This is a genomic window from Flavobacterium sp. LC2016-23 (assembly GCF_009674775.1).
GTDB lineage: Bacteria > Bacteroidota > Bacteroidia > Flavobacteriales > Flavobacteriaceae > Flavobacterium.
The window spans coordinates 1-57,671 of sequence record NZ_WKKE01000014.1 but is presented as its reverse complement, the minus strand read 5'-3'; the positions used below and the strand labels follow the sequence as shown (position 1 = coordinate 57,671).

General features: G+C 36.5%; 40 protein-coding genes. 26 read left to right on the top strand and 14 right to left on the bottom strand.

What is annotated here, in order from left to right:
* Positions 1-42: 42 nt before the first annotated feature.
* Positions 43-339 carry a hypothetical protein gene (locus tag GJU43_RS13215; RefSeq protein WP_154341225.1) on the bottom strand — a complete coding sequence of 99 codons (297 nt, stop codon included), beginning with the start codon at positions 337-339 and terminating at the stop codon, positions 43-45.
* A gap of 678 nt (positions 340-1,017) precedes the next feature.
* On the opposite strand from GJU43_RS13215, the gene GJU43_RS13210 reads away from it, so the two are divergent.
* From GJU43_RS13210 to GJU43_RS13165, 10 genes are all read left to right on the top strand, one after another.
* Positions 1,018-2,628, top strand: a complete 1,611-nt coding sequence (locus GJU43_RS13210) for a sensor histidine kinase (RefSeq protein ID WP_154341224.1) — start codon at positions 1,018-1,020, stop codon at positions 2,626-2,628.
* A 14-nt stretch (positions 2,629-2,642) separates the two neighbouring features.
* Entirely contained in the window at positions 2,643-4,592 is a 1,950-nt protein-coding gene (locus GJU43_RS13205; protein ID WP_154341223.1) for a sigma 54-interacting response regulator, read from the top strand.
* A gap of 236 nt (positions 4,593-4,828) precedes the next feature.
* The gene (locus GJU43_RS13200; protein WP_154341222.1) at positions 4,829-5,617 is read left to right on the top strand and encodes an alpha/beta hydrolase; all 789 of its coding nucleotides are present in this window, start codon (positions 4,829-4,831) and stop codon (positions 5,615-5,617) included.
* Positions 5,618-5,662: 45 nt separating this feature from the next.
* Complete coding sequence (locus tag GJU43_RS13195) at positions 5,663-6,682, top strand: alpha/beta fold hydrolase (protein ID WP_154341221.1); 1,020 nt, start codon at positions 5,663-5,665, stop codon at positions 6,680-6,682.
* An 8-nt stretch (positions 6,683-6,690) separates the two neighbouring features.
* Positions 6,691-8,454 (top strand): amidohydrolase, encoded by a 1,764-nt coding sequence (locus tag GJU43_RS13190; RefSeq protein WP_154341220.1) that lies wholly within the window; start codon positions 6,691-6,693, stop codon positions 8,452-8,454.
* A 41-nt stretch (positions 8,455-8,495) separates the two neighbouring features.
* The gene (locus GJU43_RS13185) at positions 8,496-9,515 is read left to right on the top strand and encodes an MBL fold metallo-hydrolase (protein WP_154341219.1); all 1,020 of its coding nucleotides are present in this window, start codon (positions 8,496-8,498) and stop codon (positions 9,513-9,515) included.
* Between the two features lie 35 nt (positions 9,516-9,550).
* The gene (locus GJU43_RS13180; protein ID WP_154341218.1) at positions 9,551-10,924 is read left to right on the top strand and encodes an alginate export family protein; all 1,374 of its coding nucleotides are present in this window, start codon (positions 9,551-9,553) and stop codon (positions 10,922-10,924) included.
* Between the two features lie 34 nt (positions 10,925-10,958).
* A complete protein-coding gene (locus GJU43_RS13175) occupies positions 10,959-11,450 on the top strand; it encodes a nuclear transport factor 2 family protein (protein WP_154341217.1) in 492 nt (163 codons plus the stop codon).
* A gap of 12 nt (positions 11,451-11,462) precedes the next feature.
* Positions 11,463-12,419, top strand: a complete 957-nt coding sequence (locus tag GJU43_RS13170; RefSeq protein ID WP_154341216.1) for a polysaccharide deacetylase family protein — start codon at positions 11,463-11,465, stop codon at positions 12,417-12,419.
* 74 nt (positions 12,420-12,493) lie between these two features.
* Positions 12,494-13,597: an alkene reductase gene (locus GJU43_RS13165; protein WP_154341215.1), complete on the top strand. Its 1,104-nt coding sequence runs from the start codon at positions 12,494-12,496 to the stop codon at positions 13,595-13,597.
* Positions 13,598-13,846: 249 nt separating this feature from the next.
* Here the strand turns inward: GJU43_RS13165 and GJU43_RS13160 are convergent, their stop codons facing one another.
* The 13 genes from GJU43_RS13160 to GJU43_RS13100 all read right to left on the bottom strand — a co-directional run bounded on the left by GJU43_RS13160 (position 13,847) and on the right by GJU43_RS13100 (position 27,124).
* On the bottom strand, positions 13,847-14,224 hold the full coding sequence (locus GJU43_RS13160; RefSeq protein WP_154341214.1) for a hypothetical protein: 378 nt from the start codon (positions 14,222-14,224) through the stop codon (positions 13,847-13,849).
* Positions 14,225-14,404: 180 nt separating this feature from the next.
* Positions 14,405-16,771 carry an FdhF/YdeP family oxidoreductase gene (locus tag GJU43_RS13155; RefSeq protein ID WP_154341213.1) on the bottom strand — a complete coding sequence of 789 codons (2,367 nt, stop codon included), beginning with the start codon at positions 16,769-16,771 and terminating at the stop codon, positions 14,405-14,407.
* Positions 16,772-16,820: 49 nt separating this feature from the next.
* Complete coding sequence (gene fdhD / locus GJU43_RS13150; protein ID WP_154341212.1) at positions 16,821-17,693, bottom strand: formate dehydrogenase accessory sulfurtransferase FdhD; 873 nt, start codon at positions 17,691-17,693, stop codon at positions 16,821-16,823.
* Between the two features lie 115 nt (positions 17,694-17,808).
* The gene (locus tag GJU43_RS13145; RefSeq protein WP_154341211.1) at positions 17,809-18,324 is read right to left on the bottom strand and encodes a thioredoxin domain-containing protein; all 516 of its coding nucleotides are present in this window, start codon (positions 18,322-18,324) and stop codon (positions 17,809-17,811) included.
* Positions 18,325-18,326: 2 nt separating this feature from the next.
* Positions 18,327-18,698 carry a redoxin domain-containing protein gene (locus tag GJU43_RS13140; protein WP_370455619.1) on the bottom strand — a complete coding sequence of 124 codons (372 nt, stop codon included), beginning with the start codon at positions 18,696-18,698 and terminating at the stop codon, positions 18,327-18,329.
* Between the two features lie 94 nt (positions 18,699-18,792).
* Entirely contained in the window at positions 18,793-19,491 is a 699-nt protein-coding gene (locus tag GJU43_RS13135) for a YoaK family protein (RefSeq protein WP_154341210.1), read from the bottom strand.
* A 5-nt stretch (positions 19,492-19,496) separates the two neighbouring features.
* A complete protein-coding gene (locus tag GJU43_RS13130; protein ID WP_154341209.1) occupies positions 19,497-20,543 on the bottom strand; it encodes a cupin domain-containing protein in 1,047 nt (348 codons plus the stop codon).
* A gap of 255 nt (positions 20,544-20,798) precedes the next feature.
* Complete coding sequence (locus GJU43_RS13125) at positions 20,799-21,350, bottom strand: antibiotic biosynthesis monooxygenase (RefSeq protein WP_154341208.1); 552 nt, start codon at positions 21,348-21,350, stop codon at positions 20,799-20,801.
* A gap of 21 nt (positions 21,351-21,371) precedes the next feature.
* Complete coding sequence (locus GJU43_RS13120; RefSeq protein ID WP_154341207.1) at positions 21,372-22,430, bottom strand: NADH:flavin oxidoreductase/NADH oxidase; 1,059 nt, start codon at positions 22,428-22,430, stop codon at positions 21,372-21,374.
* Positions 22,431-22,434: 4 nt separating this feature from the next.
* On the bottom strand, positions 22,435-24,648 hold the full coding sequence (locus GJU43_RS13115) for a hybrid sensor histidine kinase/response regulator (RefSeq protein WP_154341206.1): 2,214 nt from the start codon (positions 24,646-24,648) through the stop codon (positions 22,435-22,437).
* A gap of 82 nt (positions 24,649-24,730) precedes the next feature.
* The gene (locus GJU43_RS13110; RefSeq protein WP_154341205.1) at positions 24,731-25,426 is read right to left on the bottom strand and encodes a LytTR family DNA-binding domain-containing protein; all 696 of its coding nucleotides are present in this window, start codon (positions 25,424-25,426) and stop codon (positions 24,731-24,733) included.
* A gap of 46 nt (positions 25,427-25,472) precedes the next feature.
* Entirely contained in the window at positions 25,473-25,946 is a 474-nt protein-coding gene (locus tag GJU43_RS13105) for a Dps family protein (RefSeq protein WP_154341204.1), read from the bottom strand.
* A 296-nt stretch (positions 25,947-26,242) separates the two neighbouring features.
* Positions 26,243-27,124 carry an AraC family transcriptional regulator gene (locus GJU43_RS13100; RefSeq protein ID WP_154341203.1) on the bottom strand — a complete coding sequence of 294 codons (882 nt, stop codon included), beginning with the start codon at positions 27,122-27,124 and terminating at the stop codon, positions 26,243-26,245.
* Positions 27,125-27,364: 240 nt separating this feature from the next.
* On the opposite strand from GJU43_RS13100, the gene GJU43_RS13095 reads away from it, so the two are divergent.
* From GJU43_RS13095 to GJU43_RS13020, 16 genes are all read left to right on the top strand, one after another.
* Positions 27,365-29,011, top strand: a complete 1,647-nt coding sequence (locus GJU43_RS13095) for an alpha-L-fucosidase (RefSeq protein ID WP_154341202.1) — start codon at positions 27,365-27,367, stop codon at positions 29,009-29,011.
* A gap of 53 nt (positions 29,012-29,064) precedes the next feature.
* On the top strand, positions 29,065-30,993 hold the full coding sequence (locus GJU43_RS13090; protein ID WP_154341201.1) for a glycoside hydrolase family 97 protein: 1,929 nt from the start codon (positions 29,065-29,067) through the stop codon (positions 30,991-30,993).
* A 461-nt stretch (positions 30,994-31,454) separates the two neighbouring features.
* Positions 31,455-34,193, top strand: coding sequence for a substrate-binding domain-containing protein (locus GJU43_RS13085; protein WP_154341200.1), 2,739 nt, complete (start codon positions 31,455-31,457; stop codon positions 34,191-34,193).
* Between the two features lie 230 nt (positions 34,194-34,423).
* The gene (locus GJU43_RS13080) at positions 34,424-35,782 is read left to right on the top strand and encodes a sugar porter family MFS transporter (protein WP_154341199.1); all 1,359 of its coding nucleotides are present in this window, start codon (positions 34,424-34,426) and stop codon (positions 35,780-35,782) included.
* Positions 35,745-37,352, top strand: a complete 1,608-nt coding sequence (locus GJU43_RS13075; protein WP_154341198.1) for a glycoside hydrolase family 32 protein — start codon at positions 35,745-35,747, stop codon at positions 37,350-37,352. The genes GJU43_RS13080 and GJU43_RS13075 overlap by 38 nt, the downstream gene beginning before the upstream one ends.
* Positions 37,353-37,370: 18 nt before the next feature.
* Positions 37,371-40,475, top strand: a complete 3,105-nt coding sequence (locus tag GJU43_RS13070; protein ID WP_154341197.1) for a TonB-dependent receptor — start codon at positions 37,371-37,373, stop codon at positions 40,473-40,475.
* Positions 40,476-40,496: 21 nt separating this feature from the next.
* Positions 40,497-42,188, top strand: a complete 1,692-nt coding sequence (locus GJU43_RS13065) for a RagB/SusD family nutrient uptake outer membrane protein (protein ID WP_154341196.1) — start codon at positions 40,497-40,499, stop codon at positions 42,186-42,188.
* 20 nt (positions 42,189-42,208) lie between these two features.
* Positions 42,209-43,606 (top strand): DUF4960 domain-containing protein, encoded by a 1,398-nt coding sequence (locus GJU43_RS13060; protein WP_154341195.1) that lies wholly within the window; start codon positions 42,209-42,211, stop codon positions 43,604-43,606.
* 21 nt (positions 43,607-43,627) lie between these two features.
* Positions 43,628-45,187 (top strand): glycoside hydrolase family 32 protein, encoded by a 1,560-nt coding sequence (locus GJU43_RS13055; protein WP_154341194.1) that lies wholly within the window; start codon positions 43,628-43,630, stop codon positions 45,185-45,187.
* Positions 45,188-45,210: 23 nt separating this feature from the next.
* Positions 45,211-46,116 (top strand): carbohydrate kinase family protein, encoded by a 906-nt coding sequence (locus tag GJU43_RS13050; RefSeq protein WP_154341193.1) that lies wholly within the window; start codon positions 45,211-45,213, stop codon positions 46,114-46,116.
* A gap of 294 nt (positions 46,117-46,410) precedes the next feature.
* A complete protein-coding gene (locus GJU43_RS13045) occupies positions 46,411-47,082 on the top strand; it encodes a TetR/AcrR family transcriptional regulator (RefSeq protein WP_154341192.1) in 672 nt (223 codons plus the stop codon).
* Positions 47,083-47,098: 16 nt separating this feature from the next.
* Positions 47,099-48,757, top strand: a complete 1,659-nt coding sequence (locus GJU43_RS13040; RefSeq protein ID WP_154341191.1) for a peptidase domain-containing ABC transporter — start codon at positions 47,099-47,101, stop codon at positions 48,755-48,757.
* 6 nt (positions 48,758-48,763) lie between these two features.
* The gene (locus tag GJU43_RS13035; protein WP_154341190.1) at positions 48,764-50,110 is read left to right on the top strand and encodes an HlyD family secretion protein; all 1,347 of its coding nucleotides are present in this window, start codon (positions 48,764-48,766) and stop codon (positions 50,108-50,110) included.
* A complete protein-coding gene (locus tag GJU43_RS13030) occupies positions 50,110-51,513 on the top strand; it encodes a TolC family protein (protein ID WP_154341189.1) in 1,404 nt (467 codons plus the stop codon). The genes GJU43_RS13035 and GJU43_RS13030 overlap by 1 nt, the downstream gene beginning before the upstream one ends.
* 254 nt (positions 51,514-51,767) lie before the next feature.
* The gene (locus GJU43_RS13025) at positions 51,768-52,823 is read left to right on the top strand and encodes a helix-turn-helix domain-containing protein (RefSeq protein ID WP_154341188.1); all 1,056 of its coding nucleotides are present in this window, start codon (positions 51,768-51,770) and stop codon (positions 52,821-52,823) included.
* Between the two features lie 460 nt (positions 52,824-53,283).
* A partial coding sequence (locus tag GJU43_RS13020; RefSeq protein ID WP_195760042.1) for an Ig-like domain-containing protein occupies positions 53,284-57,671 on the top strand: 4,388 nt, incomplete at its 3' end.

Here is a 57,671-nt window from a genome sequence, read left to right as displayed (position 1 = left end):
GCCATTAGTTAGACGTGAAAGTTTTAAGCCAATAAAAAACGATTAACAGTTTCTGGGCGGCTGCCAGATAGAGGAAAGAGAAATGGAAGAATAGGAAAAAGAATAAGTATATAAATTTTGCTTTTTATACTTATAATTAACTTTTTGGATTGTTTTATATTCTTGTGTTAACGGATAAAATACAACAGAACTGATGTTTGTGTATGATTTAAAAGGTAATTTCATATCCTTATCATAATCGGCATCGTATACATCCGGTCCCTGATAATGAATGCATAAAAACTCAAGAATTGTTAAGCCAGGGTTTTGTTGCTTATGTTCCACATAATGTTCTACCATAACAGGCAGTTTTATGAGTTCAGTCAACTGCGTTACAGACAGTAGATAAACAGATAAAAATAATATGGACAAATACTTTTTCACAATTCAAATTTAGCTAAAAATCGTATAAGAATTTGTTAAAGAGGTTGTTTAGAAATATTGTAAATAATTTTAATTTGCGAAATGGTATTACCTAAAAACTCTTTTTGTGTTTAAGAGCACTGCGGGCGAACATTGAATAAATGTTCGACTTGCTTCAGTAGAATGCAATCTAAATTTTAATTCAATTATTTTGTAATTTGATTTGTGCTAATTTAACTACTGTGTAATTTCTAAAATAAAAAATTATTTTGCTTGATTTGTCAGATTGTAGTAAGATTATATACCAAGCTTTAGAGGATTATGATACATTAAAATAATTACCCATACGGGAAAAGAAGAATCGTTTTTGTATGATGCGTTCCGTATTCTCTAGAGCTGTTTTTTTAAGGTCAGTGGTGACAGATGTTCACAAATAAGCTAGCAGATCCAATAGTAATTGTTTTAAAATAAGTATGTTAAGTATAATTATAAAAAGCACATCATATTCGAAAATTGACTGCCAACGAAATATCGTCGGCAGTCAATTTTCGAATATTTTAAATTTAAATACATAATTATCAATACCTTCGTAGATCCAGTTTAATCCCTAAGAAAATGCGCTCTAATCAATACAGAATAGTTCTGTTTCTCCTTGTATGGTCTACATTTGGAGAAGCAAACGCATTGACTTTTTTTAAAAACACCAACCAAGTTGTAACAGCAGATAAAAGTCTGTTAGATTTGGAAAAGGATTTTAATAAGGAACCTCCTTATACTGAACAACAGGTTAGAAAAGCGGAGAGATTGTTAAGCGGATTAAAAGCAGATATCGATAAAATAAAAATTCTACTGAAAGTCAGTGACTGGTATGAAGCTTCTTATAATAATCCTAAAACATTGGAAAAGGCATTTCAGTATGCAGACGAAGCCCTTCAGATAAGCCAGACTATTCATTCTAATATTTATGCTGGTAAATGTTATCTGCAGCTTTCTATGGTGCAAGAGTTGAGAAATAACAATCCCATGATAGAAGTCAACGCCAGAAAAGCAATAGACGCGTTAACTAAAACAAATCAAACAGATGATTTGGGAGAAGCATGGGTAATGGTCTGGTCTGCTAAAATGCGCACCAATGCACCAATAGAAGAGAGGTTAGTTCCAATTTTTAAAGCCGCATCTCTATTTGAAAAGTCCGGAAACAAAAAAAGAAGTGGTGACTGCTACAGAGAAATAAGCGAATTGTATTTTTCGATCTCAGATTTTCACAACTCTCTAAATTCGCTAAAAAAAGCTATATTTTTCTATAAAGCAGCCAATCTTAAAGAAAATGATATTTATCCTATTTCCTCCAGACTAAATATTATCTATGAAACAGAAAAGAAAAGCATGGATATTATAAAACTTAAAAATCAGACCTTGTTGCAGCAAAGCAAACTTAAAAACGAGGTATTTTTACGTAATTCCATGATCACTTTTGTTTTCCTTTTACTTATAATTCTGGGATTACTTTATAAAAGTTTTATGTTTAAAAAGAAAACAAACAAGGTACTCGAAACGCAACAGAATGAAATCAATAAAAAAAATAATGCACTGCAAAAGATGGTCGTTGAAAAAGAATGGCTGCTAAGAGAAATTCATCATAGAATAAAAAATAACCTTCATATGGTTGTTGGGCTTTTGGCAAGTCAAACAGAATTTTTAAAAAATGAAGAAGCACTTCAGGCCATTAATAACAGTCAGAACAGGATTCAGGCTATGTCTTTAATTCATCAAAAATTGTATCAGTCAGAGAGTTTATCTATAATTGATATGCCATCTTACATCTTCGAATTAACTGAATATTTAAAAGATTCATTTGAAATCAGAAATACAATCCGGATTATTTTGCAAATTGACAGTTTTAATCTGCCTTTATCGCATTCAATTCCAATTGGGCTGATTCTTAACGAAGCAGTAACAAATGCTATCAAGTATGCTTTCCCGGATTATAAAAACGGAGTCATTAGTATTTCACTAAAAGCCTTAGAAAATAACAAGTATGTATTAATAATTCGCGATAATGGTATTGGACTTCCACCTGATTTTGACCCTTATAACAATCCTTCATTAGGAATAAAGTTAATGCATGGACTTTCTGCCGACATCGATGGAAAGTTCCTGATAACCAATTCAAATGGAACCAAAATAATTTTGGAATTTACTTTCAGTGAAAATAACCCTCATTAATTTAATTCTGTAAAATGGCAAAACCACTAAAAATTCTCATTGTTGAAGATCAGTTCGTTGAGGCGAATCATTTGCGATTAATGCTGAAAAAAGCGGGACATACTATTATTGGAATGGCACGCTCTGTAACAGATGCCCGATATTATATTGCTCAGGAAAAACCAGAATTGGTTCTTTTGGATGTTTTTCTTTCAGGAAAAGAAACCGGTATTGATCTTGCCGAAATACTAAAAGAAGATAATATTCCTTTTATTTATCTTTCTGCTAATTCTAATCAGGAAGTTTTAAGCAAAGCTAAATTGACACATCCTTATGGATTTCTGGTAAAACCATTTAGAGAAAAAGATTTATTAATAACAATTGAAATTGCAGAATACCATCAGGAACACGGAATTGAATCTTCTCTTCGAAAAGAACTTTTGTTTCAAAAACAATTAAAAACAATAGTAGCCAAAAGCGGTACCTGGGATGATAGGGTGCTTAATATTATCACTGCTTTACAGTCCCTTATTTCTTTTGATCTTGTGATGGCCGTTTTTTATATAAACAATAAATTATCCAACAAAGTATTAGGGTATGCCAGAACCGGTTTACACGAGTATCAAAGAATAGGAATTGAAGAATTACAGAACATTACTGCCCTAAAAGAATCTGAAATAAATGAATTAAGAAGTAAAAGTAAAGTTGAGACAGAATCGATTTTCTATAATGATCAGGATTTTATAAAAATTTGCGATAAAATACCAATTAAAAAGATGTTTGCAAATTCAATGAATATGAAATCTAATCTCATGCTGCCCGTACCTTTATCTCTTACCGAAAGTGGCGGACTCTATTTGTCTTTTTTCAGCAGACAGTCTAATAATTACAATAAAAATCATTTAACATTATGCGAAAGGCTTCAGGAACCTTTAATTTATGCCATTGAAAATTTGATTCTTCATGATAAAAAAGCAGACCAAAAAGATTCTTCTCCTGTAAATAACAGTACAGGGAAAAATATAAAAATTGCAGGTTTTGAATCCATCGTGGGAAAAAGCCCGGTTCTGCTAAAAATATTTGATCATATTTTGCAAGTTGCTCCTGCAGATACAACCGTTTTAATTACCGGAGAAAGCGGCACCGGAAAAGAAAGTATCGCGCACAGTATCCGGCAACTTTCAAATAGAAAAAATCAGCCGTTTGTAAAAATTAACTGTTCTGCGCTGCCTCCAAGCCTTATAGAATCTGAATTGTTCGGACATGAAAAAGGATCTTTTACAGGTGCAGCAGAGAGACGAATAGGCAAGTTTGAACAAGCAGACAATGGAACATTATTCCTGGACGAAATTGGCGATATGCCGTTGGAAATGCAGGCCAAACTATTGCGTGCCATTCAGGAAAAAGAAATTGAACGTGTTGGAGGAAATGTTTCTATAAAAATAAATGTGCGGATTATTGCAGCTACAAACTGTAATCTTGAAAAAGAAGTTGCCGAAGGCCGTTTCAGACTAGATTTGTATTACAGGTTAAATGTATTTCCTATTCAGCTGCCGCCATTGCGTGAACGCAAAGAAGATATAGGTTTACTTGCCCGTCATTTTATTGCTGTCTATAGTTCTAAAACAGGAAAAAATGTAGCAGAAATATCAGAAAATGCGTTAAAAGGCCTTTTAGCATACCAATGGCCTGGGAATATTCGTGAACTTGAAAATCTTATTGAAAGAAGTATTCTTTTAGCAAAAACAGACACTATAGAGCACATTCCGCTTCCGGCTTTTGATGAAACTAAAATAAATAACAAGTCAAATGAATGGTACTTTAAGACGATTCAGGAAAATGAAAGAGAACATATTATAAATGTTCTCGAAAAATGTAACGGAAGAATTAGGGGAACTGGCGGAGCATCAGAAATATTGGGACTTCCCCCAACGACATTAGCGTCAAGAATGCAGAAATTAGGGATAAAGAGAAGTCATTTTTAATTATGAATTATCATTTCTTGTTATTAAAATTGATTTAAGACAGCTGTATTATTTACCATTCACCATTAATGATTCACGATTAAACAAACGATATTAAGTTGCTATATTTTCGTTTTACGACGAGATATAGTCGTTCTGAATTTTATTTAATTTATTTAAGTATTTGAAAATTAATTAGTTACTAAAAAGGTTCGGTTTTTAGTTTAAACTCTGGCATAAACATTAAAACATGTATTATGCAGACTGGAAATCCTACTACAATACTTTTTATTACCGGTGCATTTGTAAGCCATAGATGCTGGGATGAATGGAAAGTCTTTTTTGAAAGCAAAGGCTTTAGAACTCTCGCTCCGGCGTGGCCGTATAAAGATGCTCCCGCGACTGTTTTACGCGATCGTCATCCAGACCCTCAGATTGCGAGTCTGCGTTTAACGCAATTAATTGAATATTTTGAGGATGTTGCTAAAAACCTTCCTCAAAAACCTATTATTATTGGTCACTCTATCGGAGGACTTACCGCACAGATACTCCTTCAGCGTAATTTAGCGTCGGCTGCAATTGCCATTCATTCCGTTCCTCCTCAAGGTATCATGACTTTTAAATTTTCATTTTTAAAAGCAGGCTGGGGGCCGCTTGGCTTTTTTACCTCTGCAAAAAAAACTTTCTTAATGAGTTTTAGTCAGTGGCAGTATGCGTTTACAAACGGAATGCCTGAAGAGTGGCAGGAAAAAGCTTATTGTGATTCTGTTATTCCCGAATCTAAATTAATCGTTCGCGATACCGTAACATCTTCCGCAAAGTTAGATTTTCACGCCCCGCACGAACCATTACTTCTTATTGCCGGCTCAACAGATCACACTATTCCGGAATCGCTCAATTATTCCAACTACAAAAAATATACTCATAAAAATTCGATTACGGATTTTAAGGTTTTCCCCGAAAGAAATCATTTTGTTTTAAATCAGCCCGGCTGGCAGGAAATTGCTGTCTATATACAAGAATGGATTGCAAAACTGCCCGAATAATATTTATAATGACCAATTATTTATTAACCAATTAAATTAAAAATTATGAAAAAGAATGTATTAAAAACCGCCTTTTTAAACTTTAAAATTAGTGCAGCCCATTTATTGACCTTTGTACTTCTGTCGTTAACTCTAATTTCCTGTACTAAAAAAACAGAAGAAACTTCCGTAACAGAATCAAAACCTGCAGCATTAACTGAAACGGCTCAGGCCACACCAGCAAATCCTCCTGCGAATTTTAAACATGCTACTGCTGAGGTAAACGGAATCAAAATGCATTACGTTATCGGCGGTAAAGGAGATCCGCTGGTCTTAGTACACGGATTTGGCCAGAACTGGTACATGTGGAATCGTTTATTACCAGAATTATCAAAACATTTTACTGTAATTGCTCCGGATTTAAGAGGTGTTGGCGAATCTGATAAGCCGGAAAGCGGATACGACAAAAAAACTATGGCATCAGATATTCACGAACTGGTAAATCAGCTTGGATACAAAAATATCAATCTGGCAGGTCACGATATCGGGCTTATGGTTGCTTATGCTTATGCCGCACAATACGGAGACGGTGTAAAAAAAATAGCTTTAATGGATGCGCTTTTGCCTGGAGTCGAGCCAGTTTGGTCTAATGTGAAGGCATCGGCATGGTGGTTTGGATTTTTTGGATGGCCTGCTTCCGGAGATATCGTAAAAGGAAAAGAAAAAGAATTCTTAACTAATTTCTGGCCGGTAGTAGGACACGTAAAAGATCCTTTTACTGCGGAAGAAACTACAGAATTTATTAGAGCTTATGCTGTTGAAGGCGGAACAACCGCTGCATTTAAATGGTTTGGAGCATTTGATCAGGATGGTAAAGACAATGTTATTTTCATGAAGAAAAAACTAAAAATGCCATTATTAGCAATGGGGGGAGAATACTTTGCAGCAGCTTTCCTTAAAGACCACTCTAAATTAGTTGCTGAAAATGTTTCTGAATCTAAAATTGCTGGTTCTGGCCACTGGCTTGTTCAGGAAAATACAGCACAGGTGCAAAAAGATTTACTAGCCTTTTTCCTGGCTAAATAACTAAGATCATGAAAAAACTATTGTTATCATCGCTCCTTTTTGCCGGATTTATTTCTCTGGCACAACAAAAAGCAGATTTGATTATCTATAATGGAAAAATTGCAACTATGCAGAAACAAGGGGAGTTTGTTCAGGCAATTGCAATGAAAGACGGAATTATTCTGGACACCGGAACAGAGGAAACAATATTCTCATCGTATAAATCGGGAGAGACAAAATTAATCGATGCCAAAGGGAAAACAGTAATTCCGGGACTTAATGACAGTCATATGCACGTTATTCGTGAAGGATTAAACTATAATTCTGAGCTGCGATGGGACGGTGTAAAAACCCTAAAACGTGCTATGGAAATGCTGAAAGAACAAGCAGCAAGAACTCCGGATGGTGTTTGGATCAAAGTAATTGGTGGCTGGAACGAATTTCAGTTTGAAGAAAAAAGACAGCCAACAATTGATGAAATAAATGCTGCCGTACCTGATAAACCTGTATTTATTACCTATTTGTACGGAAAAGCTTTCCTGAATAAAAAAGGGATCGAAGTTTTGGGCTATACAAAAGATACTAAATACGAAGGAAGTATTCTGGAACAGGATAATAAAGGAAATTTAACCGGTTTAATGTATGCTAAAGAAACGCCAAAAGCGATTTACATGACTTTGGCACTTACAACAAAACTAACTCCCGAAGAACGTTTGAACAGTTCGATACAGTATAATCATGAACTCAACCGCTTTGGACTTACAAGTATCATTGATGCTGCCGGCGGAAGTCAAAACTTTCCTGCAGACTACGTTACTTCTCTTGAACTGGCAAAACAAAATAAACTGAGTCTTAGAATTTCCTATTACTTATTTGCACAGCAAAAAGGCAGAGAATTACAGGATTATGAGAAATGGGTTGCAGAAACTCAAATCAATAAAAATGATAACCTGATTGTGGCAAATGGTTATGTTGAAGAAGGAGCCGGAGAAAATATCGTGGCTTCGGCCGCTGATTTCGAAAACTTCCTGGAACCCAGAATCGTATTATCTGATGAAATGGAAAAAGATCTCGAACCGATTATTCGATTATTAGCTAAAAACAAATGGCCTTTCAGACTTCATGCAACTTACGGCGAATCTATCGACAGAATGCTGAATGTTTTTGAAAAAGTAAACAAGGAAATTCCGTTTAACGGATTACGCTGGTTTTTTGATCATGCAGAAACCATTACACCACCAGAATTAGAACGTGTCAAAAAATTAGGAGGCGGTATTGCAGTACAGTTTAGAATGTATTACCAGGGTGAATTATATAATAAATTGTACGGAGCTCCAAAAAAGCAGCTTCCTCCAATAAAAAAAATGCTCGAAATGGGTATTCCGGTTGGAGCAGGAACAGATGCTACCCGAATTTCAACATTCAATCCGTGGATGTCATTGCACTGGCTGCTGACAGGAAAAACAATTGGCGGTATGCAGTTCTGGCCTAAAGACCAGACTTTAGACAAATTCACCGCTTTACAATTATATACTTCTGGAAGCGCCTGGTTCTCCGGCGAAGAAAAAGACAAAGGAAAATTAATAAAAGGAATGTACGCCGATATGGCGATTTTATCAGACGATTATTTTTCAGTTAAACCGGATGATGTTCGTAAAATCGAATCGGTACTGACAGTTGTTAATGGTAAAATTGTTTTCGCTTCCGCAGAATATAAAGAACTAAATCCGCAGATTCCTGCGGTAATCCCGGATTGGTCTCCTGTAAAATATTTTGGAGGGTATCAAAAATAGAAATCAAATACCATCATCAGATTGATGTAAAAATATAAACCATGAAAAATATAAACCATCTTTTAGTACAGTTGTTTTGTGTATTTGCATTTTTCGCAGTACAAAGCACGTCCGCACAAATGCCTATGCCGCCCGAAGTTCCAATTTGGGATGCCAATAAAGTAACCTTACAGTTGCATAAAATAGCTGAAAATGTTTATGCCGTATCGCCATCAACAACCGAAACCGAAACTACAAAAGGAATTCCGCAGGCTACTTCTGCGGGGTTTATTGTAGGAGATAAAGGAGTTTTGTTGATCGAAACCATGTTAAGCAAAAGGTTGTACGACCAATTGTATAAATTAATTCGTTCTGTTACCCCAAAACCTATTGTTTATGCTGTAAATACAAGTGATCACGGAGATCATTGTTTTGGAAATTATCTGCTTCCAAAAGAAACCATTTTAATACAAAACGAATTCTGCAAAGAAAACCTTGCAAAGAATTATGAAGGAATTAAACAATTTATGATCATGCTTTTTGGAAAAGACCGCGGGATAGAGCAAAGTGTATATCGTCCCGCTGATCTTACTATTTCGGTAAATCAAAGCCTAAAACTTGATTTGGGCGGCGGCAAAATTGTAGAAATCATCAATGTAGGAACGGCACAGTCTCCGGCAGATCTTTTTGTATATCTGAAATCGGCTTCCGGAAATGTATTGTGGGCAGGAAATCCTTTTATTGCCGAAAGCCCGGCTATTCCGTGGCTGTTTGACGGTTATTTTTTAGAACCGGTTCAAAACCTGAACAAAATTTACAATATGATTTCGGATAAAGATATTGTAGTGCCCGGACACGGACGCATTACCAATAAAGCCGGAATTAAATACACGATCGATTATGTAACCGTTTTGCAGGCCAATGTTGAAAATGCTGTGAAAAAAGGACTCACTTTAGACGAAACCAAAGCTGCTGTAACCATGAAGGAATTCGACAAAGGCTATGAACTTTTTAACTGGCTGCATTTTAATTTCAATATTCCCAATGCATACAAGGATATCAAACAAAACGAAACTAAATAAACAGTAAATCAGATAGTAATCTTAAAATTTGATTGATGAGAAACAAGATATTATTACTGGTTTTGTTGATTTCAATATCAGGATCTGCACAACGTTATCCTGATTTTAAATCACTCCGGTTTGATGAAAATTATAGTTTTCTGGAGAATGATACCGTAAGCAATGATTGGTATAAAACAATGAAATTCCTGCCTGTTTCTTCTTCTAAAAAAGTCTATATCAGTTTTGGGGGCGATATACGGTTTCAGTATTTCTATGCTAAAAATGAAAATTGGGGAGACGGACCGCAGGATAACGATGGTTATGTTTTAGGCAGATATTTGTTTCACGCCGATTTTCATGCGGGAAAGTACTTCAGGACTTTTGTTCAGGTCCAGAGCAGTGCGGCAGACGGACGAATTGATCCGAATCCTGTGGAACAAAATCCGCTTGAAATACATCAGGCATTTGCTGATTTCAAGATGATAGACGAAGACAGTAAAAGACTTATTTTAAGAGTAGGAAGGCAGGAACTCTCTTACGGATCACAACGTTTGGTAGCCGTCAGGGAAGGGCCTAATAACAGACAGTCTTTTGATGGAGTTAAAGCAATTGTAAGCAGGGAAAATTTTACAACTGATTTGTTTTATACCCATTACGTAGTGGCACATGATGGTATTTTTGACGATCAATCGAATAAAGACAGACAGCTGTGGGGAAGTTATTTTGTCTTTACTAAAATACCAATTGTCAAAAATATCGATGTGTATTATTTGGGTTATCAGAGAGCGAATGCAGCTTTTAATGATGCGGGAGGAAAAGAAAAACGACATTCATTAGGAACCCGTATTTGGGGAAAGACAAAAAATTGGCGTTATGATGGTGAAGCCATTTTCCAGTTTGGAGATGTAGCAGAAAAAAGTATTAATGCCTGGACAGCTTCCATTAATGGGGGATACCGCTTTAATGAGGTAAAGTTTCGTCCGGAAATAGGCTTTAAAACCGAAGTAATAAGTGGAGACAAAAAGGAAGGCGATTCAAGTCTGCAGACTTTTAATCCGCTTTTTCCAAGAGGCGCTTATTTTGGACTGGCATCGGTAATCGGACCTTCCAATTTGATTGATTTTCATCCTTCTTTGAGTTTTGAAATTGCCAAAAATGTAGATTGGATTATTGATTATGATATGTTTTGGAGGTATAGCGGCTACGACGGGATTTATGCTCCCAATACATCATTAATTTATCCGGGAGATACGACAAGAGAAAAGAAAATAGGAAATCAGCTGGAAAGCGAAATTGTATGGGAACCCAATCAATATCTTTATTTCAGACTCGAAGCAACCTGGTTTAAAGCAGAAGATTATATCAAAGCATCCGGAACTGGTAAAAATATATTCTTTACCGGAGTTACCATGCAGCTTCATTTTTAGGATCTAAAGCAAATTACAATTAAAATGGATTATTATGAAAGGACTTATAATGGTATCAAAAGTAAAATTAATAACAGTAATGCTGTTGCTTAATTTTCCAGTACACGCACAAGAATATTCTGAACAAGAACTTCAGACAAAACAAACGGCAGATAAATTTTTTGAATATGTTGGCGCCAAAAATCCGGACAAGATAGCCTCAATGGTCTCAGAAAATGTAGACTGGTACATTTTTGAATCTAAATACATGCCATGGACAGGACATCGTTCTAAACGTGCAGAGATTGCAGCGTTATTCAAAACGCTGTTCAGTTATTTTGTTGATGGAAGTGAAAAACTAGAAGTCCAGTCCTTTTTACTGCAAGGAAATGAAGTAGCCGTATTTGGAACTATCCAGAGAACGGTTAAAAAAACAGGTAAACATTTCAAGATGCCGCTGGCAATTCATATTACAGTAGAAAACAATCTGGTTTCCAAATTTTCATTGTACGAAGAAACATTAATTATTGAAAAAGCGCTGAAATAAAATAAAAGTAAGATGAAGGACAGAAGAACATTTATTAAGCACGCAGGTCTGGCAGGTCTGGCAGGCTTGCTGCCTGTAAACATATTGCCAGCAAGCGATCTCAAAATAGAGAAACCAGTAACAGATACAGGTCTGGATGGAAAGTGGGCTGACGGATCACGTTTGTTGGTGTCAGTTTCGATGCAGTTTGAAGCAGGTGGACAGCCTGTAAATGCCGAGAGTCCGTTTCCGCAAAATATGCAGAAAGGCTTTATTGATCTTCCCGGTGAATCTTGGTACCAGTACGGATATAAGGAAGGAATTCCCAGAATGCTGGACAACTGGGATAAATTTGGAATCAAAGTTACCTCGCATATGGTGGGATCAGCAGTATTAAAAAATCCCGAACTTGCCAAAGAGATTGTAGCGAGAGGACACGAAGCAGCCGCTCACGGAATGGACTGGGCAACACAATATTCTATGCCATACGAAACCGAAAAAAAGTTTATAAAGGATGGTGCAGACGCAATTAAAAAAATAACCGGTTTTGAACCTGTGGGTTATAATGCCAATTGGCTCAGACGTGGTACCAATACATTGGAAATTTTGCAGGAATTGGGTTTTAAATATCATATTGATGATTTAAGCCGCGATGAACCGTTTTTAATAAAAGTAAAAGGAAATGATTTTGCTGTGGTTCCTTACACCATTCGCTGTAACGATATTGTATTAATTGAGGGAAAGAATTTTAGTGCAGACCAGTTTGCCCGTCAGGTTATAATGGAATTTGACCAGCTCTACAAAGAGTCTGAAAAAAAGCGCAGACAGCTGTCCATCAGTTTTCACGATCGTATTGGGGGAACTCCGCAAATGGTGGCAGCAACGACAGAAATTATCACTTATATACAACGCCATAAAGGCGTTAGTTTTAGGCGAAAAGATGAAATTGCCCAAATAGCTTACGAGGATAAAAGCATCATCCGTGAATGATTCTGCTAAAGGCGGTTATTAGTTGGTTCCAAAAGCAAAATTAAAAGTATTCCCTATTAAAAATAATAATTAAGATGAAGTATCAGAAATTATTTCAACAGTACGATTTAAACGGAATTCAACTAGAAAACCGTTTTTTAATGGCTCCAATGACGCGTTCAAGAGCTTCGCAGCCCGGAGATATCCCCAATGCTTTAATGGCCGAATATTATGCACAAAGAAGTTCGGCTGGCATTATAATTACAGAAGCTGCCCAGATTTCTTTGCAGGGAAAAGGCTATGCCGGAACACCTGGAATTTATAGTGCAGAACAAATTGAAGGCTGGAAATTAATCACAGATGCAGTTCATAAAAAAGGAAGCAGAATATTTCTTCAATTATGGCATGTTGGGAGAGTCAGCAGTTCAAAAGTTAACGGTTTGAAGCCTTTGGCTCCTTCGGCATTAACAGCTCAAAATACAAGCGTTTATATTTTTGACGGCGCTCCAAATGGAGATGCGACTTTTATTCCCGCAGAAGCCCCCAGAGAAATGACCAAAACCGATATAGATACCGTAATTAAACAATTTGTAAGAGGTGCAGAAAATGCCCTTGAAGCGGGTTTTGACGGTGTTGAAATTCATGGTGCAAACGGTTACTTAATTGATCAGTTTTTAAGAAGCAACAGCAATAAAAGAACAGATGAGTACGGAGGCACAATGGAAAACAGAATTCGCCTGCTGATTGAAATCTCAGCTGCAGTTGCAAATACAATAGGAAAAGAAAAAACAGGAATAAGAATTTCACCCTTTATAAGTTTTAAGGACATGAATGATCCCGAAATTTTGGAAACCATAATGCTTGCTGCTGCCGAATTAAACAAGCTTGATGTAGCCTATATCCATCTTTGTGAGGCTGATTGGGATGATGCGCCTCAAATTCCAATTGATTTTAGAGTTAAACTTAGGAATCTGTTTAAAAATACCATCATTGCAACAGGTAACAAAACTCCCGGCGAAGGTGAAAATTTACTTGAAGATAATTTAGTTGATTTAATTGGCTTTGGACGAAATTTTTTAGCCAATCCTGATTATCCTCTTAGAGTAAAACAGAATTTAGGCTTAAACAAGATTTCAGATAATCATACTTTATTTGGAGGAGGCGAAGCGCGAGGTTATACTGATTATCCCTTTTTTTGAATTTAATAAGACCAAAATCGAAAAGATGCAACAGCTAATCTAACGAGTACAGTCACAAATAGGTGCGTTCAGGATTTGGTAATGTAAAGTTAAGTTTTAAATAAGAATGTTCTTCAAAGTTATGCTTAGATCAGGGTAAATATGAAAATTATTATCTACTAGTATTTGCTCTCGATTATTTATGGCACAAAAAATAAAGCCTTCGGTCATTATACCAAAGGCTTTATCTTTTAATTTAGAGGAAAAGATCTAGTTAAAATATTCTGTAATGTATGCAGTCAGATTTTCATCACTCATTTTGTTAGAGGTGCTTTCGCTGGATACTGCATTTTTATACTGTGGGGATTCAGCCAAAAATTTAATAAATTGTTCTTGACTTTGTCCCGTTCCTGTAATGTGAATTTGATCAATGTTAGGCATCTTGCCCGCAATTTCCTTGAAAAATTTTTGCGTTAAGCTGATTTCCTGATTATTTGAATTTTTTTCATTTGAATTATTATCTGGTCCTGCATTTTTTACATGTCCCAGTACAATAAACTCTCCATTATCAACATTTTCTTTACCTACGACTATTGCGTTGTGTGAATCCATCCAAACTCCAAACGACTTTTTGTTTTTATCTGACATAATTTTATATTTTACTAAAGATAACCTTCTGAAAGTCATTACTATGAAAATTGGGTAAAGATTATGATTTTAAAGGCTTTTAATTTTAAAATTAGCTCTTGATCTATAATTTTTCATATTGATTCCTTGAGAGCCCCGACGAAACGTTCCTGTGCAACAACTTGTCTGAATTGAAAGGAGTTATATTCTGTTTGTCTTTTCATAAACTGAAGGATCATGCTTTTTTACTTTTATTTTCACATATTTTGATGCCGGCATATTACTTTCCCTGACCACGTTATTTACAGAAACTAAAACATTTGTTTCGGGAAAATAGGTAACGGTATTTCGTTCCGGTATTTGATAAGAAACGATAACAAATAAAGGTGCAATTCTTTCAATACCATCATCATAGTTAAATAAATCTACTTTTTCACCAGCTTTTAATCCTGCTTTATCGATATCTTTTTGATTCATAAAAATAACTCTCCGTTCATTTTTGATGCCTCGATATCGATCGTCCATGCCATAAATCGTGGTGTTGAACTGGTCGTGCGTGCGCGTTGTAGCCATCATGTATTCATCTGGTCCAAGTTCATTCTTCGGAATTTCAGTTATCGTAAACGAGGCTCTGTCAGCTGATTCTTTAGCTTTAAATTCCCCGTGACGAGGCGCATTTGGAAGATAAAACCCACCTTTTTCCCTGACCCTTCTATTGTAATTTTCAAAACCTGGAATACAATTTTCTATGGCTTCTCTCACGTCATCATAGCTGTCATGATATCGCTTCCAGTCAATCACTGACTTTTCTCCCAGCGTAGCCATAGCCATACGGCAGACAATTTGCATTTCGTTTATAAATTGATCTGATATAGGTGTAAGAACCCCTTTTGAAGACTGTACCACACCCATAGAATTTTCGGTACTGATAATCTGTACTTCATTATTTATAACATCCATATCACTTCGAGAAAGAGTAGGAAGTATAAGAGATTCTTTTCCATGTATCAGATGTCCTCTGTTGAGTTTTGTTGATACGCATACCAGCAGTTTTAATTTTCTGAATGCTTCCGCGGTGTAAGTGGTATCTGGTGCTGCAGACAGAAAATTTCCTCCCATGCAAAAAAGAAATTTCACCTTCTCCTCGTGTATTGCTTTTATAGTTTCCACAACATCATAGCCGTGAGTTCTGGGTGGATTAAAACCGAAATAAGCCTGCAGTCGGTCTAATTGTTCATTGGTAGGCTTTTCATCAATAAGCATCGTTCTGTTGCCCTGAACGTTACTGTGCCCGCGTACAGGACATACACCAGCACCCGGTTTTCCAATACTTCCTTTAATCAGTAAAATATTAACGATCTCTCTGATCATGTCTACACCATTGGGCTGCTGCGTAAGGCCCATTCCCCAACAGACAATAATTCTCTTTTTAAAAGCTATAATTTCTGCAGCTTCAATAATTAAATTTTTAGGAACACCGGAAAGAAATGCGAGCTGATCTAAATCTAAATTTTCAAATTGTTTCTCAAAACTTTCAAAACCGGTTGTCTTGTTTTTGATGAATTCCTGATCAAAAACTTCACCCGGGTTTTTCTTTTCCAATTCAATTAATAATAGTTCAATGGCTTTTAGTAATGCCATATCGCCGTTTATTTTTATCGGAAGGAAAAGATCAGCAAGTTTTCCGCCTGAACCTAGAATTCCTTTTATCGCCTGCGGATTATGAAATCCCATTAAACCAGCTTCAGGCAGCGGATTGACAGCAATGATTTTTGCTCCGTTTTTTTTGCCTTTTTCTAAAGCGCTCAGCATTCGGGGGGCATTAGTTCCGGGATTTTGTCCGATTATGACAATGACATCCGTATCATAAAAATCTTCTAAAGTCACCGTTCCTTTCCCGATGCCGATTGTGGTTTTCAAAGCAGTTCCGGAGGTTTCATGACACATATTAGAACAATCCGGCATGTTGTTAGTTCCGAATTCTTTTGCAAAAAGCTGATAAAGAAAAGAAGCCTCATTACTGGTTCTTCCCGAAGTATAAAAAGCGGCTTCATCAGGAGATTCCAGTGCATTTAAGTGAGAAGCAATTTTTGCAAAAGCATCATCCCAGCTGATAGGCTGATAATGTGTTCCTCCAACTGGTAAATACATCGGCTCCGTGAGCCTTCCCATTTTTCCAATTTGGTAATCGTCTAATTTTGAAAGACTGTAAACAGCGTTTGCTTTAAAGAAATCAGCAGTAACTTTTTTAGTTGTAGCTTCTTCAGCTAAAGCTTTGGCCCCGTTTTCACAATATTCGCCCAAAGGAGATCGATCATCATCAGGATCTGGCCACGCACAGCTAGAGCAGTCAAAACCACCTTTTTGATTCATCTTAAACAAAGCTTTGCCGCCTCTGAGAACTGCTTTGTCTTCAATAAGATCACTTACTGCGGCCATGACAGCGGGAACGCCGGCAGCCCATTTTTCTACTTTTGTTAATTTAAGTTTTGAAAGCTGGTATGGATTTTCCGCGTCAGGTAATTTACTGGCCAAATTATCTGTGTTTCGTTCTTGATCTTCCTTCATTGCATTTTTTATTTAATTGGTAGTGCATGATGCTATATCATAAAATTATTTAACCGGTAGTAATTACAGTTTGATCTGATGTACTGTATACGTTTAATCTGTTTTCTTTCAGAAATCCCAAAAGCGTAATATTAAATTCTTTTGCAAGTTCTACCGCAAGACTAGACGGAGCACCAATGGAAGCAATAACAGAAATTCCTGCCATTGCAGCTTTTTGAATTAATTCAAAACTTGCTCTTCCGCTCAGAAGTAAAATATGCTCCTTTAAGGGCAGCGATTTGTTCATCAGCGATTGCCCTATTAATTTGTCTAAGGCATTGTGCCTTCCTACATCTTCAGTTAAAAGAATCAAATTGCCCTGAATATCAAAAAGCCCTGATGCATGAATACCCCCGGTTGAAGCAAAGTCACTTTGAGCTGTTCTTAATTTTTGAGGAAGCGTGTAAAATACAGTGACATCAATTGTACGTGCTGGTTTTACTAAATTCCCAAACGGACTCACTGTTTTTATAGATTGAATCGAACTTTTACCGCAGACACCACAGCTGGAGGTAGTGTAGAAATTCCGATCAGTCTGCATTAAATTGGGACTGAAATTTTCAGTAAGGTCCACCTGAACAATGTTTTGTTTCTTTGACATACAATTCATTTCTACCGGATAGGCCCGTTCTACATCTTCAAAAGAACCAATAATTCCTTCTGTAAATAAAAAACCAACTGCCAGTTCTCTATCATTGCCCGGAGTTCGCATGGTTACTGAAATATTCTTTTGAATTCTCTCTGTTCGGGAACCATAAGATATTCTGATCTCAAGAGGTTCTTCGATTGAAAGGGTATCTGAAAAAGAAGAGATTTCAGTACCATTTATCCTTTGGATGTTTACGTTTTTAATGGAAACTAATTCCGAATAATTTATTTCCATGAGGATGTAATTGAGATTGCTACGTAAATTTAATTAAAAATATAATCATAAAATATACCTTTACACATTATTAACGGACTGATATTAGATTTTTATTCTGCTTGCCGGCATAATGTTATTTTACAATTTCGCTCATCAGCTGCAGTAAATCTTCCGGACCACCGTTAAATTTTCTGCCATTAACAAATAGGGAAGGAGTACCGTTTACACCGCTCATTATTCCGCTTTCAAAATCGGAATCTATTTTAGCCGCAACTTCTGGTTTTTTGATATCGGTATTAAATTGCTGACTGTCAATTTCTAGTTTTTCTGCTAATTCCAATAAAAAAGGTTCGCTTAAATATTGCTGATTTTCATAAATAGCATCGTGCATTTCCCAAAATTTTCCCTGAAGTGCAGCCGCTTCTGCAACTATTGCTGCCGGACGCGCGTACTGATGCATTTCTGATAATGGAAAGTTTCTAAAAACAAATTGTATCTGTTTTCCGTATTTGTTCATGATTTCTTTAAGAACCGGATAAGCCGCACCGCAATACGGACATTGATAATCTCCATATTCAACAATTACGATATCTGCATCTTTTTTTCCTTGTGTATGGTCAGTTGTACTAACCGCTGGTTTTAGTGACATAATTAGTTCGTTTTAAGTGTTTCTAAAGCTTCTAATATTCCATCTGCTCCCGGATTTACTGCTGTCGGAGAGAGGTAATTCCATTGTATGATTCCGTTTTTATCAATTACAAAAAGCGCACGGCTGCATTGGCCTTCACTTTCATTGTAAACTCCGTATTTTTTGGAGATTTCTCCTTTAGGTTCGAAATCAGCCAATAAAGGAAAATGCAGATTTCTGGATTGAGAAAAAGCAGTGTGGCACCATTTACTGTCTACGGAAATACCGAATATTTCAGCATCGTATTTTTTAAAATATTTCATTGTCTCATTATAAAGTGCCATTTGGTCGCTGCAGACCGGACTCCAGTCTGCAGGATAAAAAGCTAAAATCACATTTTACCTTTAAATTCTGATAAAGTGATTTTTTGATCGGGTGTTGCAAATAATGTAAAATCTGGCGCAACTTCATTTTTTTTCAGCATAAGATTTATTTTTTAAGGTTAAAGTTTTTGATTGGTAACAGCAAGGAACAGATTACTAATGCTATTGCAGGCAGGCTCAGGGTCCAGTTTCCTAATCGAGGAAGTACAAAAGGAGAAGTAAAAGCTCCGGATATAAAACCTATCCACAAGAGGGATAAACGCATAGCATTTATTTTATACTGTTTTTTATCGGTTTGGTCACCGCTCATGCTAAGCATGGCTATGCTTCTGGACAGACTATTCAACGTTCCGGTAACGAAATCTGTATTTATATTTTGGTTGCCTACCGAAGTTACGATCGTATTCATAACTCCTGTTGAAAAACCTATTACAGCGATCGACAATACAATGCTTATATTGTAATATTGTGCTACTCCGGTATAAATAAGCAGTATTCCTGAAACAATGTAAAAAGGCAGTGTCTGAGTTTTAGAATTTTTCCACAGCGATAAGCATGTACCTGCATAAATTCCGAGCATAAAACAGGCAATTACAGCAAATGTTGTAATCATTACCACCAATTTACCACTAGAAAGGGCGACTCCTAATTGTGTTGTATTCCCACTCATAAAAGAAACGTAAATTTTCCATTTTAAAATTCCGACAGCATCCAGATATCCGGCGATGAAAGCAAGGAATACTGCTAGTTTCTCCTGTGTCCTGATTTGATCAGGTGTGATTGTAAATTCTGTTTGGGAAAACAAAATGATTATTTTTTAGGTTGAATAAATAATTTGCGCTCTGGAAATTTTTCTATCTCACCTTCCGCGAGACCAAAATTTGTTACGATAACATCTTTAGGATTACCTGCAATCCATTCGCTCAAATCAATAGATTGATAAACGCCGCTGTTAAATCCGATTAAGATTTTGCAGACCTTATCTCCGGTATTTTTAATGTAATGCCCGGCACCCATTGGTACATACCCCACATCTCCAGCGTTAAATTGCTCAGTGACTACTGTACTTTCCGCTAAAAACACAGACATTTCCGCCTGGCCTGAAATATAATACTGCCATTCGTCTGCATTTGGGTGCCAGTGCATTTCTCTTAAAGCCCCGGGCTGTAATTCTATTATTGATCCTGACATTGTAGTACTGACAGGAAATTCTTTGCTTGTTACTAATCGCTGCAGACCGCCGCCAGGAATTATTCTTGGCTGCTGAGAATGCAGTGGATAGCGGTGTAAATTCGTCAATTGGATATCAGATTCTTCAGAACGGGAAGCGGTGTTAAAAGATAATTCGTCAGGAACAATTCCGGTTGCAAAATAGGCTTCTTTTTGAGGTAACGCGGCAACTTCTTCTAATGTAATTCCTAGATTTTGAGCGACAATTTCAGGAGGCATACAAGAAATAAAATCGGTAACACTAAACGTATGATCTTCAGAAAAATTGCCATTATCAAATATTAAAATAAAATGACATTCCTCTGTTCCTGTTGCCTGTATAGAATGCCCGTATCCTTTTGGAAAATACCATACATCTCCCGGCTCAAAATTATCAGTATAACTATGACCGTCTGGATGAATAATGGTTGTGCGTACAGTTCCCGAAATAACATAAGCCCATTCTGCTGCATTTGCATGCCAGTGCAGTTCGCGCATGCTTCCCGGCTGTAGTCGCATTGAAACCCCTGCGATGCCAATTGATGCAGGAAAATCTTTTACAGAAGCTCCTCTTGTTGTGCCGCCATCATTGGTGCGTGGTTTTTTCTTTTCTAACTCGTATTTAAAACTTAGTGGTTCGGTGTTCATAATAATAGCTTTAAGTGATTAATTATACTGGTTTTTAATTCTATTGTAAAGCTATTGAAGATATACAGGATTTATATGTTGAATTCGTCAGATGGGCAAAAAGTGTCGGTGAGTTTATTGATAGAAACTTCTAATGAAATCATGTGGAAATCATGTGGGAATTTCTACTACATATTACTTGTTTATTAGATCTTAAAACAAAAAATCACTGCATGCGACAGTGATTTTCTATTTTATAGTAAAGGATGTATTTCTTTATCTGTAGAGCCATTTTTTAATAAGTACGGTATAATTCGGCATAACTACAAATACCATTAAAAAGACGATGAAACCTGAATTTAGCAAAGCATCAAAATAATGATTGGGAGGAATTTGCAGAAATCTTAAAACAGGAATTACCAGTAATGGAATTGCCAGTGATAATGGATAAATAGCCGACCAGGTTACCAAAAATTGTTTCCAGCGAAGCGGAACCTTTTTTCCTTCGTTTTCAGTATTAAAAAGGAAATCCAAACCGGATTTTATCTGATAGTTGTCATTTTTTCTAAATAACGGATTTGCTTTTTCGATCAGTAATTTCCTGTTGTCAGATTTCATCCAGTTTTTAAGATTATCGATACTGTCAAACCGGATAATAACTGTGTAAACAAAAGTTAAGTGGGGAATGGGCCGCACAATCTGAAGATCAATAAAACCTTTTGAATGTCTGGTCACAGGAACAATTTCATCCAGCCATTTTTCATATTCCTGCTCTTTTCCGTCCAGAATATGGTGGCTGATAACAACAGAAGCACCTTGATTTTCCATAATACTATTTGTTTAATGTGATTAAAAAGCTCTTTTATACTGCCACGGAATTTCTATATCCATTTCTAATTCCTTGGCAGCGTGTATGCTAAAATAAGGATTGCGCAAATGTTCTCTGGCAATAAATACTAAATCGGCTTGATTGTTAGCGATAATTGCATTTGCCTGTTCAGCTTTCGTAATCATTCCGACGGCTCCGGTTAAAATGCCTGTTTCCTCTTTGATTTTTTCTGCAAACGGAACCTGATAACCGGGATAGACTTTATCCTTACTCACATTTGTAAATCCTCCTCCGGATGCCGTTATGAAATCAACCCCATTTTCTTTTAATATTTTTGAAAGTGCAACGCTGTCATCTAAAGTCCATCCCAGAGCAGTTTCTATATAATCAACCGCTGAAATTCTAACCATAATGGGCATACTTTCGGGAATTACTTTTCTGATTTCCTGAACTGTTTCTACTAAAAAACGGATTCTGTTTTCGAAATTTCCTCCATATTCATCCGTGCGTTGATTGACAACTTCCGAGTAAAATTGTTGGAACAAATAGCCGTGTCCGGCATGCACTTCAATAGCATCAAATCCTGCATCGACTGCGCGCAGTGCCGCTTTTATAAAAGAGGTTTTAAGTTCCTGAATTTCGGCAATAGTAAATGCCTGGGTTACGACTCCGTTAACTTCTGTCGCAGAAGATGATTTTACGACCCAGCCGCCTTCTTCCTTCGTAAGCGGTTTCATTCGCTCATTTGGATGATGAAGACTTCCTTTGGCTCCGGAATGCCATAACTGAATTCCCACTTTAGCATCTTGCTGATGAACGAAATCTACAATGTTTTTCCAGGCATTTTGCTGCTGCTCATTCCAGATTCCGACATCATACAGGGTTGCTAATCCTTCTGGAGAAACTGCTGTACATTCGGTCAGAATTAATCCGGCTCCTCCGACAGCGCGACTTCCTAGATGTACTAAATGCCAGTTGTTAGGTATTCCGTCCTGGGCGCTGTATTGTTGCATAGGAGATAATACAATCCTGTTTTTCAGGGTAAGATTACGCAGTTTTATTGGTGAGAATAAATCCATTTCTTTATTTTTTTAATTGTTTTAAAAGTATTTTAGCTTCAAAAACAGCTTCAGTTAGTATATTTTTTACATTTTCCAGCGTACTTTCTGTGATAGTGTTTTTATCACAAGATACTTCAAGAAGATCCAGTTTTTCTTCTAAAATAGCCTGTAAACCCATAATGGCAGCACTTGATTTTAAATCGTGCGCTCTTAGTTTTACCATCTTAAAATCATCATTTTGATAAGCTGAGCTAAGCTGTTCCAAATGTGCGGGCACATTCTCAATAAATTGAGTGGCTACCGTTTGTTCAAAGTTTTTATTTCCACCGCTTACGGACTTCATATAGGTAAGATCAATGTGTTGAAAAACAGGATTGGATTCCGGGACTTTTACTTCCTCTGATTTTAATTCTTTCAATCCAAAATTAGCAATCAGTTTGAAAAGTTCTTCCTCTTTTATAGGTTTCGAAATGTATTCATTCATCCCCCGGCTGAGACATTTTTCTCTTTCGCCGGGCAGGGCATGTGCCGTCATGGCAATTATCGGAATATCCAGTTTTAAGATTTCACGAATCTGCTGAACAGCCGTATATCCGTCCATTTGAGGCATTTGTAAATCCATTAAAACGAGATCACAATCTTTTTTTCTAAGGTATTCAACCGCTTCCAAACCATTAGACGCCATATCAAAATTAACATTCCATTGTGAGAGTAAATGTTTCATTAAACTCTGATTGATCGCATTGTCATCAACAACCAAAACTCTCAAAGCGGTACTGGATATGTCTTTAAAGTGCCCAATATTCGCAACAGGTACTGAATTAAGCTGTTCTTTGGCAATTCCATATGGAATGTAAAAATTAAAAGAGGTTCCTTTTCCCTGTTCACTGCTTACTTCGATATCCCCATCCTGCAATAAAATAAGCCTTTTTACAATCGATAATCCCAATCCTGTTCCGCCGTAATTTCGGGTTGTAGAGTCTTCACCCTGATTAAACCTTTCAAACACTTCGGTTAATTTTTCCTTATCAATTCCAATTCCGGTATCCGTAATTTTGAAACCCAGTGTGATTCGATTTTCACTTTGCTGTTTGTTATAAACTTCAATGCTTACGGTTCCCTGATGTGTAAATTTTATGGCGTTACCGATAAGGTTTACTAATATTTGTGTCAGTCTGGTAGCATCACCAGTCAATGTATCGGGTATTGATGTTTCAACTTTGCTGGAAATGGTTAATCTTTTTTCTTTTACCCGTTCTGAAAAAAGCGTTTCAACAGAATCTACTAATCCATTGATGCTGAAAATACCGGGTGTGATACGCATCATTCCTGCTTCGATTTTAGATAAATCAAGTATGTCATTAATAATGTTCATTAAATTTTCGCCGGAACGTTGAATAGAAGTTACAAATTCGGTTGAAGTTTCATCCAGGGTTCTTTTCTGCAGCAAATTGGTAAATCCCAAAATACCGCTGAGAGGTGTTCTGATTTCGTGGCTCATGTTGGCCAGGAAATTTTCCTTGGTCTGGGCGGCAACAGATGCTTTTTTTTCTGCAATGTCCAGTTCCTTAATCAGAAAATGCTGTCTTCTGAATTGGCGCATGATATGATACCCTATAACGGCACCGCTTGCAATTAATAAAACCAACAATGAAATGTCATACAATTTTGCTCTACGGCCCATTTCCTGACTTAAATTACTGAGCTCAACCATACGCAGCTGACGTTTGTGATAAATTTTAGCTGTAATATCTGTAATTTCATTAGAAATAATTCGTGCCTGCGGGTTTACGATTGAACTTTCGTCATCCATATTTCCCAAAGAGTCATAGCGGTGCAAAAGTTTTCCTTTTGTCTTCATCTTATCCTGCGCCAGAACTCCCAGTCTTTGTATTAATTTTTCTTCTTCAGGGTCTTCATTATCTACAGATAACGAATCAAGAAAATTTCTAATCTGTTTAATTTTCTGATCAATACCTTCTAAATGTGTGGTATCGTTGGTGGCAATTGAAGCCCTGATCCTGCTTTCGACTCCCAAAATATCGCGGTCAATTTCCCTGAGATGATTGCTTGAACGCAGTTCGTTTAAGAGTGTGTTGTTGTTTCTGATGAGTTCTTTAGTATTTTTGGCCGAATTTAGTTGTACAGCAATCAGTAATATACTGCACAAAATAAAACTGCTTATTATAAAATAGCTAAAGCGTTTGTTACCCATTACAGTAGATGTATTTATCATAAAATAATTGTAAATGAATTGTTTACCTTATTTGAATGAGGTAAAAGATTAGAACTTTATGCAACAGGATGAAAGATGCTTTTTAAAAAACATTCATTCTTTTGTTAAGAGCTTTTCGGTAAGCATCGGCAACGGGAATAAATTTTTTATTAATCATAATACCGCCATCTTGTAAAGTGTCAATTTTACTTATAGAAACGATGTAAGAACGATGTACTCTAATGAAATCATCTTTTGGGAGACGTTCCTCGGCAGTTTTCATTTTACCATGTATGGCAAACATTTTTTCCTTAGTATAAAACTTTACATAGTCGCCCATTGCTTCGGCATAAAAAATATCGTCCAGTTTTAAGCGTCTTGTAATATTAGAATCCCTGACAAATAAAAATTCTTCTTTACTGAATTGTACATTTTCTTTTCGGCTTTCGATTATAGACTGCGCTTTACTTACTGCCTGTAAAAATCTTGCAGGGGTAACCGGTTTTAGAATATAATCTGCGATATTCAATTCAAATGCTTCCAGCGCATATTCTTTTTTAGAAGATGTAAAAATGATGATAATATCTTTGCCCGATAAATTTTTTGTCAATTCGATTCCGGTCATTTCAGGCATTTCAATATCCAGAAATATCAGGTCTATGTGATTTTCCTGTAAATGATGATATGCCTCCATGGCATTACAATACTCATTTACAACAGTAAGATTGGGAACTTGTCGGGCCAGGTGAGATAAAGTGGTTCTTGCAATATCATTGTCATCAACAATTAACGCTTTCATGGGTATCTGGTTTTTGGTTTAGACAAATATACTTATTCCCTGTTATTTATCTAAAGTAAGAACGGATCATCCAGGCCATTTCTTCATGTATTTCTATTAATCCGGTAATAAAATCGCTTGAGCCATAATCTTTGTAATCATTGGCAAAAGGAGTTATGTTTCCGCGGATAAATTCAATAATACTTTCATGGTCTTTCAATAGGTCTTTCATAAAACCTAAGCCGTCGTTTGTTCTTTCGCTGTATTCCGTAAGATGCGTAAGTTCAAGATAGGTTTTTAATGTTGCGGGTGCGTAGTGTCCAATTTTACGAATACGTTCCGCAACACTGTCTATAATTTCATCTAATTGTTTGTATTGATTTTCAAAGAAAATGTGATTCGCATGAAAATTATCTCCTGTTACGTTCCAGTGCGCATTTCTGGTTTTAGTATAAAGTACAAATTCATCGGCTAATAATTTTGTCAATTCATTAGAAACAGCGGCTGTGTTTTTTTCTGTAATACCAATTGTTGCTTTCATAATAGTAAGGTTTTTAGTTATAAGCACTATTGCTTTGTTTTCTTACGTAAAGGTCATTAGAAAACCGCTGCAGAGTATTTGTATTTCGATAGAAAGGCAAAAACAGTCGTTGAAAAAGGTATTTGTTAATTATTAAGACTATAAGTTATTTAGTTGCTTATTGTTGATGTTCCTGTAGCCATATATTCAATTTTTTGGGAGATGTGTTTTTTAAGGTGAAGAATTACAAAAGAAAAAGCTTAGTTTTTTTAGAGGTTTCCATAGTGTTTATGAATTATTTTGTAAATCCAATAGAATCACAAGGAAAGTTTATTATTTTGATGACGATATTTTCCGGGAGTAATACGCACTATTTTCCTGAATATTTTTGAAAAGTGCGGTAAGTTTGAGAAACCGGTATCTAAGGCTATTTCAAGAAGACTCTTGTTTGTTGTGGCAATAAGGTATTGTGCTCTTTCGATCTTTTTTTCGTGAATATAATTTAAAGGTCGCTGTCCGTTATGAAGTAGAAATTGTTTCGAAAAATAATCCTTATTTTGATTCACTCTTTTGGCTAATTCTACCACAGTTAAATTCTCGCCTAAATGAAGTTGAATATAACTCATCGTATCCAGAATTTTTGAGGGAGTGTTTTGCGGAGTGTTTTGTTTGAAACTTTTAGTATTCAAAAATCTTGAAATCAATAAAAGTAATGTCCCCTGATTTTCAAAGATGAGGTGCGGTTTGAGTTGATTGTTAAGGGATTGGTATTCCTTGTAATAAACTTCTTTTTCATATACTTTAGGATTGTCAGACCTGTTAATTCCTCTTCTGGGATTTTCCCGCAGCATTTGTTTGATAAGAACAATGTCAGTTTCCGTGGCGGGCAATTTCATCACATTTTTATTTTGATTAAACAAAGAAATTCCATCAGGAGATTCCTCAAAAAAATGAATGAAATATTGACTCAAATATTCCTCGCAATTCAAATTACAAATGGTAAAACTAGGAATAAGATACAAATAACCAGGTTCTAAAATCAACTTGTCGGAACTGTGAGAAATAGATCCCATTCCTTCATCAATGTAATAAAGCCGGTAATAAGGACTGATTACATTGTTGAAATTCCATTTTTTATTCAGTTTCACATAATCAATGTTCAATAAAGAAAATGAATGTTTGAAAGTGCTTTTTGACATAGTAATAGTAAAAGTAGGCTGAAAAATCGTTTTTGAATAATAAAAAATCGTTTTTGAATAATTAATTCTACACGTGTATATTCTACATTTGTTTATGCTTATTAAAATAGTCCATTAAAAACCTATAATCAAATTTAGCTATAAATAACTGTCATATAAAAGCCTGGACTTAATTTAATATAAAATAGCACTTTTAAATAAACGAATAAAATCGGAAATGTATAAATTAGTATTCAAATTATGAAAAGAAGAAATGCTTTAAAACTAGGTATGTCAGCCCTCGCAGGACTCTATTTATCTCCTTTATTGGGACATTCCTATATCCTTAACGCTCCCGCTTTCAAAGGTGTTTTTGAACCTACCTGGGATTCTTTAAGCAAATATCAGGTTCCGGATTGGTTTCGCGATGCTAAATTTGGAATGTGGGCACACTGGGGCCCTCAATGTGAACCGGAAGCCGGAGATTGGTATGCCCGTGGAATGTATGAAGAAGACTCCTGGCAGTATAAGATACATTTAAAAAAGTATGGACATCCTTCTAAGTTTGGTTTTAAAGATGTAATTAATGTTTGGAAAGCTGATAATTGGAATCCCGAAGAATTGGTAAATTTATACAAAGATTCCGGGGCCAAATATTTTATGGCGATGGCCAATCATCATGACAATTTAGATCTTTACGACAGTAAATACCAGCCAAATTGGAATTCAACCCAAATGGGGCCTAAAAAAGATATTATAGCCGGTTGGGAAAAAGCAGCCCGTAAAGCAGGACTTCACTTTGCCGTTAGTGTTCATGCAGCCCATACCTGGAGCTGGCTTGAAACTTCACAACGTTCAGACAAAAAAGGGGCGTTAGCGGGAGTTTCTTATGATGGTAAATTAACCAAAGAAGATGGAAAAGGAACCTGGTGGGAAGGGTTAGATCCTCAGGAATTATATGCTCAAAATCATCCATTGAGTGAAAATAGTTTGGATAACGGAACTATTCATAGTCAATGGAATTGGGGAAATGGAGTGGCAAAACCATCAGAAGCCTACATGGAAAAATTTCATGACCGAACTATTGATTTAATAGATAAATACAATCCTGATTTGGTTTATTTTGATGATACGGCCTTACCGCTCTGGCCTGTTAGTGATGCCGGTTTGCGCATTGCGGCACATTTATACAATAAAAGTATTGAAAAAAACAAAACCGTTCAAACCGTTGTTACCGGTAAAATTTTGGATGAGCAACAACGCAAAGCTATCGTTTGGGATATTGAAAAAGGACATAGTAACAGTATAGAACCTTTGCCCTGTCAAACAGATACCTGTATTGGCGAATGGCATTACAACAGAGATGTTTATAACAACAAACGTTATAAAACGGCTAAAACAGTTATTCATACCTTAATTGATGTGGTAAGCAAGAACGGGAATTTAATGTTAAATATTCCTGTAAGAGGAGATGGAAGTATTGATGAATTAGAACGTGAAATCGTTACTGAAGTTGGGGTTTGGATGAAACTAAACAGCAAAAGTATTTATGGTACACGGCCATGGAAAATATTTGGAGAAGGTCCGCAGCAAGAGAGTGCCGGAGCATTGACCGCCCAGGGTTTTAACGAAGGAAAAGGAAAGCCTTATACTTCAGAAGATATTCGTTTTGTACAAAAAGATAAGATACTTTACGCAACAGTAATGGCTTGGCCCGAAAGTGGTACCGTCATTATTAAAAGTTTAGGAAAAGAATCACCGTATCATACCACTAAAATAAAAGAAATTAAACTTGTTAGTACAGGTCAAAAATTGACATTTAAACAGCATTCAGGTGCTCTTGAAGTCTATTTTCCAAATCAAAAACCGGCAACTTCTTATGCAAATGCACTGGAAATTATATCATAGTGAAATTTGATTTCAGATTAGTTTCTCAAATGCCACATACCAAATAAATAACAATGAAATACATTTATCCGTTACTCTCTCTTTTTATTTCAATTTCTTTTACAATAAACGCTCAGGAAATTGTTTCGCCAAATAAAAAAATTAAATTAATCATTAACTCAAAAAAAGCATCAGACCAAAATTCTTTTGCTCAGGTGAGTTTTAAGATTATGTATAAAAATAAATCCGAATATGTTGAGGTAATTCCAGACTCACCATTGGGTATTGAGCGCAGTGACCAGAAATTCACTGATAATTTGCAATTTATTAGTGAATCGGAGCCCAAAGAGGTAAACCAGAACTATGAAATGATTTCCGGTAAACAAAAATGGTGTGATAATGCAGGAACTGAAAAAGTCTTCAAATATGTAAATTCAAATAGAGAACCCTTAAATATTGTTTTTAGAGTTTATAATGATGGTGTAGCATTTCGTTATGAATTTACAGATAAGTCGGATGCATTAGTTGATATTATTGATGAAACGACAACTTATACCATTCCCTCTGGAACAAATCGCTGGTTGCAGTCCTACACGGACTCTTATGAAGATTTTTTCCCTTTTTCTGATACAGGCAAGAGCGCGGACAACAAGCAGGAATGGGGATTTCCGGCATTGTTCAAAGTAAATAATAACCCTGTCTGGGTATTAATTTCTGAAGCAAATATTACAGAAAATAATTGTGCTGCGAAATTAAGTAATCTTAAAAATCCCAATGCATACAAAGTATGTTATGCTTCTCCCAGAGATAATTTCAGGCAAACAGGAGTTAAAACAATGTTGCCCTGGAATTCGCAATGGCATACTCTGATAATTGGTGAACTGTCTGATATAGTTGAATCTACTTTGATTACTGATGTTAGTGAACCCAATACATTAAAAAAAACAAGCTGGATAAAACCGGGTGCAGTTTCCTGGATTTACTGGGCTTATAACAGGGGTTCCAAGGATTATCAAAAAGTTGTTGCGTATACTGATTTGGCTGTAGAAATGAAATGGCCTTATGTACTCATTGACTGGGAATGGGATGTTATGACCAATGGTGGAGATATAATAGCTGCCGTAAATTATGCTAAAAGTAAAGGTATTAAACCTTTGATGTGGTATAATTCGGGTACGGCATGGCTTGAACCAACTCCGAATGACCGTTTGTTAACAGCTGAAAAAAGAGATAAAGAATTGGCCTGGCTTAAAAAAATCGGAGTATATGGTATTAAAGTTGATTTTTTTGCCGGAGACCAGCAAGATATGATGAAATATTATTTAGACATTCTGAAAGATGCGGCAAAGTATCAAATAATGGTAAATTTTCACGGAGCAACTGTTCCGCGAGGATGGGCCAGAACATATCCAAACTTAATGACCACTGAAGCAGTTTATGGAGCTGAATGGTATAACAACAAACCTGTTCTTACTTCCAAAGCCGCTGAGCACAATACTACTTTGCCTTTTACCCGCAATGTAATTGGTTCAATGGATTATACTCCTGTGACTTTTTCAGATTCGCAGCATCCTCATATTACCTCTTATGGACATGAATTGGCTTTGTCAGTAGTTTTTGAGTCCGGTTTTCAGCATTTTGCCGATAAGCCCGAAGCTTACTATAATTTGCCAGCGGAACCAAAAGAATTCCTGAAAAATGTTCCCGTATGTTGGGACAATACAAAACTTCTGGACGGTTACCCGGGAGAGAAAGTTATTATTGCCCGAAAAAAAGGAAATCAATGGTATTTAGGCGGACTGAATGGGAAGGATACAGGACAAACATTAAAAATTAACTTCAGTTTTCTGGAAAAGGGTAATTTTAACGTAAAGCTTATTAAGGACGGTGAAAATGATAAGTCATTTTCTATTGAAGTACTAAAAGTAAAAAAAGGAGATATTTTGAATATCGGATGTCTGCCAAGAGGAGGATTTGTAGCTGTTTTAGATAAAATAAAATAATCCGTTAGACAGAAAAGGGAATAGTAGTAAAACATCCGGATCAAATTAACGTTTCGTAACACTTTCAATTTTATAAATCCCAAATCCCAAATTCCAAATCTTAATCGGGAGTTTGGGATTTTTTATTTACTATACTTTGGAGTTTAACCGCAAAGCACGCAATTCTGATGGCTTTAAGTACACAGAAAGTTAGTTAAGTCAGGAAGTTTTTCGGTTGTCAAGTAACTCTTTTATTGATCAATCTGCTTTTATTTTAGGCTCAAAATTAAGAATAGTTTCTGTGCATCTTTAAATATTGTATTACTAACTTGCGACAATTAAATAAAAGTTTAATTTTACTTTTTTAACTATACACTTTCTTTCTTGTCGCTAAAAAATAATCCTTCCTAATTATTTAGACAAGCTTGATGAAAGAATGCATTTTAAGTGCTTATTTTTTTATTTACAAAACTCAAAATTTCATGTATCAATTTGTAAAATATATTTTGATGCTTTTTTTGGCATCTTTAAGTTTAATATCCTGTAAACAAAAACAGGGAGACAAAATAAAAGTCGGGTTTTCTCAGGCCATGACTACGGACGATTGGCGTAAGCAAATGAACAGCGCTATCAAAATTGAAGCTTCCTTGCGACCTGAGGTCGATTTAAAAATTAGCGATGCCAATAACAATATCAATAAACAGATTGAAGATATTGAAAGATTCATTTCCAATAAAGTGGATGTTATTGTTGTATCTCCAATTCAATCAAAACCCTTAACGGCAGTTGTCGAAAAATCGATAAAAGCCGGAATTCCGGTTCTTGTTGTAGACAGGAAAATTGAAGGTGAAAACTATACCGCTTATCTTGGAGCTGATAATATTGAAATTGGGAGAATTGCTGCCCGGTATATTATTTCACACAGTAAAGGTTCAGGCAAAATTATCGAAATTACCGGAGCAAATGGCTCATCACCTGCCTACGAGCGCAGTCTGGGATTTAGCCAGATAATTACTGAAAATAAGCGTTTTAAAATCGAAAATACCATACAGGGTGACTGGGAAGGAGAATCGGTTAAAGAACCGCTAAAAACAGTTCTTTTGCGAAATCCAAATGTCGAATATATTTTTGCCCATAATGACCGCATGGCTTTAAGTGCTTGGGAAACGGCTAAAACTTTAGGGATAGAAAAGAAAATTAAATTTATAGGAGTTGACGGACTCAATACGGTTAGTGGCGGAATAGAATTGGTAAAAAGCGGTGTTTTAGACGGAACCATTTTATATCCGACGGGAGGTAACGAAGCATTAAAATTGGCTCTTAAAATGTATAACAAAGAACCGATTTCTAAAAACAATATCCTAAATACAATTGTTATTGATAAGAATAATGCTGAAATTATCGAAAACCAAATGGATAAAGTCGATCAGCAGCAAGCCGTTATTGAGACACAGCAGGGAGCGATAAAAGTACAGGAAAGAGAATATGCCTCGCAGAACAATCTGGTGAGATTACTGAGCTTTTTTCTGGTAATCATTCTGAGTTTAACGATTTACAGTATTTATTCGACAATTTCTATTTCAAGAAAGAAAAAACAACTCGAAAGAATTAATCAGACGGTAATTGATCAGAATAATGAAATTCAGGAAATGGCAAAAATTGCAGAAAAAAGCAATGAAGCAAAATTGAATTTTTTTACAGGACTTTCACATGAGTTTAAAACACCCATAACTTTGATTATGAGTTATGTGGAATCCTTAATTGAAAATGAAAAGATTAAAGGAACCACGCTGGTTGACGAAGTGAAACTGATTCATAAAAATTCGAACAGATTGCTTAGGTTAATCAACCAGCTGTTGGATTTTAGAAAAATTGAAGAGCAAAAATTCACTTTGAGAGCTTCAAATACCAAGATTTATGATTTTACAAACGAAGTAATGACGAATTTCAAAGGCGAAGCTGCCCGCAGAAATATTGATTTTCAGCTTATTTGCAAAAACAAAAATCTGGAATTGTTTATCGATCGGGGTCTGATGGATAAAGTGTATTTCAATTTGCTTTCTAATGCTTTTAAATTTACGCCCGATAACGGAAAAATCACTATTTCAGTTATCGAAAATCAGGACAACACCGTTAAAATTAGTTTTAAAGATTCCGGAATCGGGATACCCGAAAATGAATTGTCGAATGTTTTTAAGCCTTTTTTCAGAGCTTCAAATAATAATAAAAACAGTTCAGGAATTGGACTTCATCTCTCCAAAGAATTTGTGCTTTTGCACCACGGAACAATCGAATTAAAATCAAAACAAGGAAGCGAATTTGTAATTATTCTACTAAAAGGAGTGAGTCATTTACAGTCTTCCGAAATGATTAATAAGGTGGATAATCTTGTGATTATGCCAAATTTAATAGCAGATAATTTAGATAGTGAAACGGAATTAAACGAAGTAAATGTAGTTGCTGAATCAGAAAAACATACGCTTTTAGTTATAGAAGACAATATAGATTTGGTTGCATTTTTAAAAGCTAAATTATCGAATGAATATGCAGTTTATACTTCCGACGGAAGTGACGCTATTGAAAAAGCCATGGAAATTGTTCCGGACATTATCATTTGTGATATTAATCTGGTAGACAAAGACGGTTACGAAATTAGCAAAGAACTGAAAAGGGATTTGCGTTCGTCGCATATTCCAATTATTATTTTAACAGCACAGAGCGATAAGGAATCTGTTTTGAAAGGGCTGCAAAGCGGAGTAGACCAATATCTTACAAAGCCGTTTAGTCTTTCTATTCTAAAACAATCTATTTCGGGTTTGCTTTTCAACAGGGAGAAACTTCGTTATTATTACACCAATAATATTTATCGCATTGAACCTGAGTCTAAATTTGGCAATCAGGAACAGTCTTTTATTACTAAAATGAATGATATTATTAAAAGAAATGTTGAAAACCCTAAATTTTCTGTTGAAGATTTAGCGGATAAGCTTGGGGTTTCCCGCGTTCAGCTGTATCGAAAAGTAAAAGCTATTATCGGAATTAATATCAGCGATCATATTAATAATGTAAAATTAGAGAAAGCGGCAGAGCTTTTGAAGTCCAATGACATGAATATTTCTGAAATTGCATACTCACTGGGATTCTCTTCTCCAAACTATTTTTCTACAGCTTTTAAGAATAAATTTGGAATTTCACCAAAGGAATACAAATCCTCTACTTAATATAAGTTCAAAATTGATACGAATTACGTATCAATTTTGAACCTAATGTAACAAAATCGAAACTACATGGTTTTCGTAAATAAATTTTAAATTACGTAAAGCCTTGTAAATAAGGGTGTTTTTGTTTAAATGTCAAACTATCAGTATTTATAGAATTAAATTGTAACATCATTAAAAATAAGTTGTTTTTTTTGCGGATATCTTAGCGATAAGTTTTTAATACATCTACAATGAACAAGATATTGATTTGGTCTGTTACTGCTGCACTGGCAGGTTTTCTATTCGGTTTTGATACCGTAGTTATTTCTGGAGCTGATAAACAATTACAGCTTCTTTGGCATTCATCTGATGCTTTTCATGGGTCTGTTGTTATGGCAATGGCACTTTGGGGAACCGTTGTAGGTGCTATTTTTGGAGGAATTCCAACGAATAAAATAGGTCGTAAAAAAACACTATTCTGGATTGGTATCCTGTATTTCATTTCAGCTGTAGGTGCTGCTTTTGCAAATGATCCGTTTGTATTTGCTGCTTTCAGATTTATTGGAGGGTTAGGAGTTGGTGCTTCTACTATTGCCGCTCCGGCCTATGTTTCTGAAATTGCTCCGGCTGATAAACGCGGAAGATTAGTAGCCCTGTACCAATTTAATATTGTACTTGGAATTCTGATTGCCTTTATATCCAACTACTTTTTAAAAGATATTGGAGAAAATGCCTGGCGCTGGATGATAGGAGTGCAGGCTATCCCTTCTTTTATTTACCTTCTTTTTATACTTACAATACCAGAAAGCCCAAGATGGTTATTATCTAAAAACCGGGATGAGGAAGCGCGAAAAGTATTGTATAAAATTGACCCGGCTGCAAATCTTAAAGACATCATGGATGATTCCAGGGAAAATGGTGTTACCAAACATGAAAATATCTTCATGAAAAAATACCGTTTCCCTTTAATGCTCGCGTTTTTAATTGCCTTTTTTAATCAGTTTTCAGGGATCAATGCCTTTTTATATTACGCGCCAAGAATTTTTGAAGAAGCAGGTTTAGGACAAAATACGGCTTTATTAAGCAGCATCGGAATCGGAATTACGAATCTTATATTCACTTTAATCGGCGTAGCATTAATTGACAAATTAGGAAGAAAGTTATTAATGTACATTGGTTCTGTGGGATATATTATTTCCTTAGGATTAGTCTCGGCTGCCTTTTATTTCAATTGGGGAGGATTATCAGTACCCATTTTCCTTTTCTTATTTATCGCTTCTCACGCCATTGGCCAGGGAGCAGTGATCTGGGTTTTTATTTCAGAAATTTTCCCAAATCACATTCGTGCATCGGGACAGGCTTTTGGAAGTTCAGTACACTGGGTTTTAGCAGCAATTATTCCTTCTTTAATTCCAATGTTGTTTTCAGAAATAGGCCCTGAAGTCGTGTTCTTAATTTTCACATTAATGATGGTATTGCAGTTACTGTTTGTCATTTTTATAATGCCGGAAACTAAGGGCATCTCTTTAGAGGTATTAAGCGAAAATCTAACCAAAAAAAATATCAAAAAAAATGAAATCAAAGAAACATCTGCCGCTGGCATTTTATAGTGCAGTGGTACTCTTAATAGGAGGCTGTAAACCCTATTCGGTTGTTGCCCAAAAAACAGAAGTAGCAGTTTCAACTTCTGCAGAAGAACAAATGTACCGTCCTAATTTTCATTTTACGCCCAAAAAAGGATGGATGAATGATCCAAACGGAATGTTCTATGCTGATGGCTATTATCATTTGTTCTATCAGTATTATCCTGACGGAAATAAATGGGGACCCATGCATTGGGGACATGCAACCAGTAAAGATTTAGTGAAATGGGAAGAGCAGCCTATTGCGATTTATCCGGACAAAGACAAATATATTTTTTCAGGAAGCGCTGTGGTTGATATAAACAATACGTCAGGTTTAGGTACCGGGAAAACGGCCCCAATTGTAGCGATTTATACGCTGCATGATATGACAAAAGAAAAAGAAAACAAAATCGATGTGGAGCAGCAGGATATTGCCTATTCCAACGACAATGGTTTTACATGGCAGAAATTTAAGGAAGGAAATCCTGTCGTAAAAAACCCCGGAATTCGTGATTTTCGTGATCCAAAAGCGACCTGGGATGAAACGCATAAACAATGGATATTGGTTTTAGCAGCTCAGGACCGGTCTCAGTTTTACAAATCTAAAGATCTTAAAAACTGGGAATATCTTTCTGATTTCGGAAAAAATATCGGAGCTCACGGAGGTGTTTGGGAATGTCCGGATTTCTTTCCGATAAAAGTTAAAGGAACCAATGAAACCAAATGGGTTTTAATTCAGAGTTTAAATCCCGGCGGCGCAAACGGAGGTTCCGGAACGCAATATTTTATTGGAGATTTTGATGGAACGACTTTTACATTGGATTCCAATTTTGCTAAAAGAGCAGAACAGGAAAAAGGCGTTTGGATTGATTACGGAAAAGACAATTATGCCGGTGTAACCTGGAATAATGTTCCGGGTGCCGACGGTCGACGATTATTTATCGGATGGATGTCAAACTGGGAGTACGCACAGGATGTTCCAACATTTGCATGGAGAAGCAGCACGACAATTGCCCGCGAAATTCAGTTGATTAAAAAAGGTAATGATTATAGTCTCATCAGTAATCCTGTGAAAGAAATTAACAAATACGTTTCTAAGACAATTAAAGAAAAGAGCTTAAAAGGAAGAGGAAAACTCTCAATTCTTGAAGCAGGAAAAATCGATTTGACTCAGGCAATTGTCAATTTTAATTTAAAAAACTTAAAACAGGATACATATACTTTTACGCTTTCAAATGCAATTGGAGAATCTTTGACTTTCGGATTAAATAATTCAGATCATTATTTATTTCTGGATCGTTCGAAGGCAGGAAAAAACGATTTCTCAGAAAAATTCGCTTCCACAATTACCAAAGCGGCTTTAGAAGGAAATCAAAAAGAAGGTGTTTTTAAAATCATTTTAGACAAAACCTCTATTGAACTATTTTACAATAATGGCGAAAAAGTAATAACCGAAATCTTTTTCACAAACCAGCCATTTACGTCTCTGTCAGTTTCTTCAAACGAAGGAGTTGAACTGAGCAACCTCGTAATTAACCAATTAAATATAAACTAACTAAAAACCACTAACCTCATGAAAAGTAAAATTATTTATTTTCTGTTTTTCTTCTTTCCAGTGCTGATGCTGACAGCGCAGGAAAGCGGGATTAAAGGAACAGTAATTTCGTCAGATGACGGAATGCCGCTTCCGGGAGCCACTGTACTCATTTCGGGTACAAATACCAGTACCGTAACAGATTTTGACGGAAATTTTTCGTTCGGGACTATAAGTTCAGATGCTGTAATTGTTATTTCTTTTATCGGATACACGCCGCAATCAATTCCAGTTAAAGGGCAAAAAACAGTAAGTGTAACTTTAAAAGTAGACAACAACCAACTTAACGAAGTTGTCGTAACGGGATACTCCAAACAGAAGAAAACTGATATTACGGGAGCGGTTGCTGTTGTAAACATGAAGGAAGTCATGAAACAGCCGGAACCTAACCCAATTAAAGCGCTGCAGGGAAGGGTAGCGGGAGTAAAAGTATCTTCTGACGGATCTCCAAGCGGTTCTAATACTAAAGTGGTCATTCGCGGTGTAGGAACCTTAAACAACACTGACCCTCTTTATGTGATTGACGGAATGCCGACTAAATCAGGAATGCATGAATTGAACCCGAATGATATTGAAACCATTCAGGTTTTAAAAGATGCTTCTTCGGCGAGTATTTACGGTTCCCGTGCTTCAAACGGAGTAATCATCATTACGACCAAAAAAGGAAAAGAAGGTAAAATGAGAATCAATTTTAGCACTTACACGTCTTTTTCTGATTATTCAAGAAAGCTTGAGGTCTTAAATGCCAATCAGTTTGGGCAGGCTTTATGGCAGGCCAATATCAACGACGGATTAAACCCGAATAACAATAATTTGCGTTACCAGTTTGACTGGTCTGTTGCTAATAACAAACCACAATTAAACAAAGTTTTGGTTCCTGAATATTTAGATGCTGCTCAGACTTTGAAAGCATCGAATACCGATTGGTACGACGCAATTTCGCAAACCGGAATCGCAAAGTCGTATGATTTATCAGTTTCTAATGCATCAGACAAAGGAAGCTACGTTTTTTCTTTGGGATATTATGGAAATGAGGGAGTTGTAAAAACAACCGATTTCGAAAGAATTTCTGCCCGTATGAATAGTTCTTATAAGTATTTTGACGGTAAATTGGTTATTGGGGAAAACTTCAGTTTCAATCGCACCAATGAAGTGACAGATCCGGGAGTTTTAGATCCGGCACTCCGTGCGTTGCCAATTATTCCGGTACATACGGTTGACGGAAAAGGATGGGGAGGACCAGTTGGCGGAATGAATGACAGACAAAATCCGGTACGCCTTTTAGAATATAACAAAGACAATAAGTATAATTATTTACGTCTTTTCGGAAATATGTATGCCGATTTAGAGCTTATCAAAAACCTTCATATCAAAAGCAGTTTTGGTATCGATTACGGGTTTTATAAAAAGCGTACGCTGCAAAGAAGTTACCAGTCCGGTTATTTGCAAAACGATCAGACATCGGTTACAATAGATCAGTCCGTAAGTGATAAATGGACCTGGACCAATACGGCTATTTATAGTTTGAATTTCGGAAAAAGCAATTTGAATTTAATGGCGGGAACCGAGATGTATAAAGATACTTTTGAGACCACAACATTGCGTAAAAATGACTTTTTGATCGAAACGCCTGACTATATGTATCCTGATGCAGGAACAGGAGAATCGTTTACAAGTGGCACTTCAACAGTATATTCACTGCTGTCTTATTTTGGAAAAGCGGATTATGAATTCGATAACCGTTATTTAGTTTCGGCTACCATTCGCCGCGATGGTTCTTCTCGTTTTGGTAAAAACAATCAATTCGGAACCTTTCCGGCAGTTTCAGCAGGATGGAGAATTTCTAATGAAAATTTCATTAAAGATAATGCACCTGTCTTTACTGATTTAAAATTAAGGGCAGGATGGGGACAAACCGGAAATCAGGAAATTAGCAATACAGCTGTTTACAGTTTGTATTTGGCGAGTTATGCAGGAGGAAGCCCAACCTGGGCAACCTCTTACGGAACTGCTTATGATATTGCAGGAAACGGAAACGGATTACTTCCATCAGGTTTCATCGCAACCCAATCCGGAAATGATGATTTGAAATGGGAAACCACTACACAGACCAACATTGGTCTGGATTTCGGATTATTCAAACAAAAATTAAGCGGTTCTGTTGATTATTACGTCAAAAAAACAGAAGATATCCTGGTTTTACCACCTTATTTGGGAGTAATTGGAGAAGGTGGAAATCGCTGGGTAAACGGAGCTTCAATGGAAAATAAAGGATGGGAATTTTCTTTAGGATACCACGATGAAACCTCATTTGGACTGAAATATGACATCTCCGGAAATATTTCGGCTAACAAAAACAAGATTACACAATTACCGGATGAGGTAAAAAACAATTATGGAGGAGACGGACTAAATGATAATATTCTGGGACGTCCAATTAACTCTATGTACGGTTATGTTACGGACGGATTGTTCAAAAGTCAGGACGAAGTAAACAACTCCGCTATTCAGGAAGGAAAAGGCCTTGGCCGAATTCGTTATAAAGATTTAAATGGTGATGGAACCATTACAGATAAAGATCGTACCTGGATTGGCAATCCAAATCCCGGACTGGCGTACGGATTTAATTTAGGCCTGGGTTATAAAAATTGGGATTTTACCACTTTCTGGGAAGGAGCAAGTGATGTTGATGTCATTAATAATACCAAATATCAAACTGATTTCTGGAGCGTTGACGACGTAGGTTCAAACAAAGGAACCCGTTTATTAAATGCCTGGTCTTTGGATAATCCGAATTCTACGATTCCTGCCTTAACAACAGTAGATAGAAATGCAGAATCAAGATTTTCCACGTATTATGTAGAAAACGGTAATTATCTTAAACTGCGTGTTTTGCAATTTGGATACAGTCTGCCAAAAGATTTATTAAAAAAAATCAATCTTGAAAGCTTTAGATTATACATCAGCGGACAAAACTTATTAATCATTGATGCTAAAAGTTTTACAGGTGTAGATCCTGAGAATGCAGGTTTTGGATATCCGCAGCCAACGACTTTCACGGTTGGTCTTAATTTTACTTTATAATAAAAGCTTAAATCAAAAAACATGAAAAAGATACTATATATAACAGCATTTTTAGTGATGGGAATATTTGCTTCCTGTTCTGATTTTCTGGAAAATGATCCTCGTGGCGTGTTGTCTGAAGAAGATATTATTACACCGCAATCAATAGAAGGATTTATGAATGCCGCTTATGCTCAGTTGGGCAATGATCATTATGATTCACCTTATAGCTTGTGGCCATTTGGAAATGTACGTTCTGATGATGCCTACAAAGGAGGCAGCGGAACGAATGATATTCAGGACTTTCACTTTTTTGAAGTTTCGAATAATATCAGACCCGATTTTGGCGAATTAGATTCCTTTTGGTACATCAGCTATGTGGGCGTTTCCAGAGCGAATAAAGCCTTGAAAGCCTTAGAGAAAATTTCAGAAGCCGATTATCCGCTAAAGAAAACACGTATGGCCGAGATGCGTTTTTTGAGAGGACATTTTTACTTTATGCTGAAAATTATGTTCAGAAATGTTCCTTATATCACAGAAGACATTCCGGTAGAAGCGTATAAAACGATCTCCAATAAAGCACTTTCAAACGAAGAACTTTGGAATAAAATTGCTGAAGATTTCCAGGCTGCCGCCGATGGTTTGCCCGAAGCTCAGCCACAAGTTGGCCGTGCGACTAAAAAGGCAGCCTATGCGTATCTGGCAAAAACCCGTTTGTACCAGGCTTATACGCAGGATGAAACTTATAAAGTTACAGGAATCAATCAGCAGCATTTACAGGAAGTAATTGCAGCGACAGACAAAGTAATCGGGAAAGCAAGTTTGGAGCCTGATTTTGCCAACAACTTTTTACCGGGGACTTTTGAAAACGGACCCGAATCGATTTTCTCGATTCAGTTTTCAGACAACGATGGAACTTTATACGGAAGATTGAATTTTTCAGACGTTCTTTCAACACCTCAGGGATTAGGATGCTGCGATTTTCATAAACCTAGCCAAAATTTAGTAAATGCTTTTAAAACAGGCACAAATGGTTTACCGGAATTTGACACTTATAATAACGAGGATTTTGATTATAAAAATATAGACGCCAATACAGTTGATCCAAGATTGTATCACACCGTTGCGATGCCGGGACTGCCTTACAAATATGATCCTGAATTTCTATATGTGGAGGCCTGGGTCAGATCTCCGGGAACTTACGGTTATTTTGCTTCATTAAAAGAAAATGTGGCGCCAAACTGCAGCTGTGTGGTGAATATTGATCCGTTTTACGGAAATTCAAAAAACAGAATTCAAATACGTTATGCCGATGTGATTTTAATGCGTGCCGAAGCTTTGATTGAATTAGGAAGACAAGCTGAAGCTTTGCCATTAATCAATCAGATTAGAGAAAGAGCAGCTCAAAGCACAGGAAGACTTCCGTATGTAAACAATTTTAAAATAAATACTTACGAAGATGGGGTTAATTGTAACTGGACACAGGATTTTGCCCGTAAAGCAATGCGTTTCGAACGTCGTTTAGAATTGGCTATGGAAGGAAACCGCTTTTTTGACCTTGTTCGCTGGGGTGTTACAGATCAGGTAATGAATGACTTTTATGCAGAAGAAAAAACAAAACGCACCTATTACCAGGATGCCTTTTTTGATGCGCATAAAGAAGAATATTGTCCAATTCCACTGAAACAAATTAATTTCAGTCAGGGATTATACAAACAAAATCCGGGTTATTAATCTATTTTAAGAACAGCAACATGAGAAAATTTATATATAAAAACTGGACCAGAGTGTCTTTGATACTGGCAGTATTTTTTATGGTTACTGCCTGCGAAAACAGTTTTGAAAGTGGTGGTTTTGATGTCAATTCACCGTCTAATGTAACTTCTTTTAAAATAAACGGAGTAGCGGGGCAAATTGATCAGAAAACAGGAAAAATTAATATCACGATGCCTTACGGATCTGACATCACAGCAGTAAAACCCGAAATGGTACTGGAACAAGGCGCAAAATCAAATTTAGATCTGACAGTTCCGGCTGATTATTCAAATCCCGTAAAGTTTCGGGTTACAAATGGTAATTTGTACAAAGACTATACTGTTACAACAATAGTTTTGAGTCCTATTAAGAGTTTTACCATTAATGGAGTGGCAGCAACCGTAAATGATGCTAATAAAACCATTACCATGACCTTGCCTGAAGGTACTAATTTAACCGCTTTAAAACCAGTTATCGAAGTAACGAAAGGTGTTTCGATTTCGCCTGCTTCCGGTGCGACAATTGATTTTACAAACGCAGTGACTTTTGTAATAACCTCTAATGGGAAAAGTGTAAATTACACTGCGAATGTTGGGGTTCCGGTAACAGGTTTGGTGGTTGCTTTTTTAGGAACTGCCGCAACAAGAGCCGAAATTACCAATCTGGATGAAATTACTGCCGCCGACTGGTTCTTTTCCACTTTTAGCGGAGCAAAATATATTTCATTTACTAGTATTGAAAACGGTTCAGATTTAAGCGATGTCGATGTCATCTGGTGGCATTTTGACGCTGCAGCTAATTTACCGGCAATTGCTTACAAACCTGCCGTTACTGCTGCTTTAAAGAATTTCAGAGCTAACGGAGGAAATTTACTTTTAACCTCTTTTGCTTCACAATATACAGATGCTTTAGGAATTGTTCCTTCAGGAAAAGGACCGAATAACGTTTTTGGAGATTTTCCACCAAATGGATTTGTTGATGGAAATTCCTGGGGAATGTCTTTTAAAGGTCACGAGAATCACCCAATTTTCGAGGGATTGACAACCTATGAAAGCGGAAAAGCAAATTTATTGCAAAGCGGTACTTTCAGGCTAAATCACACGGCATGGTGGTTCGTACCGGAATGGGGCGGATATGTGAATGGAGAAGGCTGGAGAAACCAAACAGGCGGAACCAACTTAGCGAGCGAAGCCTGGGATAATAATCTTGATGGAAGAGTGACCATTGCGGAGTTCCCAAATACCGGAACTAATAAAAATGTGATTGTGATTTCTATGGGAGCTTATGACTGGTATAATGAAACCAACAGCAGCGGTGTTCCAAGTCAGGCAAATGAATTTATCGGCAATATCAGGCTTTTAACACAAAATAGCATCAACTATCTGGCTAAAAATTAATCTATTTTGAAATCAACAAAAATGAAATATAGAAACAATATAGTAACAATAGCCTGCGTTTTCTTTTCACTTGTTTCCTGCAGTCAGGACGATAAGTATATTGGAGGCTCTGTTTCAGGAGGCAATTCTGAGATAACAAGCATTTTCCCCGTTCCGCCCGCTCAGTGGATGGGGGCAGGTGATCCGTATTACAGTGCGGGTTACACAGGAGATATTATGCCTTTTTTCGACAACGGAAAATTCCATATTTATTTCCTTCATGATGCGCAACATAAACCTGCAGGAAAAGGATTTCATGATATTCATGAATATTTAAGTACAGATTTGGCTCATTTTACCTACGAAGGGCAAATGATTCCATACGGAAAAACGAATGATCCTGATTTTGCTATTGGCACAGGATCAGTAGTTAAAGTGGGTACTATTTATTACTTTTATTACACAGGACATAATGAAACTCCGGCTTTTGTGCAATCCAATGCAAGAGAAAGTGTTTTGTGTGCTACAAGTTCTGATTTGAAAAACTGGACGAAACTGCCTGCTTTTAAAATTACAGCACCGGCAGGATATTATAATTATGATTTCAGGGATCCGCATGTGTTTTATAATGATGAGCTAAAAAAGTACTCGATGTTGGTTAGTACACAGACAGAGCCCGGCAGAAAAGCAGTTTTACTGCATTTTACAACTGCTGATCCGGCATCCGGAAAATGGGATGTTCAGGCTCCAATTTACACGACAACACCAGAGGAGAATTATCTGATGATGGAATGTGCCGATATCTTTAAAATGGGTAATTATTGGTATTTGTTTTTTTCTGAAAACTGGAGTGCAGATAAAGGCACGCATTACAGAATGGCAAGTTCTATTAACGGGCCATGGATCAAACCTGAAAAGGATAAGATTGACGGAGAATATTTTTATGCCGGTAAGACCGCTTCTGACGGAAACAAAAGATATGTTTTTGGATGGAATGCCAGAAAAACACCCGAAAATGATTTAGGAAATAAAGATTGGGCGGGAAATATGGTCATTCATGAATTGATACAAAATACGGATGGTACTTTAGGAATGCAATCGCCAAAAGCTGTTTTGGATTTATTTTCTAAGAAAAACAGCAGTGCAGAAGTTGATGCGACTCTGGGAAGTGTGACAACAAATAATGGAAGTTATGCTTTGTCAGGCACAACAGAAAAAGCAATGGTAACTTTTAAAGCTATCGGTAAAAAAGCCAAAATAAAAGCAGAAGTTACCCTGGCAAATAATTCGGGTACTTCAGGAATTGTTTTTCATACCAATGATTCGGGCAGTTATTATAAAATAGCTTTGGATGTAGCTAAAGGCAAAATAATAGGATACAATTCGGCTTCGCAGGAAACTACCGGAATGCCCTTTCAATTTCAGGTCAATGTTAAATATAATATTGAAATAATTGCCGAAGGAAGTGTTGTAGTACTTTACATTAACGGAAAAGCAGCTTTAACAAATCGTATTTACGGTAGAGACCAAAACAAATGGGGATTAATTGCGGAAGGACAAAACAGTACTTTTTCTAATCTTCAGATTACAAGACCAGAATAACATTAATATAAAATATTTTTAGAATGAATAACGGAAAAAACCTTAAGGCAGTGGCCTACGGAGAAGTGCTTTGGGATGTTTTTGCCAATGAAAAAAAGATTGGCGGCGCACCGCTCAATGTAGCACTGCGCATGAAAACACTAGGCTGCGAAGTAGCCATGATTAGCTGTGTAGGAAATGATGAAGATGGAAAGGCAATTATAGATCAGGTAAAAAGTTTAGGTCTTGAAACAGCTGCAATTATTAAATCAGAGGAATTTCCAACGGGTTTGGTAAACGTAACGGTAAACGAACGCGGTTCTGCAAGTTATGAAATCAGTTATCCATCGGCTTGGGATAAGATTGTATTAAATGATTTTGCAAAGAAAACAGCATTAGATGCCGATGTGCTAATTTACGGAAGTCTGGTTTGCAGGGATGAGGTGTCAAGGAAATCTTTGGAAGAATTGCTGCAGACAAAAGCCTGTAAGGTTTTTGATGTTAATTTAAGAAAACCGCATTATTCTTATGAAATGCTGGAGCAATTAATGCACGCTTCGGATTTCATTAAGTTCAATGACGAAGAATTATTAGAGATTACCCAAGAGATGAAATCGCCTTCTGTAAGTTTAGAAGACAATATGCATTTTATAGCAGAAAGAACCAAAGTAACTGCCATGTGCGTCACCAGAGGCAAACACGGAGCTTTATTAATGTGGAAGGGGCAAATCTTTGAAAATGCGGGTTACCCTGTTGAGGTTGCCGATACAGTAGGCGCAGGGGATTCGTTTCTGGCAGCTTTAATAACTTCATTACTTACCGGAAAAGAACCGCAACAAGCAATCGATTTTGCTTGCGCAGTTGGAGCATTGGTAGCAGAAGCACCAGGTGCCAATCCTGAAATTTCGTATTCTAAAATTGAAAAATTAATGTCCGGAATTAAAATTTAACTTGTTTTACAAGGCAACTATAGTATTCAATTGAATGCATAGTTCTATTTTAAAAACTAAGCCTGATATCTTTTGGTATCGGGCTTTTTTTATGGAAAAGTCAGATGGATTTTTTAATTAAAAACCTGCTGTTTACCTGTAAAAAAACAATTCTCATTACAATTTACGGAGAAGAAATGACTCCTTTCATAAACTTCTCCAAAAGCAAGACAGGGACTTTTTTTAACAATTATTTAAAGTAAATATTTCGTTATTGATAGTAATACTATTATATTTGCACAAAAAATAATTTTTATGGAAATTATACTTTCAAATATAAAAATGCAGGTAAATGAAAAGATTTATGTAAAAGATCCTGAGACATCTGCATTAGGCAAAAAAATAATTGAACAAAGTATTATCCTCATAGATGCCATTGGTTTTGATAACTTTACATTTAAAAAGCTGGGAGAAAAAATAGGATCAAACGAAAGTTCGATTTACCGATATTTCGAAAATAAGCATAAATTATTAGTGTATTTGTCTTCCTGGTACTGGAGTTGGATCGAGTATAAATTGGTATTTAACACGGCCAATATCACTGATAAAAAAGAAAAACTCAAAAAAGCAATTACCATTGTTACAGAAAAAGTAACCGACGATATCTATACAGATCACATTAACGAGGCCATTTTAAATAGAATTATCATTGCAGAATTTACCAAAACCTTTCATACAAAAGAAGTAGACCAGGAAAACAAAGAAGGCTTTTTTTTAATTTACAAAAGACTCATTAATAGAATTGTGGCTATTGTGAATGAGGTCAATCCAGATTATCAGTATGCTAAATCTTTAGTTTCGACCATTGTTGAAGGAAGTCTGCATCAGCACTTTTTAAAAGAGCATTTAAAAAGTATTACCAATTGTAATGAAAGCGTTACCACAACGCAGTTTTACTTAAATCTTGCAGAAAACGTTTTGCGCTAATTATAAAATAAACAACATGACTCCATTAAAACGATTTTACAATTTACTCGCCCTTGATAAAAGAGACATTTATCAAATTTTTTTCTACGCCATTTTTGCTGGTTTGGTCAGTTTATCGCTTCCGTTGGGAATTCAGGCGATTATAGCTTTTATTCAGTCTGGCCGTGTTAGCGCCTCCTGGATTATTCTAATTATTTTAGTTGTTGCCGGAGTAGCGCTTGTGGGGATTTTATCTTTAATGCAATTGCGCATTACCGAGAATTTACAGCAAAAAATATTTGTTCGTTCTTCATTTGAATTCGCGGCTCGTTTGCCTAAAATAAAAACAGAAGCACTGTACGGAACGTATCCTCCGGAATTAACCAACCGCTTTTTTGATACCCTGACGATTCAGAAAGGAACCTCAAAATTACTAATTGATTTTTCGGCAGCCTTACTCCAAATCACATTCGGGCTTATTTTGCTCTCTTTGTATCATCCCTACTTTATTGTTTTTGGCCTTTTGTTATTTCTGCTTTTGTATTTTATTTTTAAATTTTCATACAAATCAGGATTAGAAACGAGTTTAAAAGAATCTAAATTCAAATACAAAGTTGCGGGCTGGCTGCAGGAAATGGCACGTAACAATTCTAGTTTTAGAAATGATCTGAACTATGATTTTGCCCTTCAGAAAAACAACGGTATCGTAAGTAATTATATCAATTACCGCGAGAAGCATTTTAAAGTCATCCAAAAACAATTTACACAACTGATCGTTTTCAAGGTCATCATTACGGCAAGTTTATTATCTATTGGGGGGTATTTGGTTTTGAGCCAGGAAATGAACATTGGTCAGTTTGTCGCGGCAGAAATTATCATTTTATTGGTGATTACTTCTGTAGAAAAAATTATTATCGGACTGGAAACTTTCTATGATGTTTTGACTGCTGTTGAAAAAATTGGTCAGGTAACCGATTTAGAATTAGAAGAAAATTTTGAAGCGCCGAAAGATAATTATTACGCCAACATCACTCTTGAAACCGAAAATCTTCGATTCAGGTTTCCGGATTCTCCAACCAACACTCTCGATGCAATTACTTTAAAAATAGAACAAGGAGAAAAAATCTATATTGATGGTGACAACGGATCAGGAAAAACAACGCTTATTCGACTATTGTCCGGGTCATTAAAACAAAATTCGGGAGGTTTTTACATCAACGATGATACCTTTAGAAAAATAAACATCAGACAATACCGCTCTCAAATAGGCACTATTATTTTTAAGGAAACGCCATTTGAAGGGACTATTCTGGATAATATTACGTTTAACGATCCTTCTGTTAGTGCAGAAAATTTAAAATGGGCTCTTGACGGTGTTCAGCTAAGTTCTTTCATCAAATTATTGCCAAAAGGTCTGGATACGCATATTTATCCGGAAGGAAAACAATTGTCTTCTTCAAATGCACAAAAGATTCTTCTGGCCAGAAGTATTATTCATAAACCAAAAATTCTTTTCTATGAAGATCCAACCGATAAAATGGATGATGAAATAGCGAATGAAATTATTGATTTTATAACTTCAGAAAAGAACGACTGGACGATTATAGTTTCGTCTAAAAATCCGTATTGGGAAACAAAATCTACGCGAAAAATAACGATGCAAAACGGTCTTATTATACTAGATCAAAAAAAATAATATGTCATGCTAAACATCTCAGACAATAAAACGAAACTGCAGCCGCTCGATCAATATGAGACGGTTAGAAACTTAAGCAACAGACCACATTATAAAATTTTAAATAAAATTATAATTGGAACTTCCATTATAGGAATCATTGCGCTTTTCCTGCCATGGACACAGAACATCTCAGGGTCTGGAGCAGTAACCACTTTAAAGCCAAATCAAAGGCCGCAATCCATCCAAAGTGTTATTTCGGGAAGAATTGAAAAATGGTACGTGCAGGAAGGAGATTTTGTAAAAAAAGGGGATACTATTTTATTCATTTCTGAAATAAAAGAAGATTACATGGATCCGAATTTGGTACAAAACACCAAAAATCAGGTGGAAGCCAAGAAAAACTCTTTAGAGTCTTATGGCGATAAAGTGACCACACTTTCAGTTCAGATTCAGGCCATAGAAAACGAACGAAAATTAAAACTCGAACAAGCCCAAAACAAGGTAAGACAGTCGCGCTTAAAAATACAAAGTGACAGTATGGATCTTGTTGCAGCCAAAACCCAGCTTCGGATTGCCAATACGCAATACAATCGTTCTGTACAATTGAACAAAGAAGGTTTAAAACCGCTTACCGATGTTGAAGAGAAACGTTTGAAACAACAAGACGTTGACGCCAAAATCATCACGCAGGAAAACAAATTCCTTACCAGCAAAAACGAATATATTAATGCAAAAGTCGAAATCAATCGAATTTCGGCAGAGTATTCTGAAAAAGTAGCCAAAGCAAAAAGTGATCAGTTTACTACTTTAAGCAATAAATATGATACTGAAGCTCAGGTCAACAAACTGGAAAATCAGTATGCCAATTACAGTTTGAGAAACGGCATGTATTACATAAAAGCAGCTCAGAGCGGATATATCAACAGAGCGCTTCAGGCCGGTATTGGTGAAACTATCAAGGAAGGAACGCCAATTGTAACCATTATGCCATCGCAATACGACATTGCAGTGGAGACGTTTATCAATCCAATCGATTTGCCTTTAATTAAAAAAGGAGCTACCGTACGTATTTGGTTCGACGGCTGGCCTACCATTGTATTTGCCGGCTGGCCGGATATGTCGTACGGAACTTTTGGAGGAAGAGTGGTTGCCATTGAAAATTTCATCAGTACAAACGGAAAATACAGAATTCTGATTGCACCGGATCCAAATGAGGCAAAGTGGCCAAAACAACTGAGTATTGGTTCCGGTGCTCAAACTATTGCTTTGTTAGATACCGTACCAATTTGGTTTGAAATCTGGAGAACCCTAAACGGATTCCCTCCTAATTATTACAAAAACGGTGAGACCGTAACTAAAGAAAAAAAATAATGAAAAAGATACTTATAGCTTTTCTTTTTTGGAGTTCCGCCATCTTTGGCCAGCTGCCAAATGAGCAAACCATCTCTAAGGAACTTACTTATAATGAATTTTTGGGGTATGTAAAAAAATACCATCCGCTGGTAAAAAATGCCAATTTGGAAATCAGTAAAGCACAAGCCAGCCTGATGATGGCAAGAGGCGGATTTGACCCCAAAATTGAGGTAGATTTTAGTCAGAAACAATTTAAAGACAAAGAATATTATTCGATTTTAAACAGCAGTTTTAAAATACCAACCTGGTACGGAATTGAACTAAAAGCTGGATTTGACAATAACGAAGGTGTTTATCTTAATCCCGAAAATACCACACCAAATCAGGGTTTGACTTCATTTGGAATTACGGTGCCGGTTGGTCAGGGTTTGTTTATTAATCAGAGAATGGCTGATGTTCGTAAAGCTAAAATTCAGATTAAGCTCAGTGAGGCCGAAAAAAAGCTTCAGGCTATAAGTGTATTGTACGATGCTTCGCTTGCCTACTTTAACTGGAAGAAGAATTTTGAAGAAATGAAACTTTATGACAAGTACAATAAAAATGCTGAAATACGTCTGGAAGGAATTAAATCTCTGATCGTTCAGGGTGACAAACCGGCAATTGACAGTATTGAAGCCGGAATTATTGTAAAAAACAGAGCTTTAAGTCTGGAAGATTCTAAATTAAAACTGGCCAAAGCAAAATTGGAATTATCTAATTTTATGTGGCTTGAAAACAATATTCCATTAGAAATTTCAGACGAACTTGTACCGGAAAATGCGCTGGAAACGACTTTGCAGGAAACACTGAAAACAAACGATTTACTACACAATGATTTTAATTTAGAAACACATCCAAAACTAAATGCACTGCAAAATAAAATAGACATTTTGAATGTCGAAAAAGATCTGAAACAAAATATGCTTTTACCAAAAATAAACATTGGCTATTCGTATTTATCAGAACCGGGTTATATTGACAAGTATCGTTTTGAAGATTATAAAATTGGTCTGGAGTTTTACTTTCCGTTATTTCTAAGAAAAGAACGCGGAAGTTTAAGACTGGCCAAATATAAAGTTCAGGAAAATGAATTTGCTTTAGCGCTCGAAAAAACACAGCTGACCAATAAAATAAATGCACAAAAAGTAGAAATCAATTCGCTTGTAAAGCAAAAAAAGCTGGCGAAAGATCTGGTAGAAAATAACTTAACGATGCTTAACTCTGAGGAGCGTTTATTTTCTTTTGGAGAAAGTTCTTTATTTCTAATCAACACCCGAGAGAATAATTTGGTAAGTGCAAAACTGGCTTCTATCGCATTAGAAAACAGATTTTATATTTCGAACTCAGAACTATTCAAAATCATGGCAAATCCTGATTTATAAATTAACATTAAGGTAATTATATTCATTTGTTAGGGGCGCCCGGAGGTGCCTCTATTTTTTTAACTATGCCCGCAAACATGCCACGATTTTTATCCGGCACTAAAAGCACTATGGTTAAAATTCAAGAATTATTGCAATAGTTTTACTTTATTTCGAATCGAAATTTAGAAATGCTGGAAAACTAAAATACTTTTTTTTATTTTTACGTTTCTGGATTTTGTACCAATACCGAATATACGCACTGCTGAAATTTTATGACTACGAATAATTGGCCCAAACATGTTCAAAAATATCTTTTTCTATTAAAAGATGGTTTCTTTCAATTTCCTTATTTGTTCAATTCTCCACAAATAATGCTCGATAGTATAGCGAAATTACCCATTACAAAGCATTATCCAACAAAACAGATTCTCATTATAAATACTTCTTTATCAAAAGCCAGAATATATTACAGAGAAATTGAAGAAGGTTTTTGGTTCTTTGGCTTTTTTCTGAATCTAAAAGAAAATATCGTGGCATTATCAAAGTATGATAAGAGCATATTCAGCGATTATTATCTTTTAACTTTTTCTTTATTTGAATATAAATTCCCTTTAAAAAACGGAGAGGTCTTAACTATTGACAGTATTTGCTGGACATTCAGTAAGCCCAATACTGAGATATCCAGTTACTTTTACAAGGAATCAAACGGAAAATTCTTTAGTATAGCCCTAAAAAAAGACTGGGTTAAAAAGAATTTCACCTCTAAAGTATTTAAAGAAAGAAAAGCCATACTGCAATTTTTAAATGGCAAAAGAGGCTCCTACACATGGCTGGATATCTCGGTAAAAGCACATCAAATTGCAGCTGATCTATCGGTTATTATAAAGCAGACTGATAAGATGGAATCGACGAATTCGATTTTAAAAAAGAATTCAATGAAATTAATAGCTGAATTTTTTAGTAATGTATTCAATGACAGCCGTATTGAAGATAATATTTCGCTAAGCAATTTAGATTATCACAATGTTGCAAAAGCAGAACGAATTATTCTGCAAAATTTACATCTTCCTTTTATTGGTATCGATTTCATTGCTAAGGAAGTTAATACTTCTCCCACAAAATTAAAAGCAAACTTTAAAGCTGTTTTTGGCTTTTCTATGCTGCAGTATCATAAAGAAAAGAATTTAGTTCTTGCGATGCAGCTTATTGAAAAATCAGATTTTCATATTCAGGAAATTGCGGTTATTACCGGTCACGATTCGGCTGGAAGATTTGCATCAAGTTTCAAAAAAAGATTTGGAAAACTCCCATCTCAGGTGCGTTTTTAGACCGTTAAAAAACAAAATTTCCAAAAAAGTTTTTTTTTGGAGGTTTTATATTTTGATTTTTTCTTCTTTAATGAAATTGTAAGCGTTTAATTATTAGTGTTTTGATTACACTTATTGCGGTTTTTACGTAGACTTTTTCTCTCAGGATATCATTATTCCTATTAAGACTAAAAAATGTCCGAATTGACTATTCGTGACTTTATTTTTCATATACATTTGGCGACGAAAAGAAGAGATTGACAATTTTCATAGCTCGATTGTTTCGACTGTCAACTCTTATCCTTGCTGCTTTTTGCAGTATTTTATTGCAATTTTTTAATACGTAAAATGCGTTCAGATTTCAAAAAATGATATTTGAGCGTACAGGACTTTTTTATGCTTATTTGAAATTTTTAATTATTGATTATATATGGTGAACTTTACTTATTTAAAAAATTTAACGTGTAATAAAGATCGGACTTTGAAGCAATTCTTGGTCAGTTTTTTATTTGTGTGCAGCCTTAGTGGTTTTTCACAAACACATATATCAGGAATAGTAAACAGCTATTTTTCGGTAACAGCTATAAATCAGCCGGTATGTGCTCCTTGTGATCTTACTTGTACCAATACCATTACGGTAACTAATGCTGCGGGTCTCGCGGCTGGTGATAAAGCTTTGATTATCCAGATGAAAGGAGCAACTATTAATACGAATAATGATATTAATGGAGGTAAGGTAACGGCGATTAATAATACGGGTAACTACGAGTTTTTTGAAATTAAAAGCATTACAGGTAACGTAGTGACACCCATGTTTCCTTTGCTAAAGACGTATACACTTACTGATATGGTTCAGGTTGTAAGGGTTCCAAAATATACCGGCGAGGTTATTATTGATAACACCTTAACAGCAAAAGAATGGAACACTACTGATAAAACCGGTGGTGTTTTGGCTATTGAAACAGATAATAAGTTAGTATTTAATGCCGATATTGATGTATCAGGCAAAGGATACGAAGGAATTAAGATGACAGTAAATGGTCCTGATGATAATTGTAATACTAGTCCCGATACACAGTATGTTAGAAGTAGCACCTATTCAGGTTCCTATACAAAAGGAGATGGTATTGTCATAGATAATCCAACTTATAACAGAGGACGTGCGCCTCGTGCAAATGGCGGAGGTTCTGGTGTGGCAGGAGATTCAGGTGGTGGAGGCGGATCTAATTATGGTGCCGGAGGTGAAGGTGGTAAAAGATGGTGTGATGTAAATGGTGCCAATGCAGGTGGTTTGGGAGGAGTTTCTTTATCTGCTTATTTTGCGCAGGACAGGGTTTTTCTTGGAGGTGCAGGAGGATCAGGTTATGTAACAACAAATAACCCGTCGTCTGCAGCAGACGGAGGTGGTATTGTAATTCTTTTTGCCAATGAAATAGTTGGAAATGGCCATTCTATTATTGCCGATGGTTTTTCGCCTGAAGCCGTAAATCCTTCAGGTTCTCCTGATGGAGGTGGAGGTGGAGGTGCCGGAGGTACTGTTGTTTTAAAAACACCTCTTTTTACAGGTAATTTAACGGTTTCTGCAAAAGGTGGAGACGGTCAGGACTTAAACACAAGTGTTATTCACGGACCAGGAGGCGGTGGAGGCGGTGGAGCGTTATTATATTCACGGGCTTCTTTACCGCCAAATGTTACTTTATATGCTAATGGAGGTGTTGGAGGTCATCATATAGGCGGAGAACGTAACGGCTCGCAAGATGGATTGGCAGGAGGAAGTGTTTCATTGTACATTCCGATAGAAAATCCAAATTATTTTGGAAACGATGATAATGACGGACTTAACATAGAATGTGATTTAGATGATGATAATGACGGGATTTTAGATACAGTCGAAATACCAGGCGGATTAGCAGATCCTTTCGGATATCAAACGGGTTCTAAAAGACCAAACTTTATTAACAAAGATGCTCCCGGATTTATCGACAACAATACAGATGGTATTGATGACAGATATGACAATGATTTAGACGGAATGATCAATCAGCTGGATCCGGATTCTGATAATGACGGATGTCTGGACGCTATTGAAGCATACGGTACCGTTTCGGCAGATACTGATGGAAACGGTTACTATGGTACAGGAAATCCTCCTGTAACAAATTCAAATGGTACTGTAACAGCAGCTTCTTATGCGGCACCGGTAAATACGACAGGAACAAGTAAACCTAATTATTTAGTTTCGAATGTGGTTGCGGTTACAACAAACCCTGTAAACGCAGATACAAATTTGGGAGGAAATGCAACATTTACTGCAGTTGTAACAGGAACTCATTTGGTTTACGTATGGAAACAAAGTACTAACGGCGGTACTTCCTGGACAACAGTTGCAAATGGCGGTACAAATCCTGCTTTTTCAAATGCAACTACAAATGCTTTAACTTTAACTAATATTCCGCGTTCATTTGATGGGTACTTATACAGATTAGATGTAACCAGTACTTCAAATGTTTGCGCACAGCCAAATTCAGATACAGCAGTTTTAAATGTTGTAAACAGAAATCCGGTTGCTGTTGATGACAATTATAATGTTGATGAAGATGATAGCGTAATTTTAAATCCGTTAACCGGAGATACAGATGCAGACGGCGATACACTAGTTTTAGAATCTATCAACGGAACAACTTTGACAGGAACAGCCCAGTCAATTGTTGTAACAAATGGAACGGTAAATATTTCAAATACAGGCATCATTACTTTTGTGCCTTCACCAAACTTTAATTCAGCTACACCGGTTAGTATCTCTTATAAGATTAATGACGGTCATAACGGAACAGCTGTTGCTAACCAGTTAATTACTGTAAAAGCAGTAAATGATGCTCCGGTTGCAGCGGCAGATGGTTATACCGTTCCTGAAGGTGCAACACTTACAGCTACAATAGCGACTGGAGTTTTGTCAAATGACAGTGATATTGATGGTGATGCCTTAACCGCAGTTTTAGTAACAGGTCCGGCAAACGGTACACTGACTTTAAACTCGGATGGTACTTTCACTTATGTTCACAACGGAAGTGAAACTGTAACAGACAGTTTTACGTACACGGCAAATGATGGAAAAGCGAACAGTACCACCGCAACGGTAACGATTACGATAACACCTGTAAATGATGCACCCGTTACTTTACCGGACACCTATACTGTTGTTCAGGGCGGAACATTAAATTTAACAGCTCCGGGAGTTTTAGCAAACGATACCGATGCTGAAGGAAATTCATTAACCGCAGTTTTAGTTACAGGTCCGGTAAACGGAACGCTGACTTTAAACTCGGATGGATCTTTCACTTACGTTCATGACGGGACTAAAACAGCAACTGACACTTTTACGTATAGAGCAAACGACGGAACCGTTAACGGAAATATTGAAACGGTTACAATCAATATAAATCAGACGCCGGTAGCTATTGCCGATTCTTATTCGGTAAACGAAGCCGGAACCTTAACCGCTACCATTGCCAACGGTATTTTGACAAACGATACGGATGCTGAAGGAAATGCCCTGACAGCAATTTTAGTTACAGGCCCAACAAACGGAACGCTGACTTTAAACGCAGACGGAACGTTCACTTATGTTCACAACGGAAGCGAAACGACAACGGATAGTTTTACCTATAAAGCCAATGATGGAAATTCAGACAGTAACACCGTTACAGTGGATATTACCATTAACCCATTCAATGATGCCCCGATTGCTATTGCCGATTCTTATTCGGTAAACGAAGCAGGAACCTTAACCGCTACCATTGCCAACGGTATTTTAGCAAACGATACGGATGCCGAAGGAAATACTTTAACGGCAGTTTTGGTTACAGGTCCAACAAACGGAACGCTGACTTTAAATGCAGACGGAACGTTCACTTACGTTCATAACGGAAGCGAAACCACAACGGATAGTTTTACCTATAAAGCCAATGACGGCAATTCAGACAGTAACACCGTTACGGTGTATATTACCATTAACCCGGTCAATGATGCGCCGGTTGCTATTGCCGATTCTTATTCGGTAAACGAAGCCGGAACCTTAACTGCTACGATTGCCAACGGTATTTTGACAAACGATACGGACGCCGAAGGAAATACCTTAACCGCAATTTTGGTTACAGGCCCAACAAACGGAACGCTGACTTTAAACGCAGACGGAACGTTCACTTACGTTCATAACGGAAGCGAAACGACAACAGATAGTTTTACCTATAAAGCCAATGACGGCAATGCAGACAGTAACACCGTTACGGTTAACATTACCATTAACCCGGTCAATGATGCGCCGGTTGCTATTGCCGATTCTTATTCGGTAAACGAAAGCGGAACCTTAACCGCTACGATTGCCAACGGTATTTTAGCCAACGATACGGATGCCGAAGGAAATGCCTTAACCGCAATTTTGGTTACAGGCCCAACAAACGGAACGCTGACTTTAAACGCGGACGGAACGTTCACTTACATTCATAACGGAAGCGAAACGACAACGGATAGTTTTACCTATAAAGCCAATGACGGAAATGCAGACAGCAACACCGTTACGGTGGACATTACCATTAACCCGGTCAATGATGCCCCGGTTGCTATTGCCGATTCTTATTCGGTAAACGAAAGCGGAACCTTAACCGCTACGATTGCCAACGGTATTTTAGCCAACGATACGGATGCCGAAGGAAATGCCTTAACCGCAATTTTGGTTACAGGCCCAACAAACGGAACGCTGACTTTAAACGCAGACGGAACGTTCACTTATGTTCATAACGGAAGCGAAACGACAACGGATAGTTTTACCTATAAAGCCAATGATGGAAATGCAGACAGTAACACCGTTAC

What these genes read in the sequence shown, in the direction of transcription:
- GJU43_RS13215 (WP_154341225.1), bottom strand. Translation starts at nt 339, where the DNA reads ATGGTAGAACATTATGTGGAACATAAGCAACAAAACCCTGGCTTAACA.
- GJU43_RS13210 (WP_154341224.1), top strand. Translation starts at nt 1,018, where the DNA reads ATGCGCTCTAATCAATACAGAATAGTTCTGTTTCTCCTTGTATGGTCT.
- GJU43_RS13205 (WP_154341223.1), top strand. Translation starts at nt 2,643, where the DNA reads ATGGCAAAACCACTAAAAATTCTCATTGTTGAAGATCAGTTCGTTGAG.
- GJU43_RS13200 (WP_154341222.1), top strand. Translation starts at nt 4,829, where the DNA reads ATGCAGACTGGAAATCCTACTACAATACTTTTTATTACCGGTGCATTT.
- GJU43_RS13195 (WP_154341221.1), top strand. Translation starts at nt 5,663, where the DNA reads ATGAAAAAGAATGTATTAAAAACCGCCTTTTTAAACTTTAAAATTAGT.
- GJU43_RS13190 (WP_154341220.1), top strand. Translation starts at nt 6,691, where the DNA reads ATGAAAAAACTATTGTTATCATCGCTCCTTTTTGCCGGATTTATTTCT.
- GJU43_RS13185 (WP_154341219.1), top strand. Translation starts at nt 8,496, where the DNA reads ATGAAAAATATAAACCATCTTTTAGTACAGTTGTTTTGTGTATTTGCA.
- GJU43_RS13180 (WP_154341218.1), top strand. Translation starts at nt 9,551, where the DNA reads ATGAGAAACAAGATATTATTACTGGTTTTGTTGATTTCAATATCAGGA.
- GJU43_RS13175 (WP_154341217.1), top strand. Translation starts at nt 10,959, where the DNA reads ATGAAAGGACTTATAATGGTATCAAAAGTAAAATTAATAACAGTAATG.
- GJU43_RS13170 (WP_154341216.1), top strand. Translation starts at nt 11,463, where the DNA reads ATGAAGGACAGAAGAACATTTATTAAGCACGCAGGTCTGGCAGGTCTG.
- GJU43_RS13165 (WP_154341215.1), top strand. Translation starts at nt 12,494, where the DNA reads ATGAAGTATCAGAAATTATTTCAACAGTACGATTTAAACGGAATTCAA.
- GJU43_RS13160 (WP_154341214.1), bottom strand. Translation starts at nt 14,224, where the DNA reads ATGTCAGATAAAAACAAAAAGTCGTTTGGAGTTTGGATGGATTCACAC.
- GJU43_RS13155 (WP_154341213.1), bottom strand. Translation starts at nt 16,771, where the DNA reads ATGAAGGAAGATCAAGAACGAAACACAGATAATTTGGCCAGTAAATTA.
- fdhD (WP_154341212.1), bottom strand. Translation starts at nt 17,693, where the DNA reads ATGGAAATAAATTATTCGGAATTAGTTTCCATTAAAAACGTAAACATC.
- GJU43_RS13145 (WP_154341211.1), bottom strand. Translation starts at nt 18,324, where the DNA reads ATGTCACTAAAACCAGCGGTTAGTACAACTGACCATACACAAGGAAAA.
- GJU43_RS13130 (WP_154341209.1), bottom strand. Translation starts at nt 20,543, where the DNA reads ATGAACACCGAACCACTAAGTTTTAAATACGAGTTAGAAAAGAAAAAA.
- GJU43_RS13125 (WP_154341208.1), bottom strand. Translation starts at nt 21,350, where the DNA reads ATGGAAAATCAAGGTGCTTCTGTTGTTATCAGCCACCATATTCTGGAC.
- GJU43_RS13120 (WP_154341207.1), bottom strand. Translation starts at nt 22,430, where the DNA reads ATGGATTTATTCTCACCAATAAAACTGCGTAATCTTACCCTGAAAAAC.
- GJU43_RS13115 (WP_154341206.1), bottom strand. Translation starts at nt 24,648, where the DNA reads ATGATAAATACATCTACTGTAATGGGTAACAAACGCTTTAGCTATTTT.
- GJU43_RS13110 (WP_154341205.1), bottom strand. Translation starts at nt 25,426, where the DNA reads ATGAAAGCGTTAATTGTTGATGACAATGATATTGCAAGAACCACTTTA.
- GJU43_RS13105 (WP_154341204.1), bottom strand. Translation starts at nt 25,946, where the DNA reads ATGAAAGCAACAATTGGTATTACAGAAAAAAACACAGCCGCTGTTTCT.
- GJU43_RS13100 (WP_154341203.1), bottom strand. Translation starts at nt 27,124, where the DNA reads ATGTCAAAAAGCACTTTCAAACATTCATTTTCTTTATTGAACATTGAT.
- GJU43_RS13095 (WP_154341202.1), top strand. Translation starts at nt 27,365, where the DNA reads ATGAAAAGAAGAAATGCTTTAAAACTAGGTATGTCAGCCCTCGCAGGA.
- GJU43_RS13090 (WP_154341201.1), top strand. Translation starts at nt 29,065, where the DNA reads ATGAAATACATTTATCCGTTACTCTCTCTTTTTATTTCAATTTCTTTT.
- GJU43_RS13085 (WP_154341200.1), top strand. Translation starts at nt 31,455, where the DNA reads ATGTATCAATTTGTAAAATATATTTTGATGCTTTTTTTGGCATCTTTA.
- GJU43_RS13080 (WP_154341199.1), top strand. Translation starts at nt 34,424, where the DNA reads ATGAACAAGATATTGATTTGGTCTGTTACTGCTGCACTGGCAGGTTTT.
- GJU43_RS13075 (WP_154341198.1), top strand. Translation starts at nt 35,745, where the DNA reads ATGAAATCAAAGAAACATCTGCCGCTGGCATTTTATAGTGCAGTGGTA.
- GJU43_RS13070 (WP_154341197.1), top strand. Translation starts at nt 37,371, where the DNA reads ATGAAAAGTAAAATTATTTATTTTCTGTTTTTCTTCTTTCCAGTGCTG.
- GJU43_RS13065 (WP_154341196.1), top strand. Translation starts at nt 40,497, where the DNA reads ATGAAAAAGATACTATATATAACAGCATTTTTAGTGATGGGAATATTT.
- GJU43_RS13060 (WP_154341195.1), top strand. Translation starts at nt 42,209, where the DNA reads ATGAGAAAATTTATATATAAAAACTGGACCAGAGTGTCTTTGATACTG.
- GJU43_RS13055 (WP_154341194.1), top strand. Translation starts at nt 43,628, where the DNA reads ATGAAATATAGAAACAATATAGTAACAATAGCCTGCGTTTTCTTTTCA.
- GJU43_RS13050 (WP_154341193.1), top strand. Translation starts at nt 45,211, where the DNA reads ATGAATAACGGAAAAAACCTTAAGGCAGTGGCCTACGGAGAAGTGCTT.
- GJU43_RS13045 (WP_154341192.1), top strand. Translation starts at nt 46,411, where the DNA reads ATGGAAATTATACTTTCAAATATAAAAATGCAGGTAAATGAAAAGATT.
- GJU43_RS13040 (WP_154341191.1), top strand. Translation starts at nt 47,099, where the DNA reads ATGACTCCATTAAAACGATTTTACAATTTACTCGCCCTTGATAAAAGA.
- GJU43_RS13035 (WP_154341190.1), top strand. Translation starts at nt 48,764, where the DNA reads ATGCTAAACATCTCAGACAATAAAACGAAACTGCAGCCGCTCGATCAA.
- GJU43_RS13030 (WP_154341189.1), top strand. Translation starts at nt 50,110, where the DNA reads ATGAAAAAGATACTTATAGCTTTTCTTTTTTGGAGTTCCGCCATCTTT.
- GJU43_RS13025 (WP_154341188.1), top strand. Translation starts at nt 51,768, where the DNA reads ATGACTACGAATAATTGGCCCAAACATGTTCAAAAATATCTTTTTCTA.